The sequence below is a fragment of the Pseudomonas sp. Q12-87 genome (genome assembly GCF_001269755.1).
GTDB lineage: Bacteria > Pseudomonadota > Gammaproteobacteria > Pseudomonadales > Pseudomonadaceae > Aquipseudomonas > Aquipseudomonas fluorescens_S.
Map to the genome: position 1 here is coordinate 1 of NZ_LHVI01000007.1, position 56725 is coordinate 56725.

Annotated in this window: 53 protein-coding genes and 1 pseudogene (1 of these 54 cut by a window edge); 32 read left to right on the forward strand and 22 right to left on the reverse strand. The window is 61.5% G+C overall.

Going from position 1 to position 56725, the window contains the following annotated elements; all coding sequences use genetic code 11:
- Positions 1–261: pseudogene (locus AD663_RS29180) on the forward strand (IS4 family transposase); the annotation flags it as partial.
- A gap of 1144 nt (positions 262–1405) precedes the next feature.
- On the opposite strand, the gene AD663_RS03625 reads toward AD663_RS29180, so the two are convergent.
- Positions 1406–2125 carry an SIMPL domain-containing protein gene (locus tag AD663_RS03625; protein WP_003177953.1) on the reverse strand — a complete coding sequence of 240 codons (720 nt, stop codon included), beginning with the start codon at positions 2123–2125 and terminating at the stop codon, positions 1406–1408.
- Between the two features lie 226 nt (positions 2126–2351).
- On the opposite strand from AD663_RS03625, the gene AD663_RS03630 reads away from it, so the two are divergent.
- The 4 genes from AD663_RS03630 to AD663_RS03645 all read left to right on the forward strand — a co-directional run bounded on the left by AD663_RS03630 (position 2352) and on the right by AD663_RS03645 (position 7021).
- Positions 2352–3611 (forward strand): ATP-binding protein, encoded by a 1260-nt coding sequence (locus AD663_RS03630; RefSeq protein WP_053213301.1) that lies wholly within the window; start codon positions 2352–2354, stop codon positions 3609–3611.
- Positions 3608–4168, forward strand: a complete 561-nt coding sequence (locus AD663_RS03635; protein WP_003177957.1) for a response regulator transcription factor — start codon at positions 3608–3610, stop codon at positions 4166–4168. The genes AD663_RS03630 and AD663_RS03635 overlap by 4 nt, the downstream gene beginning before the upstream one ends.
- A gap of 92 nt (positions 4169–4260) precedes the next feature.
- Positions 4261–5988: an ABC transporter ATP-binding protein/permease gene (locus AD663_RS03640; protein ID WP_053213302.1), complete on the forward strand. Its 1728-nt coding sequence runs from the start codon at positions 4261–4263 to the stop codon at positions 5986–5988.
- Positions 5989–6274: 286 nt separating this feature from the next.
- Positions 6275–7021: a FadR/GntR family transcriptional regulator gene (locus AD663_RS03645; RefSeq protein WP_003177961.1), complete on the forward strand. Its 747-nt coding sequence runs from the start codon at positions 6275–6277 to the stop codon at positions 7019–7021.
- Positions 7022–7100: 79 nt separating this feature from the next.
- Here AD663_RS03645 and AD663_RS03650 read toward each other — a convergent pair whose 3' ends face one another.
- Positions 7101–7460 carry a hypothetical protein gene (locus AD663_RS03650; RefSeq protein ID WP_033045909.1) on the reverse strand — a complete coding sequence of 120 codons (360 nt, stop codon included), beginning with the start codon at positions 7458–7460 and terminating at the stop codon, positions 7101–7103.
- Between the two features lie 370 nt (positions 7461–7830).
- Between AD663_RS03650 and kdgD the strand changes: the two genes are divergently transcribed.
- The 5 genes from kdgD to AD663_RS03675 all read left to right on the forward strand — a co-directional run bounded on the left by kdgD (position 7831) and on the right by AD663_RS03675 (position 14488).
- Positions 7831–8742: a 5-dehydro-4-deoxyglucarate dehydratase gene (kdgD, locus tag AD663_RS03655; RefSeq protein ID WP_003177964.1), complete on the forward strand. Its 912-nt coding sequence runs from the start codon at positions 7831–7833 to the stop codon at positions 8740–8742.
- An 81-nt stretch (positions 8743–8823) separates the two neighbouring features.
- On the forward strand, positions 8824–10269 hold the full coding sequence (locus AD663_RS03660; protein WP_003177966.1) for an aldehyde dehydrogenase family protein: 1446 nt from the start codon (positions 8824–8826) through the stop codon (positions 10267–10269).
- Between the two features lie 85 nt (positions 10270–10354).
- Entirely contained in the window at positions 10355–11719 is a 1365-nt protein-coding gene (locus AD663_RS03665; RefSeq protein WP_003177968.1) for an MFS transporter, read from the forward strand.
- Between the two features lie 13 nt (positions 11720–11732).
- Positions 11733–13286: a galactarate dehydratase gene (gene garD, locus AD663_RS03670; protein ID WP_053213303.1), complete on the forward strand. Its 1554-nt coding sequence runs from the start codon at positions 11733–11735 to the stop codon at positions 13284–13286.
- Positions 13287–13546: 260 nt separating this feature from the next.
- Positions 13547–14488: an AEC family transporter gene (locus AD663_RS03675; RefSeq protein ID WP_053213304.1), complete on the forward strand. Its 942-nt coding sequence runs from the start codon at positions 13547–13549 to the stop codon at positions 14486–14488.
- Between the two features lie 143 nt (positions 14489–14631).
- Here AD663_RS03675 and AD663_RS03680 read toward each other — a convergent pair whose 3' ends face one another.
- The 6 genes from AD663_RS03680 to gatC form a co-directional block, all read right to left on the reverse strand.
- On the reverse strand, positions 14632–14982 hold the full coding sequence (locus AD663_RS03680) for a carboxymuconolactone decarboxylase family protein (RefSeq protein WP_371261152.1): 351 nt from the start codon (positions 14980–14982) through the stop codon (positions 14632–14634).
- Between the two features lie 26 nt (positions 14983–15008).
- Positions 15009–16070, reverse strand: coding sequence for a calcium/sodium antiporter (locus AD663_RS03685; RefSeq protein ID WP_033045910.1), 1062 nt, complete (start codon positions 16068–16070; stop codon positions 15009–15011).
- Positions 16071–16119: 49 nt separating this feature from the next.
- Entirely contained in the window at positions 16120–16497 is a 378-nt protein-coding gene (locus AD663_RS03690) for a septal ring lytic transglycosylase RlpA family protein (protein ID WP_003177976.1), read from the reverse strand.
- 149 nt (positions 16498–16646) lie between these two features.
- Complete coding sequence (gatB, locus tag AD663_RS03695; protein ID WP_003177978.1) at positions 16647–18092, reverse strand: Asp-tRNA(Asn)/Glu-tRNA(Gln) amidotransferase subunit GatB; 1446 nt, start codon at positions 18090–18092, stop codon at positions 16647–16649.
- A 10-nt stretch (positions 18093–18102) separates the two neighbouring features.
- Positions 18103–19554 carry an Asp-tRNA(Asn)/Glu-tRNA(Gln) amidotransferase subunit GatA gene (gatA, locus tag AD663_RS03700; RefSeq protein WP_053213305.1) on the reverse strand — a complete coding sequence of 484 codons (1452 nt, stop codon included), beginning with the start codon at positions 19552–19554 and terminating at the stop codon, positions 18103–18105.
- Positions 19555–19570: 16 nt separating this feature from the next.
- Entirely contained in the window at positions 19571–19858 is a 288-nt protein-coding gene (gene gatC / locus AD663_RS03705) for an Asp-tRNA(Asn)/Glu-tRNA(Gln) amidotransferase subunit GatC (RefSeq protein ID WP_020297123.1), read from the reverse strand.
- Positions 19859–20072: 214 nt separating this feature from the next.
- Between gatC and mreB the strand changes: the two genes are divergently transcribed.
- The 8 genes from mreB (at position 20073) to tldD (ending at position 31385) form a co-directional block, all read left to right on the forward strand.
- Positions 20073–21110, forward strand: coding sequence for a rod shape-determining protein MreB (gene mreB / locus AD663_RS03710; protein ID WP_002555108.1), 1038 nt, complete (start codon positions 20073–20075; stop codon positions 21108–21110).
- 141 nt (positions 21111–21251) lie between these two features.
- Positions 21252–22427: a rod shape-determining protein MreC gene (mreC, locus tag AD663_RS03715; RefSeq protein WP_083455095.1), complete on the forward strand. Its 1176-nt coding sequence runs from the start codon at positions 21252–21254 to the stop codon at positions 22425–22427.
- On the forward strand, positions 22424–22912 hold the full coding sequence (mreD, locus tag AD663_RS03720; RefSeq protein WP_003177985.1) for a rod shape-determining protein MreD: 489 nt from the start codon (positions 22424–22426) through the stop codon (positions 22910–22912). The genes mreC and mreD overlap by 4 nt, the downstream gene beginning before the upstream one ends.
- Before the next feature lie 43 nt (positions 22913–22955).
- Positions 22956–23555 (forward strand): nucleoside triphosphate pyrophosphatase, encoded by a 600-nt coding sequence (locus AD663_RS03725; protein WP_003177987.1) that lies wholly within the window; start codon positions 22956–22958, stop codon positions 23553–23555.
- Positions 23556–23610: 55 nt separating this feature from the next.
- On the forward strand, positions 23611–25068 hold the full coding sequence (rng, locus tag AD663_RS03730; RefSeq protein ID WP_003177988.1) for a ribonuclease G: 1458 nt from the start codon (positions 23611–23613) through the stop codon (positions 25066–25068).
- A 60-nt stretch (positions 25069–25128) separates the two neighbouring features.
- Positions 25129–28932 (forward strand): YhdP family protein, encoded by a 3804-nt coding sequence (locus AD663_RS03735; protein WP_053213306.1) that lies wholly within the window; start codon positions 25129–25131, stop codon positions 28930–28932.
- Between the two features lie 141 nt (positions 28933–29073).
- Entirely contained in the window at positions 29074–29937 is an 864-nt protein-coding gene (locus AD663_RS03740; protein ID WP_003177992.1) for a carbon-nitrogen hydrolase family protein, read from the forward strand.
- Between the two features lie 5 nt (positions 29938–29942).
- Complete coding sequence (gene tldD / locus AD663_RS03745; protein WP_003177994.1) at positions 29943–31385, forward strand: metalloprotease TldD; 1443 nt, start codon at positions 29943–29945, stop codon at positions 31383–31385.
- Positions 31386–31532: 147 nt separating this feature from the next.
- Here the strand turns inward: tldD and yjgA are convergent, their stop codons facing one another.
- Positions 31533–32057, reverse strand: coding sequence for a ribosome biogenesis factor YjgA (yjgA, locus tag AD663_RS03750; RefSeq protein WP_003177995.1), 525 nt, complete (start codon positions 32055–32057; stop codon positions 31533–31535).
- Positions 32058–32209: 152 nt separating this feature from the next.
- Between yjgA and pmbA the strand changes: the two genes are divergently transcribed.
- Positions 32210–33556, forward strand: a complete 1347-nt coding sequence (gene pmbA / locus AD663_RS03755; RefSeq protein ID WP_003177997.1) for a metalloprotease PmbA — start codon at positions 32210–32212, stop codon at positions 33554–33556.
- Between the two features lie 206 nt (positions 33557–33762).
- On the opposite strand, the gene AD663_RS03760 is transcribed toward pmbA, so the two are convergent.
- The 10 genes from AD663_RS03760 to AD663_RS03805 form a co-directional block, all read right to left on the reverse strand.
- Positions 33763–34038 (reverse strand): HPr family phosphocarrier protein, encoded by a 276-nt coding sequence (locus AD663_RS03760; protein WP_003177999.1) that lies wholly within the window; start codon positions 34036–34038, stop codon positions 33763–33765.
- A gap of 15 nt (positions 34039–34053) precedes the next feature.
- Positions 34054–34911 (reverse strand): RNase adapter RapZ, encoded by an 858-nt coding sequence (rapZ, locus tag AD663_RS03765; protein ID WP_003178001.1) that lies wholly within the window; start codon positions 34909–34911, stop codon positions 34054–34056.
- 2 nt (positions 34912–34913) lie between these two features.
- Positions 34914–35378 carry a PTS IIA-like nitrogen regulatory protein PtsN gene (gene ptsN / locus AD663_RS03770; protein WP_003178002.1) on the reverse strand — a complete coding sequence of 155 codons (465 nt, stop codon included), beginning with the start codon at positions 35376–35378 and terminating at the stop codon, positions 34914–34916.
- A gap of 12 nt (positions 35379–35390) precedes the next feature.
- On the reverse strand, positions 35391–35699 hold the full coding sequence (gene hpf, locus AD663_RS03775; RefSeq protein ID WP_003178005.1) for a ribosome hibernation-promoting factor, HPF/YfiA family: 309 nt from the start codon (positions 35697–35699) through the stop codon (positions 35391–35393).
- Between the two features lie 76 nt (positions 35700–35775).
- A complete protein-coding gene (locus AD663_RS03780) occupies positions 35776–37269 on the reverse strand; it encodes an RNA polymerase factor sigma-54 (RefSeq protein ID WP_003178007.1) in 1494 nt (497 codons plus the stop codon).
- Positions 37270–37432: 163 nt separating this feature from the next.
- Positions 37433–38158 (reverse strand): LPS export ABC transporter ATP-binding protein, encoded by a 726-nt coding sequence (gene lptB / locus AD663_RS03785; RefSeq protein WP_003178009.1) that lies wholly within the window; start codon positions 38156–38158, stop codon positions 37433–37435.
- Positions 38158–38703, reverse strand: a complete 546-nt coding sequence (gene lptA, locus AD663_RS03790) for a lipopolysaccharide transport periplasmic protein LptA (RefSeq protein ID WP_003178011.1) — start codon at positions 38701–38703, stop codon at positions 38158–38160. Before lptA ends, lptB begins: the two co-directional genes overlap by 1 nt.
- Entirely contained in the window at positions 38690–39259 is a 570-nt protein-coding gene (lptC, locus tag AD663_RS03795) for an LPS export ABC transporter periplasmic protein LptC (RefSeq protein WP_003178012.1), read from the reverse strand. Before lptC ends, lptA begins: the two co-directional genes overlap by 14 nt.
- Before the next feature lie 7 nt (positions 39260–39266).
- On the reverse strand, positions 39267–39791 hold the full coding sequence (locus tag AD663_RS03800; protein ID WP_003178014.1) for an HAD family hydrolase: 525 nt from the start codon (positions 39789–39791) through the stop codon (positions 39267–39269).
- Positions 39792–40766 carry a KpsF/GutQ family sugar-phosphate isomerase gene (locus tag AD663_RS03805; protein ID WP_003178016.1) on the reverse strand — a complete coding sequence of 325 codons (975 nt, stop codon included), beginning with the start codon at positions 40764–40766 and terminating at the stop codon, positions 39792–39794.
- Between the two features lie 274 nt (positions 40767–41040).
- Between AD663_RS03805 and AD663_RS03810 the strand changes: the two genes are divergently transcribed.
- The 10 genes from AD663_RS03810 (at position 41041) to hisC (ending at position 48992) form a co-directional block, all read left to right on the forward strand.
- Positions 41041–41850: an ATP-binding cassette domain-containing protein gene (locus tag AD663_RS03810; RefSeq protein ID WP_003178018.1), complete on the forward strand. Its 810-nt coding sequence runs from the start codon at positions 41041–41043 to the stop codon at positions 41848–41850.
- Positions 41850–42647: a lipid asymmetry maintenance ABC transporter permease subunit MlaE gene (gene mlaE / locus AD663_RS03815; RefSeq protein ID WP_003178019.1), complete on the forward strand. Its 798-nt coding sequence runs from the start codon at positions 41850–41852 to the stop codon at positions 42645–42647. The genes AD663_RS03810 and mlaE overlap by 1 nt, the downstream gene beginning before the upstream one ends.
- Positions 42647–43114: an outer membrane lipid asymmetry maintenance protein MlaD gene (mlaD, locus tag AD663_RS03820; RefSeq protein ID WP_003178020.1), complete on the forward strand. Its 468-nt coding sequence runs from the start codon at positions 42647–42649 to the stop codon at positions 43112–43114. Before mlaE ends, mlaD begins: the two co-directional genes overlap by 1 nt.
- An 11-nt stretch (positions 43115–43125) precedes the next feature.
- Positions 43126–43779 (forward strand): phospholipid-binding protein MlaC, encoded by a 654-nt coding sequence (locus AD663_RS03825; RefSeq protein ID WP_053213307.1) that lies wholly within the window; start codon positions 43126–43128, stop codon positions 43777–43779.
- A complete protein-coding gene (locus AD663_RS03830) occupies positions 43776–44081 on the forward strand; it encodes a lipid asymmetry maintenance protein MlaB (RefSeq protein WP_003178023.1) in 306 nt (101 codons plus the stop codon). Before AD663_RS03825 ends, AD663_RS03830 begins: the two co-directional genes overlap by 4 nt.
- 114 nt (positions 44082–44195) lie before the next feature.
- Complete coding sequence (locus tag AD663_RS03835; protein WP_003178025.1) at positions 44196–44435, forward strand: BolA family protein; 240 nt, start codon at positions 44196–44198, stop codon at positions 44433–44435.
- Between the two features lie 22 nt (positions 44436–44457).
- Positions 44458–45723, forward strand: coding sequence for a UDP-N-acetylglucosamine 1-carboxyvinyltransferase (murA, locus tag AD663_RS03840; protein ID WP_003178028.1), 1266 nt, complete (start codon positions 44458–44460; stop codon positions 45721–45723).
- Between the two features lie 127 nt (positions 45724–45850).
- The gene (gene hisG, locus AD663_RS03845; RefSeq protein ID WP_003197870.1) at positions 45851–46486 is read left to right on the forward strand and encodes an ATP phosphoribosyltransferase; all 636 of its coding nucleotides are present in this window, start codon (positions 45851–45853) and stop codon (positions 46484–46486) included.
- A 123-nt stretch (positions 46487–46609) separates the two neighbouring features.
- Entirely contained in the window at positions 46610–47938 is a 1329-nt protein-coding gene (hisD, locus tag AD663_RS03850; protein WP_003178033.1) for a histidinol dehydrogenase, read from the forward strand.
- Between the two features lies 1 nt (position 47939).
- Positions 47940–48992: a histidinol-phosphate transaminase gene (gene hisC / locus AD663_RS03855; protein ID WP_053213308.1), complete on the forward strand. Its 1053-nt coding sequence runs from the start codon at positions 47940–47942 to the stop codon at positions 48990–48992.
- 126 nt (positions 48993–49118) lie between these two features.
- On the opposite strand, the gene algW is transcribed toward hisC, so the two are convergent.
- Positions 49119–50279 carry a Do family serine endopeptidase AlgW gene (gene algW / locus AD663_RS03860; RefSeq protein WP_003178037.1) on the reverse strand — a complete coding sequence of 387 codons (1161 nt, stop codon included), beginning with the start codon at positions 50277–50279 and terminating at the stop codon, positions 49119–49121.
- A gap of 105 nt (positions 50280–50384) precedes the next feature.
- On the opposite strand from algW, the gene AD663_RS03865 reads away from it, so the two are divergent.
- From AD663_RS03865 to cysN, 3 genes are all read left to right on the forward strand, one after another.
- Positions 50385–51143 (forward strand): Nif3-like dinuclear metal center hexameric protein, encoded by a 759-nt coding sequence (locus AD663_RS03865; RefSeq protein WP_003178039.1) that lies wholly within the window; start codon positions 50385–50387, stop codon positions 51141–51143.
- Between the two features lie 263 nt (positions 51144–51406).
- Positions 51407–52324, forward strand: coding sequence for a sulfate adenylyltransferase subunit CysD (cysD, locus tag AD663_RS03870; protein ID WP_003178041.1), 918 nt, complete (start codon positions 51407–51409; stop codon positions 52322–52324).
- 9 nt (positions 52325–52333) lie between these two features.
- Complete coding sequence (gene cysN, locus AD663_RS03875) at positions 52334–54232, forward strand: sulfate adenylyltransferase subunit CysN (protein ID WP_003178043.1); 1899 nt, start codon at positions 52334–52336, stop codon at positions 54230–54232.
- Between the two features lie 176 nt (positions 54233–54408).
- Here cysN and AD663_RS03880 read toward each other — a convergent pair whose 3' ends face one another.
- Positions 54409–55317 (reverse strand): acyltransferase, encoded by a 909-nt coding sequence (locus AD663_RS03880; RefSeq protein WP_003178045.1) that lies wholly within the window; start codon positions 55315–55317, stop codon positions 54409–54411.
- Positions 55318–56725, reverse strand: partial view of a phosphate acetyltransferase gene (gene pta, locus AD663_RS03885; protein ID WP_003178048.1) — the 3' portion only. 692 nt of this gene lie beyond the right edge of the window; 1408 of the gene's 2100 nt are visible here — the last part of the coding sequence; its start codon lies beyond the right edge, outside the window — the gene reads right to left on this strand; it ends in the stop codon at positions 55318–55320.

The window sequence follows — 56725 nt, forward strand, 5'->3', positions numbered from 1 at the left end:
TATCACCTAACGGTACAGGTACGCAGCGGTTACGAGGGGATGCAAATAGCCTTGCCAGAATATCTATGCATCCCGATCCCCGCTGCAGGACTGACTCAGTACCTGCTTGCACTCGCTCGAAATATCCAGCCCAAAGCGGTCGCCAAGAGCAAACGAGGCCCGAAAGTGCCCAAGTCAAAGGAGTGGCTGGAAGGCAAAGCCGCGAATGCCCACGTGTCAACGGATCGGGTGCTCAAGGCAGCTAAAATCAAAAGACCTTGAAAGGGCTGGCCCTTACGGCGACTCACTTTTTTTCAGACGCCAAAAAAAGTAAGCAAAAAAGGCTTGCCCCACCACTTGGTGCCTCGCCTGGGCTCGGCATGCCTTCACTCCGGCATTGCTCCGTGGGCCCGCCGCGAAGGGTCATCCATGACCCAACGCGGCTATCCCGGCATCCATGCCGGGATGCCCACTCCACAATGCCTGCGTTCGGCCAGCGTGGTTAACGGGGCCCCAAAATCAAAAGCATTGGCGAGGCGGCCTTATAGCCGGCCTGTCTCCTGTGTCGTACTCCGATCCAACTGTGGGAGCGGGCTTGCCCGCGAAGGCGGCCTTATAGCCGACCTATTTCTTCGGGTCGTACACCGATCCATTGTGGGAGCGAGCCTGCTCGCGATGGCGGTCTGGTAGCCTGATTATGTTCTGTGGGCGGTGTGTATATCCATTGCTGCGGTAACGGCGACTTAGGGTTTCGCCCTTACGGCGACTCACTTTTTTTCAGACGCCAAAAAAAGTAAGCAAAAAAGGCTTGCCCCACCACTTGGTGCCTCGCTAGGGCTCGGCATGCCCTCACTCCGGCATTGCTCCGTGGGCCCGCTGCGAAGGGCCATCCATGGCCCAGCGCAGCTATCCCGGCATCCATGCCGGGATGCCCACTTCACAATACCTGCGTTCGGCCAGCGTGGTTAACGGGGCCCCAAAATCAAAAGCATTGGCGAGGCGGCCTTATAGCCGGCCTGTCTCCTGTGTCGTACTCCGAGCCAACTGTGGGAGCGGGCTTGCCCGCGAAGGCGGTCTTATTGCCGACCTATTTCTCCCGGTCGTACACCGATCCATTGTGGGAGTGAGCCTGCTCGCGAAGGCGGCCTGATAGCCGGCCTGGTTCTTTTGGATGTACCCGATTCACCGGTTGAAGCAATACGCCTCCGTCTCGTCGAACACCTAACCCCCGTGGCGAGGGAGCTTGCTCCCGCTGGGGCGCGAAGCGGCCCCAACAGCAGCGACTGCATTTATCTGACACACCGAGGCGCCAGGGTTTGGGTCTGCTGCGCAGCCCAGCGGGAGCAAGCTCCCTCGCCACAAGGGGCTTTGTCGCTTCAAGTCAGTGTTCAGCCAGCCAAAAAACTGGCTGATCCACTGCCCATCATCACTGCATCAAAACCTCAATCGCCCCATCCGCCGTCATGCTCACCTTGCTGGTACCCGCTTCCACGTCCGGCGTCACGGATTCAGCGTCCATGGAGCCGCCTTTCATCATCATTGTCGGTGCGCGCATGAAAGGTTGTGGATAACCATTGGTGTTGAGGTTCAGGCTGACGATCTTGTAACCCTTGCCGCCCAAAGCCTCGGTGGCCAGTTGGGCGCGGGCCTTGAAGGCGTTGACGGCGTCTTTGAGCAGGGCGTCTTCGCTGGTTTGACGGGTGGCGGTGGAGATGGCGAAGTCCATGCCGCCCATTTTCATGTCGGTGAGCAATTCGCCGGTGAGTTTGGACAGGGCGGCGAAGTCGGCGCTTTCCAGTCGCAGTTCGGCGCGTTCACGCCAGCCGGTGATTTTCTGGCCCTTGTTGTCGTAGATCGGATAGCTGTTGCGGCTGCCCTGGCGCAGGGTGATGTCCTTCACTTCCTTGGCCTGGCCGATGGCTTTGTTCAGCGTGGTGCTGACGGTGGCGGCGAGTTTGGCCGGGTCGGTGTTTTGCTCCTCGGTGTAGAGGGTGACGATCATCAGGTCGCGGGCCACTTCCTGGCTGGCATCGGCGCGCAGGGAAATCTGGTTGTAATGAAGATCATCGGCGGCCAGGGCCGGCAGGCTGGCGACGGTGCCGAGGCTGAAAGCGAGCAGGGCGGCGTGACGACTGAACATGTGCATGAAAGCTCCTTGGGATGGTGCGCAGGGGTTTTGTCCGAGCCTGCGTAAACGGTAAGACTCTAGCTTTTATGGTCCGGTTCGCACAGTTACAACTTCTATACAGATAATGAGGCACGGGGCCGTGTGTCATTTCGAGGCTGTGGCGCTTTGCCGCATATCCGCCTCTGCAACCCGCGGCTTGGTTATACTCCGTGCGATCCGCCTGGAGCGCTCATCAGGAGAGCTCATGCTCGCCCCTTTGCAAATGACTTCTGCCTCTCGCCAGAACCTTTGGCGCCTGACGTTTATCCGCATTCTGGTCCTGGGGGCCCAGGCTGGGTCCGTGGGGCTCGCCTATTGGTTCGATCTGCTGCCGCTGCCCTGGCTGCAACTGGCGATCACCCTGGCTTTTTCCTCGGTACTATGCGCGCTGACCGCCATTCGCCTGCGCACCTCATGGCCGGTAACCGAGCTCGAATATGCCGTGCAACTGGCCTGCGACCTGTTTATCCACAGTGCGCTGCTGTATTTCTCTGGCGGCTCGACCAACCCTTTCGTGTCCTATTACCTGGTGCCGCTGACCATCGCTGCGGTGACCTTGCCGTGGCGGTTCTCGCTGATCCTTTCCGGCATCGCCCTGGCGCTGTACACCTTGCTGCTGGCGCAGTTCTATCCGCTGGAAACGTTCCCCATCGCTCGGGAAAACCTGCAGATCTACGGTATGTGGCTGAGTTTCGCCCTGGCGGCGGCGGTCATCACTTTTTTTGCCGCGCGCATGGCCGAGGAGTTGCGCCGCCAGGAGGAACTGCGGGCCATCCGCCGTGAAGAGGGCCTGCGGGACGAGCAATTGCTGGCCGTGGCAACCCAGGCCGCCGGCGCCGCCCATGAATTGGGCACGCCGCTGGCGACCATGAGTGTGTTGCTCAAGGAGATGCGCCAGGATCACCATGACCCGGCGCTGCAAGAGGACCTCAGTGTGTTGCAGGATCAGGTCCAACTCTGCAAGGAAACCCTCCAATACCTGGTGCGTGCCGCCGAGGCCAATCGCCGACTGGCCATCGACATGCAAGACGTTACCGATTGGCTCGACGAGGCCCTTAACCGCTGGCACCTGATGCGCCCGGAAGCCAGTTATCGCTTCCAGCGCCTGGGCCAGGGTCCGGTGCCGCGCATGGCGCCGCCGCCGGACTTGACCCAGGCGCTGCTGAACCTGCTCAACAACGCCGCCGACGCCTGCCCCGAAGGCCTGGAAGTGGCGCTGGACTGGAACGCCTACGAGCTGACCATTTGCATTCGCGACCACGGCGCGGGTGTGCCGCTGGCGATTGCCGAGCAGATCGGCAAGCCGTTCTATACCACTAAGGGCAAAGGCTTCGGCCTGGGCCTGTTCTTGAGCAAAGCCAGCGTGACACGCGCCGGCGGCTCGGTGAAACTCTACCCCCATGAGGAAGGCGGCACGCTCACCGAGCTGCGCCTGCCCCATGCCGACCGAGGAGACGAAACATGAGTGACGAGATCCAAGTCGACGGCGAAGAGCTGCCGCACCTGTTGCTGGTAGATGACGACGCCACATTCACTCGCGTCATGGCCCGGGCCATGTCCCGTCGTGGCTTTCGGGTGAGTACCGCAGGTTCCGCCGAAGAGGGCCTGACCATCGCCCAGGCCGACCTGCCGGACTACGCTGCCCTGGACCTGAAAATGGACGGTGACTCGGGCCTGGTGCTGCTGCCCAAGTTGCTGGAACTGGACCCGGAAATGCGCGTGGTGATCCTCACCGGCTATTCGAGCATCGCCACCGCCGTCGAAGCCATCAAGCGCGGCGCCTGCAACTACCTGTGCAAACCGGCGGACGCCGATGATGTACTGGCGGCGCTGTTATCCGAGCACGCTGACCTCGACACCCTGGTGCCGGAGAACCCCATGTCGGTGGATCGCCTGCAGTGGGAGCACATCCAGCGGGTACTGACGGAGCACGAAGGCAATATCTCCGCCACAGCCCGCGCCTTGGGCATGCACCGCCGTACCTTGCAGCGCAAATTACAGAAACGTCCCGTGCGTCGCTGAACCTGCGCTGAACAAATGTTGTCCACCCTCGCGATAAATCGGGCCGTTGCACTATGATCGGCCCGAGTTCCTTTCTCTATTGAGCCTTAACCATGAATCAGAACGCTGAATATTCCGCGGTCAATGACGCAGTGCGCGGGCAGTTTTTCCGCCGTGTCTGGCAAATGACCACGCCATACTGGCGCAGTGAGGAGAAGGGCAAGGCCTGGACGCTGTTGATCGCCGTCATCGCGCTGTCGCTGTTCAGCGTGGCGATTTCGGTGTGGATCAACAGTTGGTACAAGGATTTCTACAACGCCCTGCAAGAGAAGAACAGCGCGGCGTTCTGGCAGTTGATCCTGTATTTCTGCGGCATTGCGGCGGTGGCGATCCTGGGGGCGGTGTATCGTTTGTACCTCACGCAGATGCTCACCATCCGCTGGCGGGCCTGGCTCACCGAACAGCATTTCGCCCGCTGGCTCAATGACAAGAATTACTACCGCCTGGAGCAGGGCGGCTATACCGACAACCCGGACCAGCGCATTTCCGAAGACCTCAACAGCTTCACCACCAATACCTTGAGCCTGGGGTTGGGGCTGCTGCGTACCGTGGTCAGCCTGGTGTCGTTCTCGATCATCTTGTGGGGGGTGTCGGGCAGCATCGAAGTGTTTGGCTACACCATCCCCGGCTACATGTTCTGGTGCGCGCTGGTGTATGCGGCGGTGGGCAGTTGGCTGACGCATCTGATCGGCCGTCGCTTGATCGGCCTGAACAACAACCAGCAACGTTTCGAAGCCGACCTGCGTTTTTCCATGGTGCGGGTGCGTGAAAACGCCGAGAGCATTGCGCTGTACAACGGCGAGCCCAACGAGAACCGTCGCCTGAGCGGGCGTTTCGGCCTGGTCTGGCACAACTTCTGGGACATCATGCGGGTGTCCAAGCGCCTGACCTTCTTTACCTCCGGTTATGGTCAGATCGCGATCATCTTCCCGTTCATCGTCGCCGCACCGCGCTATTTCGCCGGCAAGATCCAACTGGGCGAGCTCATGCAGATCAACTCGGCGTTCGGCAATGTGCAGGAGAACTTCAGCTGGTTCATCAGCGCCTACTCCGACTTGGCCGCGTGGCGCGCCACCTGTGACCGTCTGCTGAGTTTCCGCCAGGCCATGAGTGACAACGAAGCGCGGGTGCCGGCCATTGACGTGCAAAACCAGGGCAGTGAATTGAAGGTCCACAACCTGGGGCTGGACTTGAGCGATGGCCGCCATCTGCTTGGCAACGCCGACATGATCGTCGAGGCCGGCGAGCGAGTGATGCTCAGCGGCCGTTCCGGCAGTGGTAAATCCACTTTGCTGCGAGCGATGGGGCACCTGTGGCCCACGGGGCATGGCAGCATTGTATTGCCGGCGGCGCGTTACCTGTTCCTGCCACAAAAGCCTTATCTGCCGATTGGCAGCCTGCGGGAGGTGCTAAGTTATCCACAGCCCGGCGACATCTATCCCAACGAACGTTATGAGCAAGTGCTGGAAACTTGCCGCTTGCCGCACCTGATCGCGCGGCTGGACGAAAGCAACCACTGGCAACGCATGCTCTCGCCGGGCGAGCAACAACGCCTGGCCTTTGCCCGCGCCTTGCTTTATGCACCGCTCTGGTTGTACATGGACGAAGCCACGTCGGCGATGGACGAAGAAGATGAGGCGACGTTGTACCAGGCGCTGATCGACCAGTTGCCCGGCCTGAGCATTGTCAGTGTCGGCCATCGAAGCAGTTTGAAACGTTTCCATCCACGACATGTACGTATCGAAAATGGCCAACTGGTGGAGCACACCGTGGTTGCTTGAACACCGTAAAACCTGTGGGAGCGGGCTTGCTCGCGAAAGCGGTAGGTCCGTTGAGATTGTGTGACTGACCCACCGCCATCGCGAGCAAGCTCGCTCCCACAAGGGTTTGGGATGAATCTGAGGCTGGTGTGCACAACCGATTCAATGGGAGAGCGAGCTTGCTCGCGATGATGACAACCCGGTCTATCTGCCAATCACAGATAATGGGGCCGCCGCGCCCCCGGTGATCGTACAACCACGTTGCGCTATGATGGTGCCATTCAGCCGCTTGCCGAGACACAGACACATGGAAAACCCGATCGACGTACCACGCCTTCCCCGCAAGCGCCGCAGCCTGGCGCAGGAGCTGGTGACGGTGCTGACCGAGCAGATTCGCGACGGCTTGCTCAAGCGCGGCGATAAATTGCCCACCGAGTCGGCGATCATGGAAGCCCATGGCGTCAGCCGCACCGTGGTGCGCGAGGCGATTTCTCGTTTGCAGGCGGCCGGCCAGGTGGAAACCCGCCATGGCATCGGCACCTTCGTGCTGGATACACCCAGCCCGAGCGGTTTTCGTATCGACCCGGCCACAGTGGTCACCTTGCGTGACGTTCTGGCGATCCTGGAGTTGCGCATCAGCCTGGAAGTGGAGTCTGCCGGGCTGGCAGCGCAGCGTCGCAGCGACGAGCAACTGGCCACCATGCGCGCCGCCCTCGACGCCTTGAGCGAAAGCGCCGCCCACGCCAGCGATGCGGTGGCCTCGGACTTCGCCTTCCACCTGGAAATCGCCCTGTCCACCGGCAACCGCTATTTCACCGACATCATGACTCACCTGGGTACCAGCATCATTCCGCGTACCCGGGTGAACTCCGCGCGCCTGGCCCACGATGACCAGCAGCGCTACATGAACCGCCTGAGCCGCGAGCACGAGGAGATCTACGACGCCATCGCCCGCCAGGACTCCGAGGCGGCCCGTGCGGCTATGCGTTTGCACCTGACCAACAGCCGCGAACGGCTGCGCCAGGCTCATGAAGAAGCGCAAGCGCAGGGCTAAGATGCTTCGCTGCCCTCTGTGGCGAGGGGTGTCCGGTTTTCTATCGGTGTGCCTGTCTGACCAATAGTAGGCGCCAGTCCTACGCGCTGATCCGCAACATTTGCGGCTCGGATATATCGTTGTCCCGGCCGCTCTCATAACTAACCTTGTAACGAAGCTCGACCAATTGGCCGGCGTAAGCTGTCAAGTCGGCATTGGTTAACGTCACTGTCACCCCCTTGCGTGGCGTACCTTCCTCGCCTTCGGTCAGAGATGTAAACGCGCCTACCGAAGTTGGAGGCGTCGAGCCGACGCCCACAGTCAGTTGGGCGTTCGAGTACGGGTGGAAAGCTGCATCCGGAATTTTCACGGTTAACGTCTTTGTCTTTGACAGGCTGAGCGTGACTTCCCCGCTGGCTGGAAAATCCTTGAGCGTCGGTTTCGCAAACGTCTTCGCCATGATGTCACTCCTTGTGAGGCGGCCCTGCTCGTTGCGGACGGGCGACTCACTTAAAGGTTGAAAAAAGGACTACAGCCGGGCATGGCACGGCCATGTCTGGGTTATGCCCCGTTGCCCTGACGACGCCTACTGGCAGAGTTGACAGTGGCGATGAGCGGTGCTGGTGCTCGGTCGGCAAGTTTCATCACTCTTCCAATTTCTCTCAGAGCCCCGATTTATAAGGCTTCGCAACAAATACCCCAGCCCCGGCACGCGACAAAAGACGAAATGCAGTTGACGTTCATATTTTAAGTTGTACGATGACCTACAACTTCTCGTGAAGCTGAACCATTTCTTACAACACAACATTTGCGTCCAGGGTGTTCGAATAATGAATCCACAAGAACTGAAGTCCATCCTCTCGTCTGGCCTGCTGTCGTTCCCGGTCACCGATTTCACTGCCCAAGGCGATTTCAATCGCGACAGCTATATCAAGCGCCTCGAGTGGCTGGCCCCGTATGGCGCCTCTGCATTGTTCGCAGCGGGCGGCACCGGTGAATTCTTCTCCCTGGCTGCCAGCGAGTACTCGCAAGTCATCAAGACCGCTGTCGATACCTGCGCTACCAGCGTGCCAATCCTTGCCGGTGTCGGCGGTGCCACCCGCCAGGCCATCGAATATGCTCAAGAAGCCGAGCGCCTGGGTGCCAAGGGCCTGTTGCTGCTGCCGCACTACCTGACCGAAGCCAGCCAGGACGGGGTTGCCGCCCACGTTGAAGCCGTGTGCAAATCGGTGAAGATCGGCGTCGTGGTCTACAACCGCAACGTTTGCCGCCTGAACGCCACCCTGCTGGAACAACTGGCCGAGCGCTGCCCGAACCTGATCGGTTACAAAGATGGCCTGGGCGATATCGAACTGATGGTGTCGATCCGTCGTCGCCTCGGCGACCGTTTCAGCTACCTGGGCGGCCTGCCGACCGCTGAAGTCTATGCCGCGGCCTACAAGGCCCTGGGCGTACCGGTCTACTCCTCGGCGGTGTTCAACTTCATCCCGAAAACCGCGATGGACTTCTACCACGCCATTGCCCGCGACGATCACGAGACCGTCGGCAAGATCATCGACGACTTCTTCCTGCCTTACCTGGACATCCGCAACCGCAAGGCCGGTTACGCCGTGAGCATCGTCAAGGCCGGCGCGAAGATCGTTGGCTATGACGCAGGTCCTGTGCGCACGCCATTGACCGACTTGCTGCCAGAAGAATACGAAGCACTGGCCGCGCTGATCGACAAGCAAGGCAAGCAGTAACAGACCCGGCAAGGCCGCTGAGCGATCAGCGGCTTTTTGCGTAAGGCTGTTTGTAACGACTTTATTTGAGGAGAAGCATCCGTGGCAGATGCAAAGCGTTTCGATAACTACATCAACGGTCAGTGGGTGGCCGGTGCCGACTATTGCACCAACATCAACCCGTCTGACTTGTCCGATGTCATCGGTGAATACGCCAAGGCTGACGCAGCGCAAGTCAACGCCGCCATCGAAGCCGCCCGCGCCGCTTTCCCGGCCTGGTCGACCTCGGGCATCCAGGCCCGTCACGACGCGCTGGACAAAGTCGGCAGCGAGATCCTCGCCCGCCGCGAAGAACTCGGCCAACTGCTGGCCCGGGAAGAGGGCAAGACCCTGCCTGAGGCCATCGGCGAAGTGACCCGCGCCGGTAATATTTTCAAATTCTTCGCTGGCGAGTGCCTGCGCCTGTCCGGCGATTACGTGCCGTCGGTGCGTCCGGGCGTCAATGTCGAAGTCACTCGTGAAGCCCTGGGTGTGGTCGGCCTGATCACCCCGTGGAACTTCCCGATCGCTATCCCTGCGTGGAAGATTGCCCCGGCCCTGGCCTACGGCAACTGCGTGGTGATCAAGCCCGCCGAGCTGGTGCCTGGCTGCGCCTGGGCTTTGGCCGAGATCATTTCCCGCGCTGGCTTCCCGGCCGGTGCGTTCAACCTGGTGATGGGCAGCGGCCGTGTGGTCGGTGAAGTCTTGGTCAACAGCCCGAAAGTCGACGGCATCAGCTTCACCGGTTCCGTGGGAGTGGGTCGCCAGATCGCGGTCAACTGCGTGGCGCGCCAGGCCAAGGTGCAACTGGAGATGGGCGGCAAGAACCCGCAGATCATCCTCGACGACGCCGACCTCAAGCAGGCCGTCGAACTGGCGGTGCAGAGCGCGTTCTACTCCACCGGCCAGCGTTGCACGGCTTCGAGCCGCCTGATCGTTACCGCGGGTATCCACGACAAGTTCGTCGCGGCCATGGCCGAGCGCATGCAGTCGATCAAGGTTGGCCATGCCTTGAAGGCTGGCACCGATATCGGCCCGGTCGTCTCCGAAGCCCAGCTCAACCAGGACTTGAAATACATCGACATCGGCCAGAGCGAAGGTGCGCGGCTGGTCAGCGGTGGCGGCGTGGTGACGTGTGACACCGAAGGTTACTTCCTGGCGCCGACCTTGTTTGCCGACAGTGAAGCTTCGATGCGCATCAGCCGCGAAGAAATCTTCGGCCCGGTGGCCAATGTCGTGCGCGTGGCTGACTACGAGGCGGCGTTGGCGATGGCCAACGACACCGAGTTCGGTTTGTCGGCGGGTATCGCGACCACATCGTTGAAGTATGCCAACCACTTCAAGCGCCATTCCCAAGCGGGCATGGTGATGGTCAACCTGCCAACCGCCGGCGTGGATTACCACGTGCCGTTCGGTGGGCGCAAAGGTTCGTCCTATGGTTCGCGTGAGCAAGGTCGCTATGCGCAAGAGTTCTACACCGTGGTGAAAACTTCTTACATCGGATCGTAAGTGCGGCACCGCCAGGGCAGGACATCCTGCCTTGGCGACACAATCTGCTGACCCGCATAAAAATAAATAGTGGGAGTACATTTACATGCAAGCGACCAAGCCGACTCACGTCCGCTATTTGATCCTGCTCATGCTGTTTCTGGTGACGACGATCAACTACGCTGACCGTGCCACCATCGCCATCGCAGGCTCCAGCCTGCAAAAAGACCTCGGCATCGACGCCGTTACCCTCGGTTATATCTTCTCCGCTTTCGGCTGGGCCTACGTGGCCGGGCAGATTCCTGGCGGCTGGCTGCTCGACCGTTTCGGGTCGAAAAAAATCTATGCCCTGAGCATTTTCACCTGGTCGCTGTTCACCGTGCTGCAAGGCTATGTCGGTGAATTCGGCATGTCCACGGCCGTGGTTGCGCTGTTCATGCTGCGCTTTCTGGTTGGGCTGGCCGAAGCGCCATCCTTCCCGGGCAACGCACGCATCGTCGCCGCCTGGTTCCCCACCGCAGAACGCGGCACCGCTTCGGCGATCTTCAACTCGGCGCAGTATTTCGCCACCGTGTTGTTCGCACCGCTGATGGGTTGGATCGTCTACCGCTTCGGCTGGCAGCACGTGTTCATCGTCATGGGCGTGATCGGCATCGTGTTCTCGCTGATCTGGCTGAAGGTGATCCATAGCCCGCGCCAGCACCCGATGATCAACGAAGCCGAGTTCAATCACATCGCCGCCAATGGGGCGATGGTCGATATGGACCAGGACAAGGGCAAGGAAAAGAAAGCCGACGGTCCGAAGTGGGATTACATCCGTCAACTGCTGACCAACCGTATGATGCTCGGTGTTTACCTGGGTCAATACTGCATCAACGGCATCACTTACTTCTTCCTGACCTGGTTCCCGGTGTACCTGGTGCAGGAACGCGGCATGACTATCCTCAAGGCCGGCTTCATCGCGTCCTTGCCGGCCATCTGCGGTTTCATCGGTGGTGTACTCGGCGGGGTCATTTCCGACTACCTGCTGCGCAAAGGCCACTCGCTGACCTTTGCCCGCAAGGCGCCGATCATCGCCGGCCTGTTGGTTTCCAGCAGTATCGTGGCGTGCAACTACGTGGACATCGAATGGATGGTGGTGGGCTTCATGGCCCTGGCCTTCTTCGGCAAAGGCGTGGGCGCACTGGGCTGGGCCGTGGTGTCCGACACGTCGCCTAAACAGATCGCCGGTTTGAGCGGTGGCCTGTTCAACACCTTCGGTAACCTGGCATCGATCACCACGCCAATCGTCATCGGCTACATCATCAGCGCCACCGGTTCGTTCAAGTGGGCACTGGTATTCGTGGGTTGCAACGCGCTGGTAGCAGTGTTCAGCTACCTGGTCATCGTTGGACCGATCAAGCGTGTGGTACTCAAGGAACCTACGGCCAAGGATGCCGACATCTCCAGCCTGTCTGAAGCTAAATCCTGAAGGAGCGGCATCGATGCAACTGATTGAACATGCCGATTCGCCTCGTTACATCCGCCTGCATGAGCGGGACAACGTCGTGATCGTCGTCAATGACCAAGGCGTACCGGCCGGGACCGAGTTCCCGGACGGCTTGGTCACCGTGGACTTTGTACCGCAGAGCCACAAGGTCACCCTGGAAGATATTCCCGAGGGCGGCGAGGTGATTCGCTACGGCCAGGTCATTGGCTACGCGTTGCAGCCGATCCCCCGTGGCAGTTGGGTCAAGGAAGACCAGCTGCGCATGCCCACCGCGCCACCGTTGGACAGCCTGCCGCTGTCCACCGACGTGCCGGCGGCCGATGCGCCGCTGGAGGGTTACACCTTCGAAGGTTATCGCAACGCCGACGGTACCGTCGGTACGCGCAATATCCTCGGCATCACCACGACCGTGCAGTGCGTGACCGGGGTGCTGGATCACGCGGTCAAGCGCATCAAGGATGAGTTGCTGCCCAAGTACCCGAACGTCGATGACGTGGTGGCGCTGACCCACAGCTACGGCTGTGGCGTGGCGATCACCGCCACTGACGCCTACATCCCGATCCGCACCGTGCGCAACCTGGCGCGCAACCCGAACCTGGGTGGCGAAGCACTGGTGATCAGTCTGGGCTGCGAGAAATTGCAGGCCGGTCAGGTGATGCATGAAGGCGACAGCTCGGTGGACCTCAGCGAGCCGTGGCTGTATCGCTTGCAGGACTCCAGTCACGGATTCACCGAAATGATCGAGCAGATCATGGAGCTGGCTGAGACTCGCCTGAAGAAACTCGACCAGCGCCGCCGCGAAACCGTGCCGGCCTCGGAACTGATCCTGGGCATGCAGTGCGGCGGCAGCGATGCGTTCTCCGGTATTACCGCAAACCCGGCCCTGGGCTATGCCTCGGACTTGCTGTTGCGTGCCGGGGCCACGGTGATGTTTTCCGAAGTCACCGAAGTGCGCGATGCCATCTACCTGTTGACCTCCCGGGCGCAAACCCAGGAAGTCGCCCAGGAGCTGGTGCGCGAAATGGACTGGTACGACCGGTACCTGGCCAAGGGCGAAGCCGATCGCAGCGCCAACACCACGCCGGGCAACAAGAAGGGCGGGTTGTCGAACATCGTCGAGAAATCCCTGGGGTCGATCGTCAAGTCCGGCAGCAGCGCGATCAATGGCGTGCTCGGCCCGGGCGAACGCTTCAAGCAGAAGGGCCTGATCTTCTGCGCCACGCCGGCCAGCGATTTCGTCTGCGGCACGCTGCAACTCGCGGCGGGGATGAACCTGCATGTGTTCACCACGGGTCGGGGCACGCCTTACGGCTTGGCGATGGCACCGGTGGTGAAGGTCTCGACCCGCACCGAACTGGCCCAGCGCTGGCCGGACCTGATCGACATCGACGCCGGCCGGATCGCCACCGGACGCGCCACCATCGAGGAGCTGGGTTGGGAGTTGTTCCACTACTACCTGGACGTGGCCAGCGGCAAGAAGCAGACCTGGGCGGAGCGGCACAAGCTGTTCAACGACATCACGCTGTTCAACCCGGCGCCGATTACGTGATCACTTGTTGATCGCCGAGAACCAATGTGGGAGCGGGCTTGCTCGCGAAGGCGGCAGTTCAGCTTGCATTGATGTTGGCTGAGCCGACGTCTTCGCGAGCAAGCTCGCTCCCACAAGGGGGCTGCGGTGGATATGGATTTTGTGTTCACAAAGAACAAATGTGGGAGCGAGCCTGCTCGCGAAGACGCTTCACCAGACGCCAACGCCGTGGGTGGCTTATCATTAGCCACCTAACGACACCCCTTTCAAAGGTCCCCGGCATGCTGGCAATTTTCCTCGAAACCCTGAACATCACCGCGCCGGTGTTTGCCATGCTGTTTTTGGGGACGTTGCTCAAGCGCATCTACTGGATCAACGACAATTTCATCCACATCGCCTCGTCCCTGGTGTTCAACGTCACCATGCCGGCGCTGTTGTTCCTCGGCATCCTCCATGCCGACCTGCACGCGGCGTTGCAGCCCGACCTGCTGATCTATTTCTCCATCGCTACCCTGGTGAGCTTTGCGATGGCCTGGGGTTGGGCGATCTGGCGTTGCCCGCGCGAGGATCGCGGCATCTATACCCAAGGTGCGTTTCGCGGCAACAACGGCGTGATCGGCCTGGCGCTGGCGGCGAGCATGTACGGCGACTACGGGATTTCCCTGGGGGCGATACTCGCGGCGCTGGTGATCCTGTTCTACAACACCCTGTCGACCATCGTCCTGGCGGTATACAGCCCGGTGATCAAGTCCGATCCGTGGAGCATCTGCAAAAGCGTTGTCAGCAATCCCCTGATCATCAGCGTGATCGTCGCCGCACCGTTTGCCTATTGGCAGATCGGCCTGCCGAACTGGTTCGAGACCTCGGCCAAATACCTCTCGCAAATGACCTTGCCCCTGGCGCTGATCTGCATCGGCGGCACGCTGTCCCTTGCAGCCTTGCGCAAGAGCGGCAAGATGGCCCTGAGTTCGAGCCTGGTAAAAATGGTCGGCCTGCCGCTGCTGACGACCCTCGGTGCCTGGCTCTGGGGTTTTCGCGGGGCTGAGTTGGGGATTCTGTTCCTGTACTTCGGCAGCCCCACCGCCGCCGCCAGTTACGTCATGGCCCGGGCGGCCGATGGCAACCATGAACTGGCGGCGGCGATCATCGTCATCACCACGTTGATGGCGGCGATTACCACTAATGTGGGGATTTTTGTGTTGCAGTGGGGGGGGTGGATCTAGGTTCGGGTTTGCGGTGTTCTTTCGATCCATTCGCGAGCAAGCCCGCTCCCACATTCGACCGCGTTCCCATGGAAGAACGCAGTCAATGTGGGAGCGGGCTTGCTCGCGAAGAGGTCTGACCTGTCACTGCAAGGCTCAGGCTTTTACTCAGGCTTCTGATAGCTATCGATCACTTCCTGCGCTGCCCGAAACGCATCGATCGCCGCCGGCACTCCGGCGTACACCGCGCAATGCAGCAGCGCCTCGCGAATCTCTTCCACCGTGCAACCGTTATTCAGCGCGCCGCGCACGTGGCCTTTGAGCTCCTGCGGGCATTTGAGCGCAGTGAGGGCGGCAAGGGTGATCAGGCTGCGGGTTTTCAACGGCAGGCCTTCGCGGCTCCAGACGCTGCCCCAGGCATGCTCGTTGACGAAGTCCTGCAAAGGTTGGGTGAATTCGGTGGCGTTGCCCAGGGCGCGGTCGACGAATGCGTCGCCCATGACCTGGCGACGCATGTCCAGGCCGGTCTTTGGAGTGTCGGTCACGGCAAATCCCTCTTATGGTGTTGGCGGCGCCAGGCGCGCAAAGAGCTGAACAGCAAAAATACCAGCAAGGCCGGCAGCACATAGAACAGCATCAGCCGTTCCAGTTGGCCGGCCAACGGCATGCCGGTGGTAAACGACACCACGTGCAGCCCGTAGGCCAGGTACAGGCCGAGGAACAACAGGCCTTCGGCGCGGGTGACGCGGTAACCGGAGTAGAACACCGGCAAGCACAACACAGCCACGCCGAGCATCACCGGCAGGTCGAAATCCAGGGCGTTGGGCGAGACGGAAAGTGGCGTCGGCGCGGCGAGGGCCGTCACCCCCAGCACGCCCAGTAAGTTGAACAGGTTGCTACCAATGACGTTGCCCACCGCGATGTCCCGTTGGCCCCTCAGCGCGGCGATCAGCGAGGTGGCGAGTTCCGGCAGCGAGGTGCTGACGGCGACGATGGTCAGGCCGATGATGCGCTCCGAAAGCCCAAGGTCCGTCGCCACTTCCACCGCCGCGCCCAGCAGCAAGTGCCCGGCATAAATCAGCATCGCCAGGCCCAGCACGATCATCGACAGGCTCTTGGGCCAGGACACCTGCGCAACTGCGACACCCGCCGCGTGGGGACGTACCGAATGCCGCGATTGACGCAGCAACAGGCCCAGGTACACCGCCAGGGCCATCAACAGCAGCATGCCGTCGAGTCGGGTCAGTTCTTCGTTCCAGGCCAGCACGAACACCAGCAGGGCGGCGCCGATCATCAACGGGATGTCCAGGCGCACCAACTGGCGCGAGACGCGCAGCGGGATGATCAGTGCCGACAGGCCGAGGGTAACGAGGATATTGAAGATACTGCTGCCGATCACACTGCCCACGGCGATGTCGGCGTTCTGCGCCAGGGTCGCTTGCAGGCTGACGGCCATTTGTGGCGCGCTGCTGCCGAAGGCGACGACGGTCAGGCCGATGATCAATGGTCGCACTTGCAAGCGTGCTGCCAGGCCCACAGCGGTGCGCACCAACAGCTCGGCACCGGCAATCAGCAACAGCAGGCCGCCGAGCAGTTCGATCAGGCTGAGCAGCGGTAGGGCGGTGAGTAGGGAAATGGTCGGGCTCCGTCTATCAATCGTCGAGGGCTTGCACGCGCACCCGTGCGGTGCCGCTGCGCAACATGCCCAGTTGCTCGGCGGCCTCGCGGGAAACGTCGATCAGGCGGCCGCGGGAGTATGGGCCCCGGTCGTTGATGCGCACCACCACGCTGTCATTGTTGCCCAGGTTGGTGATTTTCACCCGCGTGCCGAATGGCAGCTGGCGATGGGCGGCTGTCAGGCTGTGCTGGTCGAAACGCTCGCCGCTGGCGGTGCGCTTGCCGTGGTGCCTGGAGCCGTAATAGGAGGCGACGCCGGTCTGGTCGTAGCCGTGTGGATCGACCGTCCCGCTCTGGCTGGCGCAGCCGGCCAGCAGGAACAGCAGGGCGCAGGCGCCGAGGAGACGCTTCATTTGAAAGTTTCCAAATACAAGTGTGGGAGCGGGCTTGCTCGCGAAGGGGCCATCAAATTCAACATCAATGTTGCATCCGATGACGTCTTCGCGAGCAAGCCCGCTCCCACAGGGGAATGAGCCAGATTCAAAGACTGGCTCCATGTCCATCAGCCCTCGAGCTTGCTTTTAAGCAATTCGTTGACCTGTTGCGGGTTGGCCTTGCCCTTGGAGGCTTTCATGGCCTGGCCGACGAAGAAGCCGAACATCTTGCCGCGCTTGGCTTCGTCTGCCGCCCGGTACTGTTCGACCTGCTCGGCGTTGGCTGCGAGCATTTCATCGAGCACGGCGCTGATCGCACCCGTGTCGGTGACTTGCTTCAAGCCGCGCTTTTCGATGATCTCGTCGGCGCTGCCTTCACCATTGGCCATCGCTTCGAAGACCATTTTGGCGATCTTGCCGGAGATGGTGTTGTCCTTGATGCGCAGGAGCATGCCGCCCAATTGCTCGGCCGACACCGGCGACTCGTCGATCTCCAGGCCCTGCTTGTTCAGCAGGCTGCCCAATTCAACCATCACCCAGTTGGCCGCCAGCTTGGCGTCGCCGCCGATGCTTACGACTTTCTCGAAGTAATCGGCCTGCTCGCGGCTGGTGGCCAGGACGTTGGCGTCATAGCTCGACAGGCCGAACTGCGCTTGGAAACGCTCGCGTTTCTGCGGCGGTAGCTCCGGCAGGGTGGTGCGTACGTCGTCGAGGAACGAGTTTTCGATAACCACCGGCAACAGGTCCGGGTCGGGGAAGTAACGGTAGTCGTTGGCTTCTTCCTTGCTGCGCATCGGACGGGTCTCGTCCTTGTTCGGGTCGTACAGGCGGGTCTGCTGGATGACCTTGCCACCGTCCTCGATCAGTTCGATCTGGCGCTGGATCTCGCTGTTGATCGCTTTTTCGATGAAGCGGAACGAGTTGACGTTCTTGATCTCACAGCGGGTGCCGAACTCAACCTGGCCCTTGGGCCGGATCGACACGTTGCAGTCGCAGCGCAGCGAGCCTTCGGCCATGTTGCCGTCGCAGATGCCCAGGTAACGCACCAACGCATGGATCGCCTTGACGTAGGCCACGGCTTCCTTGGCGCTGCGCATGTCCGGTTCAGAGACGATTTCCAGCAGCGGCGTGCCAGCGCGGTTCAGGTCGATGCCGGTGGCGCCGTTGAATTCTTCGTGCAGGCTCTTGCCGGCGTCTTCTTCCAGGTGCGCACGGGTAATGCCGACGCGCTTGACCGTGCCGTCTTCCAGGGCGATGTCCAAGTGGCCCTTGCCGACGATCGGCAGTTCCATCTGGCTGATCTGGTAGCCCTTGGGCAGGTCCGGGTAGAAGTAGTTCTTGCGGGCGAACACGTTGTGCTGGCCGATCTCGGCGTCGATCGCCAGGCCGAACATCACCGCCATGCGCACCGCTTCGGCGTTGAGCACCGGCAGCACGCCTGGCATGCCCAGGTCTACCAGGCTGGCCTGGGTGTTCGGCTCGGAGCCGAACGTGGTGGAGCTACCGGAAAATATTTTCGACCGGGTGGTGAGCTGGGTGTGAATCTCCAGCCCGATCACGACTTCCCATTGCATGTGTTTCTCCTCAGAAGCCGGTTGGGGTGCGGGTGTGCCAGTCAGTGTTCTGCTGGTACTGGTGCGCCACATTGAGCAGGCGGCCTTCCTGGAAGTACGGCGCGAGCAGCTGTACGCCCACCGGCAGGCCGTCGACGAAACCGGCCGGCATGGACAGCCCCGGCAAACCGGCGAGGTTGGCGGTGATGGTGTAGACGTCTTCCAGGTACGCAGCGACCGGATCGCTGTTCTTGGCGCCGAGTTTCCACGCCGGATTCGGCGTGGTCGGGCCGAGGATGATGTCGACTTCGTTGAAGGCAGCCATGAAGTCGTTTTTCACCAGGCGACGGATTTTCTGCGCCTTGAGGTAGTAGGCATCGTAGTAGCCGGCGGACAGCGCGTAGGCACCGACCATGATCCGGCGCTGCACTTCGGCGCCGAAGCCTTCGCCACGGGAGCGCTTGTACAGGTCGATCAGGTTTTCCGGGTTCTCGCAGCGATGGCCGAAACGCACGCCGTCGAAACGCGACAGGTTGGAAGATGCTTCGGCCGGGGCGATCACGTAGTACGCAGGAATCGCGTGCTGCATGTTCGGCAGGCTGATTTCCTTGACCACCGCACCGAGCTTTTCCAATTCCTTGATGCTGTTGTGGATCAGGTCGGCGATGCGCGGGTCGAGACCGGCACCGAAATATTCCTTCGGCACGCCGATGCGCAGGCCTTGCAGCGAGCCGTTGAGGCTGGCGCTGTAGTCCGGCACCGGTTCATCGATGCTGGTGGAATCGTTCGGGTCGAAGCCAGCCATGCCTTGCAGCAGGAGCGCGCAGTCTTCGGCGGTGCGGGCCAGCGGGCCGCCCTGGTCGAGGCTGGAGGCGTAGGCGATCATGCCCCAGCGCGAGACGCGACCGTAGGTCGGCTTCAAACCGGTGAGGTTGGTGAACGCCGCCGGCTGGCGAATCGAGCCGCCGGTGTCGGTGGCGGTGGCGGCCGGCAGCAGGCGCGCGGCCACGGCGGCAGCGGAACCGCCGGACGAGCCGCCCGGTACGTGCTCCAGGTTCCACGGGTTCTTCACTGCGCCGTAGTAGCTCGACTCGTTGGCCGAGCCCATGGCGAATTCGTCCATGTTGGTCTTGCCCAGGGTCACGCCACCGGCGGCGGCCAGCTTGGCAACCACGGTGGCGTCGTACGGGGCCTTGAAGTTGTCGAGCATCTTCGAGCCGCAACTGGTGCGGATGCCCTGGGTGCAGAACAGATCCTTGTGGGCGATCGGTGCGCCGAGCAGGGCGCCGCTCTCACCGTTGGCGCGCCGGGCGTCGGCGGCCTTGGCCTGGCTCAGGGCCAGCTCCGGGGTGAGGCTGATGAAACTGTTGAGCTGCGGATCGAGCTGGGCGATGCGCGCCAGCAGGACCTGGGTCAGCTCTTCGGAAGAAAACTTTTTATCGGCGAGTCCGCGGGCGATCTCGGCCAGGGTCATGTGATGCATGAGAGGCTCTTTCCCTTTAGTCGATGACTTTCGGAACCAGGTACAGGCCGTTTTCGACCGCTGGTGCGATGGACTGGTAGGCCTCGCGGTGATTGGATTCGGTCACGACGTCGGCGCGCAGGCGCTGGCTGGCTTCCAGTGGGTGGGCCAGAGGCTCGATACCGTCGGTATCGACCGCCTGCATCTCGTCGACCAGCCCCAGAATGCTGTTCAGGGCAGAAGTGATGTGTGGAAGATCGGCTTCATTGAGGCCCAGACAGGCCAGATGAGCGATTTTTTCCACGTCGGAGCGTTCAAGCGCCATGGGATTCTCCAGTGGAAAACAAAACGGACGTAGTCTGTCCGTGTGTTAGATTGTCGGAACACTACCGCAGTTCTACGGTCTTTTGGCCGCGATTGTAGGGTTTGGTGCGCAGAAAAGCGGTCAATTTAACATATTGGCGCCTTGCCCAAAATCCCTGTCGTTGTTAGAGTTTGCCGCACTTTTTTACCCACGCGTTGCCTAGGGTCCCTTTCCCATGTTCAAGAAACTGCGTGGCATGTTTTCCAGCGATCTTTCCATTGACCTGGGCACTGCCAACACCCTTATTTACGTGCGCGAGCGCGGTATCGTCCTGAATGAACCCTCGGTCGTGGCCATCCGCACCCACGGTAACCAGAAAAGTGTCGTGGCTGTCGGTACGGAAGCCAAGCGCATGCTGGGCCGTACACCGGGCAACATCGCGGCCATTCGTCCCATGAAGGACGGCGTGATCGCCGACTTCAGCGTCTGCGAAAAGATGCTGCAGTACTTCATCAACAAGGTTCACGAAAACAGCTTCCTGCAGCCCAGCCCTCGCGTGCTGATCTGCGTGCCATGCAAATCCACCCAGGTGGAGCGTCGCGCCATCCGTGAATCGGCCCTCGGTGCCGGTGCCCGCGAAGTATTCCTGATCGAAGAGCCAATGGCAGCTGCCATCGGTGCCGGCCTGCCGGTGGAAGAAGCCCGCGGCTCGATGGTTGTCGATATCGGCGGTGGTACCACCGAAATCGCACTGATCTCCCTCAACGGTGTGGTCTATGCCGAATCCGTACGTGTGGGCGGCGACCGTTTCGACGAAGCGATCATTACCTACGTGCGTCGCAACTACGGCAGCCTGATCGGCGAATCCACCGCCGAACGCATCAAGCAGGAAATCGGCACTGCCTACCCGGGCGGTGAAGTGCGCGAAGTCGACGTCCGCGGCCGCAACCTGGCCGAAGGCGTTCCACGTGCCTTCACCCTCAATTCCAACGAAGTGCTCGAAGCGCTGCAAGAGTCGCTGGCGACCATCGTGCAAGCGGTCAAGAGCGCCCTGGAGCAGTCGCCGCCGGAGTTGGCCTCGGACATCGCTGAGCGCGGCCTGGTGCTGACCGGTGGTGGCGCGCTGCTGCGTGACCTCGACAAGCTGCTGGCCCAGGAAACCGGCCTGCCGGTGATCGTGGCCGAAGACCCGTTGACCTGCGTTGCTCGCGGCGGTGGCCGTGCATTGGAAATGATGGACAAGCACACCATGGACCTGCTCTCCAGCGAATAAGTCTTGCTGGATGGTCTATGTTGTTCGCTCCCGGGCAGCACTTTGCAGTGCTGCCCGTTGGCGTTTATCTTCTGTCATTCGTATCCAGGCCGGTTTGATGCCGTATGAATAAAGAGAACATTTGCCTGGGAGGAGCGGCCTATTAAACCGCTTTTCGCCAAAGGCCCCTCATTGGGTGTGCGCCTGCTGGTGCTGGCCGTGCTATCGGTTGCGCTGATGGTGGTCGATGCCCGTTTTACGCTGCTCAAGCCTGTGCGCAGCCAGATGTCGCTGGTGTTAATGGAATCCTATTGGATCACCGACCTGCCCCAGCGTTTGTGGCAAGGTGTGGCCAGTCAGTTTGGCAGCCGGACCGAACTGGTCGCCGAAAACGAAAAACTCAAGACCGAAAACCTGCTGTTGCAGGGGCGCATGCAGAAGCTGGCGGCCCTCACCGAGCAGAACGTACGGCTGCGCGAGTTGCTCAACTCTTCTGCGCTGGTCAACGAAAAGGTCGAAGTGGCCGAATTGATCGGCATGGACCCCAATCCGTTTACCCATCGCATCCTCATCAACAAGGGTGAGCGCGACGGCGTCGTCCTCGGCCAGCCGGTGCTCGATGCCCGGGGCCTGATGGGCCAGGTCGTGGAGTTGATGCCGTACACGTCCCGCGTGCTGTTGCTGACCGATACCACCCATAGCATCCCGGTGCAGGTCAATCGCAACGGCCTGCGCGCCATTGCCAGCGGCACCGGCAACCCGGAACGCCTGGAATTGCGGCACGTAGCCGATACCGCCGACATCAAGGAAGGCGACCTGCTGGTCAGCTCCGGTCTTGGCCAGCGCTTCCCGGCCGGTTATCCGGTGGCGACGGTCAAGGAAGTCATTCATGATTCCGGCCAGCCTTTTGCCATCGTGCGAGCGGTGCCGACGGCCGCGCTGAATCGCAGCCGCTACCTGCTGTTGGTGTTCAGCGACAATCGCACGCCGGAAGAACGCGCCAACGACGCCGCCGTAGCCCAGGAAGCACAGGACCGCCAGGGCGGCGAGCCAGCTGCTTCCGGCACACCGGCGCCAGTGCCCGCCATCGTGCCGAAACCGGCAGCCCCTGCACCGGCCGCGACGGCCCCGGCAACGACACCGACTGCCGCACCCACTGCACCTACACCGGCCAGGCCTTCCGGTCATGCGCCGGCTGTCGCGCCCGCTGTACCCGCCACGACATCCACCCGGCCTTCGGCCCACGCGCCAGCGGCCCAGCCCGCCAAGCCCGCAGCCAAGCCGCCCGTCTCCACGCCGGCTGCCGCGCCGGCCTCCAGGGGAGCACGAGAAGAATGAGCAGTACCCAATCCGGTAACGGCTGGATGGTCTGGCTGACCTTCGCCATCGGCCTGCTGCTCAGCGTTTCGCCGCTACCGCAGTTCATGGAGATCCTGCGCCCGCTGTGGCTGGCCTTGTTGCTCGCATTTTGGGCGTTGGCCCTGCCGCACAAGGTCGGCATGGTCACCGCCTGGTGCCTGGGCCTGGCCGAAGACGTGCTCTACGGCACGCTGCTGGGGCAGAACGCGTTGATCCTGACGCTGATCACCTTCCTGGTGCTGTCGTTGCAGCAGCGCCTGCGCATGTTTCCCATGTGGCAGCAATGCCTGGTCATCCTGGTGATTTTCGGCCTGGCGCAACTGGTGCAGCTGTGGCTCAGCGCGCTGACCGGCAATCGCCAGCCGACCCTGGCGCTGGTCTTGCCAGCCCTGGTCAGTGCTTTGCTCTGGCCCTGGATCAGCTTCGGCCTACGGGGCTTGCGCCTGCGTTTCAAAATCAACTGATTTGGTCAGGCATTGGCCCGCACCTTGAAAGGGAGATGTCTTGATGAAACCGCTTTACCTCGCCTCAGGCTCGCCGCGTCGCCGTGAGCTGCTCACGCAGATCGGCGTAGCCTTTACCGCCATCAGCGCGGACATCGACGAAACTCCCCTGAAAGATGAAACCCCATCGGCCTATGTCGAGCGCTTGGCGCGCGGCAAGGCCGAGGCTGGGCAACGCTCCTTGCAAGAAGACGGCGTGGACGGCTGCGTATTGGGCGCTGACACGGCGGTGGTGCTGGATGGGCGGATCCTGGGCAAACCCCTGGACCAGGCCGACTCCTTGTCGATGCTCCTGCGCCTGTCCGGTCGCGAGCATGAAGTGTTGACTGCCATTGCCGTACTGGACGGGCAGCGTTGCGAATCCCATGTGGTCCGCAGTCGGGTGCGCTTTCGGGCCATCACCGAGCGGGAAGCGGCGGCCTACTGGGCCAGCGGCGAACCCCGGGACAAGGCCGGCGGCTACGGCATCCAGGGGTTGGGGGCAGTGTTCGTCGCCGGGCTGGAAGGCAGTTATTCAGCCGTGGTCGGCCTGCCACTGTGCGAAACCTGCGAGTTGTTGGGCCATTTCGGCATACCCTGTTGGCAAACCTTGAACGCGCGCTGAGCGCCGTCTGACTGATGCGGCCATAATCGTGAATATGCCTGAACGAGACCCTGCCATGAGTGAAGAGATCCTGATCAACATCACGCCGATGGAATCGCGCGTGGCGGTGGTTGAAAACGGTGTGCTGCAAGAGGTTCACGTCGAGCGCACGCAAAAGCGTGGCATTGTCGGCAATATCTACAAAGGCAAGGTGGTGCGGGTGTTGCCGGGCATGCAGGCGGCTTTCGTCGACATCGGCCTGGACCGCGCGGCATTCATCCACGCGTCGGAAATCTCCATGCGCGAAGGCCCGGCAGTGGAGAGCATCAGCGCGCTGGTGCACGAAGGCCAGAGCCTGGTGGTGCAGGTCACCAAGGATCCGATCGGCTCCAAGGGCGCGCGGCTGACCACGCAATTGTCGATTCCGTCGCGCTACCTGGTGTACATGCCGCGTACCGCACATGTCGGCATTTCGCTGAAGATCGAAGACGAAGGCGAACGTGAACGTCTCAAGCAGGTCGTCAGCGACTGCGTGGAAAAAGAAGGCATCAAGGAAGCCGGTGGGTTCATCCTGCGCACTGCCGCCGAAGGGGCCGGGGCCGATGAAATCCTCATGGATATCCGCTACCTGCGCAGGCTCTGGGATCAGATCGCCGCGCAGATCAAGACCATCGCCACGCCCAGCGTGATCTACGAAGACCTGGGCCTGGCGCTGCGCACGCTGCGGGATCTGGTCAGCCCCAAGATCGAGAAGATCCGCATCGATTCCCGGGAAACCTTCCAGAAGACCACGCAGTTCGTGGCCGAGCTGATGCCGGAAATCGCCGACCGCCTCGAACATTACCCGGGCGAACGGCCGATTTTCGACCTCTACGGCGTCGAGGACGAAATCCAGAAAGCCCTGGAACGCAAGGTGCCGCTCAAGTCCGGCGGTTACCTGGTGGTCGATCCGGCCGAAGCCATGAGCACCATCGACGTTAACACCGGGGCGTTTGTCGGCCATCGCAACCTGGAAGAAACCATCTTCAAGACCAACCTGGAAGCGGCGACCGCCATTGCCCGCCAACTGCGCCTGCGCAACCTGGGTGGGATCATCATCATCGACTTCATCGACATGGAGGATGAAGAACATCAGCGCCAGGTGCTGCGCACCCTGGAGAAGCAGCTCGAGCGCGACCACGCCAAGACCAACATCATCGGCATTACCGAGTTGGGCCTGGTGCAGATGACCCGCAAGCGCACCCGCGAGAGCCTCGAGCAGGTGCTGTGCGAGCCCTGCAGCAGTTGCCAGGGGCGGGGCAAGCTGAAGACCCCGGAAACCGTGTGTTACGAAATCTTCCGGGAAATCCTCCGGGAAGCGCGCGCCTACCAAGCCACCGGTTATAGAGTGTTGGCGAACCAGAAAGTGGTGGATCGGCTGCTCGATGAGGAGTCCGGCAACGTCGCGGAGCTGGAAGCCTTTATCGGCCGCACGATTCGCTTCCAGGTAGAAACCATGTATTCGCAGGAACAATATGACGTGGTGTTGCTCTGAAGGGCCTGGGAAGCGGCGGGACCGCTGATTTGATTATTTTTGCCAGGGGAGCCCAGTGACATGGAGCGTCTGACACGCATTTTGGCTGTGCTGACCCGCTGGGGGCTGAGCCTGTGCGCGCTGCTGCTGGTGTTGCTGGCGTTGTATGTCAGTCTCGGACGCGAGTTGGTTCCACTGGTGGCCGAGTATCGCGCCGAGGTCGAGACACGAGCCGGCGCAGCCTTGGGCATGCCCGTGCACATCGGCGGCCTCGACGGGAGCTGGAGCGCCCTGGCACCGGTACTGGCGGCGCGCGACGTGGTAGTGGGCGAAGGGACCAATGCCTTGCACCTGGACCAGGTCCGCGCGGTGCCTGACCTCTGGGCCAGCTTGCTGGCGCGCCAGGTGCGCATCGCCAACTTGGAAGTCAGCGGCCTGAAGATCAGTCTCAAGGAGGGCGCGGATGGTAAATGGGTCCTGGAAGGTTTGCCGGTGCAGGACGACCGTCCCTTCGATCCGCAGCAACTGTTCGATCGCATGCAAGTGGTGTCCAGGCTGTCGGTGCTCGATAGCCAAGTGACCTTGCAGCCCCTCGAACAACCGCCGCTGACCCTCACCTATGTTGGCTTGAGCCTGCGCACCGGCGCTACCCGCCAGCGCCTGGACGCACGCCTGACCCTGCCCGACGGCCAACCCGTGGCGATCAACCTGCGCACCCGCATTCGCGCCAGCGACTGGAAAAATGGCGAGGCCGATGCCTATCTGAGCCTGCCGCAAAGCGACTGGGCGAAATGGCTGCCGAAACGCCTGACTCAACAATGGAATCCTTCCCGGATCAAGGCCGGCGGCGAGCTGTGGCTGAGTTGGGGCGAAGGCACGGTGCAAAGCGCGGCCGTGCGGTTGAACGCGCCGCAGCTCCAAGGCGCGTACGCCGAGCGCAAACCGGTAGACATCCACAATCTGGCCCTCAACGGCTATTTCCAGCGCAGCAGCCAAGGCTTCACCGCGACCCTCGACTCCCTCGCGATGAATCTGGGCGAGACCCGTTGGGAATCGCGTCTGCAATTGCAACAGAGCAACGCCACGGACAAGGCCGAAGAGCGCTGGCACCTGGAGGCCGACCGCCTCGACCTGACCCCGCTCACCCCGCTGCTCAATGCCCTGGCGCCGCTGCCCGAGGGACTGGCGACGACCATCGACCGCCTGAAGGTGACCGGTGGCCTGCGCAACGTGCTGGTGGATTACCGGCCGCAGAACACCGGGGACCAGAAAGTCAGTTTCGCCACCAACCTGGACACCGTGGGCTTTGACGCCTATCACGGCGCTCCGGCTGCCCGTAACGTATCCGGGAGCCTGAGCGGCGACCTCGGCGGCGGCGAGCTGCGCATGGACAGCAAGGATTTTTCCCTGCACCTGGACCCGATCTTCGCCAAACCGTGGCAGTACCAGCAAGCCAACGCCCGGCTGACCTGGAAGCTGGACAAGCAAAGTTTCACCTTGATCGCGCCGTACCTGAAGGTGCTGGGCGAGGAGGGCCGGATTGCCGGTGACTTCCTGATTCGCCTGCATCTGGACCACAGCCAGGAAGACTACATGGACCTGCGGGTCGGCCTGGTAGACGGCGACGGGCGCTACACCGGCAAATACCTGCCGGCGGTCCTCAGCCCGGCGCTGGACGAGTGGTTGCGCACGGCAATCGTCAAGGGCGCGGTAGACCAAGGTTTTTTCCAATACCAGGGCTCGCTCAACCACGGTGCCGAGGATGCGGCGCGCAGCATCAGCCTGTTCTTCAAGGTGCATGACGCTGAACTGGCGTTCCAGCCAGGCTGGCCTTCGGTCAGCAAGGTCAGCGGTGACGTTTTCGTCGAAGACAGCGGCGTGCGCATCTTTGCCAGCCAAGGGCAATTGCTCGATACCCAGGTCAAGGATGTGTCGGTGAACATCCCCCACGTACCCAGCGGACAGAGCTCGCACCTGCTGTTGGACGGTGGCTTCAGCGGAGGACTGGGCGACGGCCTGAAGATTCTCCAGACGGCACCGATCGGCACGGCCGAGACGTTCGCCGGTTGGGAAGGCGAGGGCGATCTGCAAGGCAGCCTGAAGCTCGACATCCCGCTGGTCAAAGGCGAACAACCGAAGATCCTGGTGGACTTCGCCGTCGACAAGGCCCGGCTCAAACTCAGCGAACCGGCGCTGGAACTGACCCAGCTCAAAGGCGATTTGCGTTTCGACAGCAGCAAGGGGCTCAGCGGCAAGGGCATCAGCGCCCGGGCATTCGACCGACCCGTGACCGCACAGATTTTTGCCGAGGGCCGCGCCGGAGCGCTTAACACACGGGTCACGGCTTCAGGGCAGATCGAGATCAAGAAACTCACCAGTTGGCTGAACGTCACGCAGCCGTTGCCGGTTTCCGGGGTGGTGCCTTACCAGCTTCAAGTGGTCCTCAATGGCGCCGACAGCCAGTTGTCGGTGAATTCCAACCTCAAGGGCGTTGCCGTTGACCTGCCCGCGCCGTTCGGCATGGCGGCCGATGTCGGTCGCGACACAACGTTGCGCATGACCCTGCAAGGGCCGGAGCGACGCTTTTGGGTCAATTATGGCGACCTGGCCAATTTCACTTACGCCGCGCCGAGTGAAAACATTGCCGATGGGCGTGGCGAATTGTTGCTGGGCATCGGCGATGCGGTCCTGCCTGGGGCCAAGGGCCTGCGCTTGCGCGGTACGCTCTCGGAACTGGACGTCAGTCCCTGGCAGGACCTGGTGAACAAGTATGCCGGCCAAGACCCGGGCGGCAGTGCCAAGCAGTTGCTCAACAGTGTCGATTTGACCATTGGCAAGCTCACCGCCATGGGCACGACCCTGGACCAGGCGTCGGTGCAACTTGATCGCAAGCCGGACGCCTGGGGCATGCGGCTCGACAGCCAGCAAGCCAAGGGCAGCGTCAGCCTGCCAGACGCCAAGGCTGCGCCGATCGGCATCAAGCTCGACTATGTTCGCCTGCCAGCTGCGGATCCTACGGTCCAGGCGGATGAGAATGCGCCGGACCCGCTGGCATCGGTCGATCCCGGTAAGATCCCGGCCATGGATATCGCCATTGACCAGTTGTTCCAGGGACCCGATCTCATCGGTGCGTGGTCGTTGAAAGTACGACCCACGGCCAAGGGCATTACGCTGAACAATCTGGACATGGGCCTCAAGGGCATGGTGTTGAACGGCAGCGGCGGCTGGGAAGGTACGCCCGGGTCCACCAACAGTTGGTACAAGGGGCGCATCAGCGGCAAGAACCTCGCCGATGTGCTCAAGGGCTGGGGGTTTGCGCCAAGCGTGACCAGCCAGGAATTCCGCCTGGATGTCGATGGGCGCTGGCCCGGTTCGCCGGCCTGGGTCGCCACCAAACGATTCTCAGGTAGCCTCGATGCCTCGCTGAGCAAGGGGCAGTTCGTCGAAGTCGAAGGCAGCGCCCAGGCGTTGCGGGTGTTCGGCCTGCTGAACTTCAACTCCATCGGCCGACGCCTGCGCCTGGATTTCTCCGATTTGTTCGGCAAGGGCCTGAGCTACGATCGGGTCAAGGGGTTGCTGGTGGCGAGCGAAGGGGTGTACGTGACCCGTGAACCGATTACCCTGACAGGGCCGTCGAGCAACCTGGAACTCAACGGAACGCTGGACATGGTGGCCGACCGGGTTGACGCCAAGCTGCTGGTGACATTACCGGTGACCAACAACCTGCCCATCGCCGCGTTGATCGTTGGTGCACCGGCGGTGGGTGGGGCACTGTTCCTGATCGATAAACTGATCGGCGACCGCGTGGCGCGCTTTGCCAGCGTAAAATATGACGTCAAGGGGCCATGGAAGGAGCCGAAGATCACCTTCGACAAGCCGTTCTGAAGGCTGGCGCCAGTCCCCCCGTGGGAGCGGGCTTGCTCGCGAATGCGTCAGCACATTCAGCACTTATGTGACAGACACACTGCCTTCGCGAGCAAGCCCGCTCCCACAGGGGCAGATGAAGCAAAAAGTGAGGGAAGCACCATGCCACTCGCAGTGATTCAAATGGTCAGCCAGAGCGACGTGCTCGCCAACCTGGCCCGTGCCCGCGTGCTGCTGGAACAGGCGGCGGCTGGCGGCGCGCGGTTGGCGGTGTTGCCTGAAAATTTTGCCGCCATGGGGCGGCGGGACATCGCCGACATCGGTCGCGCCGAAGCCTTTGGTCAGGGACCGATCCTGCCCTGGTTGAAACAGGCCGCCCGCGACCTCAACTTATGGATTGTGGCCGGCACGCTGCCGCTGCCGCCGGTGGAGCGACCCGAAGCCAAGGTCCACGCCTGTTCGTTGTTGATCGACGATCGAGGCCAAGTCGTGGCGCGCTATGACAAGCTGCACCTGTTCGACGTAGACGTGGCGGACAATCGCGGGCGCTATCGCGAGTCTGATGACTATGCTTATGGCGGCAATGTGGTGGTCGCCGACACCCCGGTAGGAAAGGTTGGCCTGACGGTCTGCTATGACTTGCGTTTCCCGGAGCTGTACAGCGAACTGCGGGCGGCCGGGGCCGAGTTGATCACGGCGCCCTCGGCGTTTACGGCGGTCACCGGCGCGGCGCATTGGGACGTGCTGATTCGCGCCCGGGCCATCGAAACCCAGTGTTATGTGCTGGCGGCGGCCCAAGGTGGGTTGCATCCGGGGCCACGGGAAACCTTTGGCCATGCCGCGATTGTCGACCCCTGGGGCCGCGTGCTGGCGCAACAGGATCAAGGCGAGGCTGTGCTGGTGGCCGAGCGCGACAGCAGCGAACAAGCGTCCATCCGGGCGCGCATGCCGGTGGCCAGCCATCGGCGCTTTTTCTCGCAGGGCGCTCGACAGCGGCCTGTCCAAGACGACGAATTCAAGGCGTAAAACATATGAGCGGGTTGTTGTCCTCAGTCAGTGAACACCTTCTTGCCCCCGGCGGCGTCACCCTGGAAAGCCTGCAAGGCGTACTGGGCGACCTGGCCGGTCCGGGCATCGACGCTGCCGACCTGTATTTCCAGGGGCAGATTTCCGAGTCCTGGTCGCTGGAAGACGGCATCGTCAAGGAAGGCAGTTTCAACCTCGACCAAGGTGTGGGCGTACGGGCCCAGTCCGGTGAAAAGACCGGTTTTGCCTATAGCAACGCCATCACCCTCGAAGCCTTGGGCGCTGCTGCCCGTGCGGCCCGCTCGATCTCCCGGGCCGGGCAGAACGGCACGGTCCAGGCCTTCAGCAGCCAGGACGTGGCGCAGTTGTACGCGCCGGATAACCCCCTGGAAGTCATGAGCCGCGCGGAAAAGGTCGAATTGCTCAAGCGCATCGACGTCGCCACCCGTGCCCTCGACCCCCGTATCCAGCAAGTCTCGGTGAGCATGGCCGGGGTCTGGGAGCGCATCCTGGTGGCGTCCACCGATGGCGGCCTGGCGGCGGACGTGCGACCGTTGGTGCGATTCAACGTCAGCGTGATCGTCGAACAGAATGGCCGTCGCGAACGTGGCGGCCATGGTGGCGGTGGACGCACCGATTACCGCTATTTCCTCACTGAAGACCGCGCCATGGGCTACGCCCGCGAAGCGCTGCGCCAGGCGCTGGTCAACCTCGAAGCTATCCCGGCCCCGGCGGGTACGCTGCCGGTGGTGCTGGGCTCCGGCTGGTCCGGTGTACTCCTGCATGAAGCGGTGGGCCATGGCCTGGAAGGAGACTTCAACCGCAAGGGCAGTTCGGCCTACAGCGGACGCATGGGCGAAATGGTCGCCTCGAAACTCTGCACCATCGTCGATGACGGCACCCTGGCCGGGCGCCGCGGCTCCTTGAGCGTCGACGACGAGGGCACTCCAACCGAATGCACCACGCTGATCGAGAACGGCGTGCTCAAGGGCTACATGCAGGACAAGCTCAACGCCCGGCTGATGGGCGTGGCCCGTACCGGCAATGGCCGCCGCGAATCCTACGCGCACCTGCCGATGCCGCGCATGACCAACACCTACATGCTGGGTGGCCAGAGCGACCCTGCGGAAATCATCGCTTCGGTGAAAAGGGGCATCTATTGCGCCAACCTCGGCGGTGGCCAAGTGGACATCACCAGCGGCAAATTCGTGTTCTCCACCAGCGAGGCCTACCTGATCGAAGACGGCAAGATCACCGCCCCGGTCAAGGGCGCGACCCTGATCGGCAACGGACCGGAGGCGATGAGCAAGGTATCGATGGTCGGCAACGATTTGAGTTTGGACAGCGGCGTAGGGACGTGTGGCAAGGACGGGCAATCGGTGCCGGTGGGTGTCGGCCAGCCGACCTTGAAGATCGACGCGATTACCGTGGGTGGCACGGGCGCGTGAAAATATTCAGGGGCCCCGTGGCGAGGGAGCTTGCTCCCGCTGGGCTACGCAGTAGCCCCAATGCGGTCGCTGCGCAACCGAGCGGGAGCAAGCTCCCTCGCCACGGTCATTGCTACCCTGGCAAGGGAGTGATGAGCCAGTGAACGATCAGCGCAGGCCGCGTTGGGTTTCGTCCAGCTCACGGATGTACTTGAAGATTTTACGGCTCGAGGCCGGCGGCTTGTTCTGCGCCACTTCGTGCTGGGCCTGACGGATCAGGGAGCGCAATTGCTGGCGATCGGCCTCCGGGTAGTCGATGACGAATTTTTCCAGGGTGCCGTCATCGCCTGCGATCAAGCGATCGCGCCAGCGTTCCAGGTTGTGGAAACGTTCGTTGTACTGCCGGGTGGAGGCATCGAGTTGATCGAGCAGAACCAGAATGGCGTCAGTGTCCTGATCGCGCATCAGCTTGCCGATGAACTGCAGGTGCCGTTTACGCGCGATATTCGCGGTGTGCTTGGGCGCATCGGCCAGGGCCCGGCGCAAGGCGTCGGTCAAGGGCAGTTTGGCCAGCAAGTCAGGCTTGAGTGTTGTCAGGCGCTCGCCGAGGTCAACCAGAGCATGCAGCTCGCGTTTGACCTGGGATTTGCTTTTTTCACCCTCGTAGAGGGAGTCGTCGTAAGAATCAACCATGGTGGCAGTCCGCAAAGAAACGCCGCCATGATAACCAGTCGGGGGCCGCTTGTCCGGCCCGGTCGCTCGAAGGCCTCGGGTTTGTACGCAAAGTTGCGTAGGCACCGTGCATGCAAACCCGGCCCGAAAATAGAATTTGAGTGGAGAACACCATGAGTGCAGTTCAGAGCGTCGGCCCGCAAGCATTGCCGGCACTGCAGGAACAAGTCGAGCAGATCCTTGCGCAGGCCAAGCGCCAGGGCGCCAGCGCGTGTGAAGTGGCAGTGTCCCTCGAGCAGGGCCTGTCGACGTCGGTGCGCCAGCGTGAGGTGGAAACCGTCGAATTCAATCGCGACCAGGGTTTCGGTATCACCTTGTACGTGGGTCAGCGCAAGGGTTCGGCCAGCACGTCGGCCAGCGGCCCGGATGCGATCCGCGAAACCGTCGCTGCGGCACTGGCAATTGCCAAGCACACCTCGGAAGACGAGGCCTCAGGCCTGGCCGATGCCGCGCTGATGTGCAAGGAACTGCGCGACTTCGACCTGTTCCACGCCTGGGACATCACTCCCGAGCAGGCCATTGAGCAGGCACTGCGTTGCGAAGCGGCGGCGTTCGAGGCTGACAGTCGGATCAAGAACGCCGACGGCACCACCCTCAATACCCACCAGGGCTGCCGCGTCTATGGCAATAGCCATGGGTTCATTGGCGGTTATGCGTCGACCCGCCACAGCCTCAGCTGCGTGATGATCGCCGAGGCCAACGGCCAGATGCAGCGCGATTATTGGTACGACGTGAGTCGCCAGGGCACGCTGCTGGCGGATCCGGTGAGCATCGGTGTGAAAGCTGCGCAGCGGGCGGCCAGCCGCCTGGGCGCACGGCCGGTGCCGACTTGTGAAGTGCCTGTGCTGTTTTCCGCCGAGTTGGCCGGTGGGCTGTTCGGCAGCTTCCTGTCGGCGGTGTCCGGTGGCAACCTGTACCGCAAATCGTCGTTTCTGGAAGGTGCGCTGGGCCAGAAACTGTTTCCGGAATGGATGACCATCGACGAACGTCCGCACCTGATGCAGGCCATGGGCAGCTCTGCGTTCGACGGTGACGGCCTGGCGACCTATGCCAAGCCGTTCGTGGAAAACGGCGAGCTGGTGTCCTACATCCTGGGCACTTATTCGGGCCGCAAGCTCGGCATGCCGAGTACCGCCAACGCTGGCGGCGTACATAATCTGTTCGTGACCCATGGCGAGGAAGACCAGGCCGCTTTGCTGCGGCGGATGGGGCGAGGCCTGCTGGTGACCGAACTGATGGGCCATGGTCTGAACATGGTCACTGGTGACTATTCCCGTGGTGCGGCGGGATTCTGGGTCGAGAACGGCGAAATCCAGTTCCCGGTCCAGGAAGTGACCATCGCTGGCAACATGCGCGACATGTTCAAGCAGATCGTGGCCGTGGGCAACGACTTGGAGCTGCGCAGCAACATCCGCACCGGTTCGGTGCTGATCGAGCGAATGACGGTGGCGGGTAGCTGACGTTGAATCGCGGTTAAAAGGCGCGTCATCCTAGCGGGTGACGCGCTTTTTTTATGTTTGAGGAACCCCTGTGGCGAGGGAGCTTGCTCCCGCTCGGCTGCGCAGCAGCCGCAAGAATCTCAACAACAGCGAAAGACATGAAGGCCCTGATAGACGGGGTCTGCTTCGCAGACCAGCGGGAGCAAGCTCCCTCGCCGCGGTGGGGGCTATTCGCCCTCGTCGAAATAGTTGTTGATCAGCGCCACCAGGGCATCCAGCGCCTCCTGGGCCTGTTCGCCTTCGGTTTCGAGATGGATCTTGGTGCCTTTTCCGGCCGCGAGCATCATCATCGCCATGATGCTTTTGCCATCGATCAGGCTCTCAGGGCTGCGCCCAACCCTTATCTTGGTCTCCGGGAACTTGCCCGCTACGCCAACGAACTTGGCCGATGCCCGGGCATGCAGGCCCAGCTTGTTGATGATTTCAATTTCCCGAGCAGGCATCGCGATGTGAATCCTTTAGCTGAGGTCGCGGTGGCGAACCTGGACATTCTTCAGGGATTGTTGCAGGAGCTGACCCAGGCGTTCGGTCAGGTAGACAGAGCGGTGATGGCCACCGGTACAGCCGATGGCAATGGTGACATAGGCGCGGTTGCTCGCGGCAAAGCGAGGCAGCCATTTGAGCAGGTAGCTGGAAATATCCTGGTACATCTCCTCGACATCCGGCTGTGCGGCCAGGTAGTCGATCACCGGCTGGTCGAGCCCGGACTGCTCGCGCAATTCCGGCTTCCAGTAGGGATTGGGCAGGCAGCGCACATCGAACACCAGGTCGGCGTCTACCGGCATGCCGCGCTTGAACCCGAACGACTCCACCAAGAATGCCGTGCCCGGCTCCGGCTGGTTCAGCAGGCGCAACTTGATCGTGTCGCGCAATTGATACAGGTTCAGGTGCGTGGTGTTGACCTTCAGGTCCGCAAGGTCGGCGATGGGCCCGAGCAATTGGCTTTCGTCGTCGATGGCTTCGGCCAGGGAGCGATTGGCATTGCTCAGTGGGTGACGCCGGCGGGTTTCGGAGAAGCGCTTGAGCAGTGTTTCTTCATCGGCGTCCAGATAAAGCACATCGCATTGGATGTGCCGGCTGCGCACTTCTTCCAGCAGCTCGGGAAACCGCGACAAATGGCTTGGCAGGTTGCGCGCATCGATGGAGACAGCCACCAGCGGCTGCGCCAGCTCGGTATGGATCAGGGCGCGCTCGGCCAGTTCCGGCAGCAGGCCGGCGGGCAGGTTATCGATGCAATAGTAGCCACTGTCCTCAAGCACGTTGAGGGCCGTGCTTTTACCGGAGCCGGAGCGGCCACTGACGATGATCATGCGCATTGTTAATGACCGTTCTGCTCGTCCAGGACTACCTGATACAAGGCTTCGTTGCTCGGTGCGCTGCGCAGTTTTTCGCGCACTTCCTTGCGGTCCAGCATGCTGGCGATCTGGCGCAGCAGCTCAAGATGCGCATCGGTCGCCGCTTCCGGAACCAGCAATACGAACAGCAGGTCGACCGGTGCGCCGTCGATGGCGTCGAAATCTATGGCGGCTTCAAGGTGCAACAGTGCGCTGATTGGCGCGGCACAGCCCTTGAGGCGGCAGTGAGGAATGGCGATGCCGTTGCCAAAACCGGTGGAACCGAGTTTTTCACGGGCAACCAGGGCCTCGAAGACGTCCTGCATTTCCAGATCCGGCACTTCGCGGTGGATCAGGTTGGCGATTTGTTCGAGGGCTTTCTTTTTACTGCCACCCGGCGCGTTCACCATGGAACGGCCGGGGGTCAGGATGGATTCTAGTCGGATCATGGATTGGGGGGGTTAACGACCGGTTGCGCCCTGAAGGAGGCTCTGGGTCTTTTCCTTATGCTTTTTGAGTTGGCGATCCAGCTTGTCGGTCAGCAGGTCAATTGCGGCATACATGTCTGTGTGCTCCGCGTTGGCAACCACCTCTCCGCCGGGAATATGCAACGTGGCTTCGATTTTCTGCAGCAGCTTCTCGACGTTCATCGTGACTTGCACGTTGGTGATCTTGTCGAAATGCCTCTCCAAACGGTCGAGTTTTTCGCCGATGTAGGTGCGCAGGGGTTCGGTCACTTCCAGTTGGTGTCCACTGATGTTGACTTGCATACAGCTTCTCCTTCGTTGCCAGTGCATAAAGCGGCAGGCAGAAATGCCTGCCACTGGAACGCTGTGGCGTGGCCTGTTACATCAACCGCTTGCGTTCGCTCGAAGGTGCGATCCCGAGGGACTCGCGGTATTTGGCGACGGTACGGCGGGCCACCTGAATGCCTTGTGCCTCCAGTAAACCAGCGATCTTGCTGTCACTCAACGGCTTTTTCTGATTTTCCGCGGCCACCAGTTTTTTGATGATCGCGCGGATGGCCGTGGACGAGCATTCGCCGCCTTCGGAGGTGCTGACGTGGCTGGAGAAAAAGTATTTCAATTCATAGATGCCCCGTGGGGTATGCATGAATTTCTGCGTGGTTACCCGGGAAATCGTCGACTCGTGCATGCCCACTGCTTCGGCAATGTCATGCAGGACCAACGGTTTCATCGCTTCGTCGCCATACTCCAGGAAGCCGCGCTGGTGCTCGACGATCTGGGTGGCCACTTTCATCAGGGTTTCGTTACGGCTTTGCAGGCTCTTGATGAACCAGCGCGCTTCCTGCAACTGGTTGCGCATGAAGGTGTTGTCGGCGCTGGTGTCGGCGCGTCGAACGAAACCGGCGTACTGGGCGTTGACCCGCAGCTTGGGCACCGATTCCTGGTTCAGCTCCACCAGCCAGCGGTCGTTGTGCTTGCGCACGATCACGTCGGGCACCACGTATTCGGGTTCGGTGGATTCGATCTGCGAGCCGGGGCGCGGGTTGAGGCTCTGGACCAGCTCGATGACCTGGCGCAGCTCATCTTCCTTGAGCTTCATGCGGCGCATCAGTTGGCTGTAGTCGCGACCGCCGAGCAGGTCGATGTAGTCGGTGACCAGCCGCTTGGCTTCGGCCAGCCAAGGCGTCTTGACAGATAGCTGGCGCAATTGCAGCAGCAGGCATTCGCCCAGGTTGCGAGCGCCGATGCCGGCCGGTTCGAACTGCTGGATGCGATGCAGGACAGCCTCGATTTCGTCCAGCTCGATGTCCAGCTCAGGATCGAAGGCTTCGAGGATCTCTTCGAGGGTCTCGTCCAGGTAGCCCTGGTTGTTGATGCAATCGATCAGGGTGACGGCGATCAGGCGATCGGTGTCGGACATCGGCGCCAGGTTCAATTGCCACAGCAGGTGGCTTTGCAGGCTTTCGCCGGCGGATGTGCGGGTGGTGAAGTCCCACTCGTCGTCATCGCTGCTCGGCAGGCTGCTGGCGCTGGTCTGGTAGACATCTTCCCAGGCTGTGTCCACCGGAAGGTCGTTGGGGATGCGTTCGTTCCATTCGCCATCCTCGAGGTTATCCACCGTCGGGGCGGCTTCCTGGTAGGACGGTTCCGGGATTTCCGTGTTGCTCTTCTGCTCGATGTTGTCGGCCAGCGGATCGGTGTTGTCGAAATCGTCGCCTTCTTCCTGGCGTTCGAGCATCGGATTGGACTCCAGCGCCTCCTGGATTTCCTGTTGCAGGTCCAGGGTCGACAATTGGAGCAGGCGGATGGCCTGTTGCAGCTGCGGTGTCATCGTCAGCTGCTGGCCCATTCTCAAGACTAGCGATGGTTTCATGGCAGGGGCTTAACACCTTATTCGCCGGCGCACATGCGCCATCCACTACAGGGCGCCGAAGCGCCAAACTTAAGCAAATTATATGCCTGAAACTGAAGTGTTTGCCTAGGGCGTCGCCATAATAAATTAGCGACGCCCGGGTGATTTGCCAGACACTTTGCGCTTACAGGCGGAACTCATGGCCCAAGTACACTTCCTTGACCAGGTCATTGGCCAGGATGGCCGCGGAATCGCCTTCGGCGATCAGTTGGCCATCATTGACGATATAGGCGGTTTCGCAGATATCCAGGGTCTCGCGCACGTTGTGGTCGGTGATCAGCACGCCGATCCCCTTGGCCTTGAGGTGGTGGATGATCTGCTTGATGTCACCTACCGAGATCGGGTCCACGCCGGCAAACGGCTCGTCGAGCAGTATGAATTTCGGTGCGGTGGCCAGGGCGCGGGCGATTTCCACGCGACGGCGTTCGCCGCCGGACAGGCTCATGCCCAGGTTGTCCCGAATGTGGCTGATGTGGAATTCCTGCAGCAGGCTTTCCAGCTCCTGGCGACGACCGGCCTTGTCGAGTTCCTTGCGGGTCTCGAGGATGGCCATGATGTTGTCGGCCACCGACAGTTTGCGGAAGATCGACGCTTCTTGCGGCAGATAGCCGATACCGGCCTTCGCACGGCCGTGCATCGGCTGGTGGCTGACGTCCAGGTCGTCGATCAGTACGCGACCCTGATCGGCCTGGACCAGCCCGACGATCATGTAGAAACAGGTGGTCTTGCCCGCGCCGTTAGGGCCGAGCAGGCCGACGATCTGGCCGCTTTCGATGGACAGGCTGACGTCGCGCACGACCTGGCGGCTCTTGTAGCTCTTGGCCAGGTGCTGAGCTTTCAGAGTTGCCATTACTGGGCCTTCTGCTCGGTTTTCTTTTTAGGCTGGATCACCATGTCGATCCGCGGACGCTGCTCGGTCACCTTGCTGCCGGTGGCGCGACCGGCGCTGGCGAGTTTCTTGTTGGTGTCGTAGACGATTTTCTCGCCCTGGGTGACGTTGTTGTCTTTGTCGACGACCTTGGCGCGGTCGATCAGCACAACGCGGTCCTGGGAGGCGTGGTACTGGATGGTCACGCCATAACCCTGCACAGGCTTGGTATCGCCAGCGGTCTGCAACTGCTCGAAATAGGCGAGGTTGCCCACCGAGGTCACCACATCGATGTCGCCGGTCTGGGTACGGGTAATGGTCACGGTGTTGCCGGTGACCTTCATCGAGCCCTGGGTGATGATCACGTCACCTTTATAGGTGGCTACGCCGTTCTTGTCGTCCAGTTGGGCGTCGTCGGCCTGGATGCGGATAGGTTGGTCGCGGTCGGTGGGAAGAGCCCAGGCGCTCGCGCTTCCCAGTGCTGCGCCCAGACTGAGCAAAATAGGGAGGGTTTTAGCGAGCTTCATACTGTCCTCTTACGTTCGATAGCAGGTGTATCCTGCTTTCCTTCAAATACGCCTTCATTCCCGTGCCGGTCGATACACCACCGGCGCCGTCGATTCTAACGGGTTGCTCGGTCTGCGCATATTGTTGCTGCGGGAACACGGTCATGCGAGTGCTGGTGATGATGGTCGTGCGATTTTTCTCATCGGTCCGGGCAACGCGTACCGAGTCGATCAGTTCCACTTCGGTGCCGCCGGAATTGACTTCGGCGTGCTCGCTCTGCACGTGCCACGGAAACTCGGTGCCGCGGAACATGTTCAGGTCCGGCTTGGTCACCAGCGTAATATCGGTGGCCTTGACGTGGTCGACCTTGTCGGACGTCATTTCATACTGCACTTTGCCGTCAGGCAGGTATTGCAGCGTATGGGTATTGGTGGCGTACCAGTCGATTTTTTCCTCGATCTGGACCGCGGGTTGGTCGAGAAACCGTTCCGGGCTGATATTCCAGTAGCCCACCGCGGCGAAAATCGCCGCGATACAGCCAAACACCAGGATGGTGCGGATCTTTTTGCTTAGCATGATTGGCTCACAGGTACGCGGCGTTGGCCGCTTCGAGGCGGCCCTGGGCACGCAGGATCAGTTCACAGAATTCGCGGGCCGCCCCTTCGCCGCCTCGCGCCGTGGTGATGCCGTGGGCGTGTTCGCGTACGAAGCCGGCCGCGTTGGCAACCGCCATGCCCAGGCCGACACGGCGGATCACCGGCAGGTCTGGCAGGTCGTCACCCAGGTACGCCACTTGTTCATAGCTTAGGTTGAGTTGACCCAGAAGCTCGTCCAGCACCACGAGTTTGTCCTCGCGTCCCTGATAAAGGTGCGGGATGCCGAGGTTCTTCGCGCGTCGCTCCACTACCGGAGTCTTGCGGCCGCTGATGATAGCGGTTTGCACGCCGGCGGCCATCAGCATCTTGATGCCTTGGCCGTCGAGGGTGTTGAAGGTCTTGAACTCGCTGCCATCCTCGAGGAAATACAGGCGACCGTCGGTCAGCACGCCGTCCACGTCGAATACCGCCAGCTTGATGGCTTTGCCGCGTTGCAACAGGTCTTCATTCATTTACATGACTCCCGCACGCAGCAAGTCGTGCATGTTCAGGGCGCCCACCGGACGGTCTTCGTCGTCGACGACCACCAGGGCGTTGATCTTGTGGTCTTCCATGATTTTCAGGGCCTCGGCGGCGAGCATCTCGGGCCGGGCCGTCTTGCCGTGGGGTGTCATGACCTGGTCGATGGTCGCACTGTGGATATCGATGGTGCGGTCCAAGGTGCGGCGCAAGTCGCCGTCGGTGAAGATCCCGGCGAGCTTGCCATCGGCTTCGAGTACCACGGTCATGCCCAGGCCCTTGCGGGTCATTTCCATGAGCGCGTCCTTGAGCAGCGTGCCGCGCTGCACCCATGGCAACTCCTGGCCGGCATGCATCACGTTCTCGACTTTCAGCAGCAGGCGACGGCCCAGGGCGCCACCGGGATGGGAGAAGGCGAAGTCTTCGGCAGTGAACCCCCGGGCTTCCAGCAGGGCCACGGCCAGGGCATCGCCCATCACCAGGGCGGCGGTGGTGGAGGAAGTCGGCGCCAGGTTCAACGGGCACGCTTCATGCTCGACATGAACGTTGAGATTCACTTCGGCGGCCTTGGCCAGCGCGGAATCCGGATTGCCGGTGATGCTGATCAACTGGATGCCCAGGCGTTTGATCAGCGGCAGCAACGTGATGATTTCATTGGTTGAGCCTGAGTTGGACAGGGCCAGGATAACGTCGTCCCGGGTGATCATGCCCATGTCGCCGTGGCTGGCTTCGGCCGGATGGACGAAAAACGCCGTGGTGCCCGTACTCGCCAGGGTGGCGGCGATCTTGTTGCCGATATGTCCGGACTTGCCCATGCCGACCACGACCACGCGGCCCTTGCTGGCCAGAATCATCTCGCATGCGCGTACGAAATCAGCGTCGATATGGGGCAGCAAGCCTTGTACGGCTTCGAGCTCGAGGCGGATGGTACGTTGTGCCGATTGAATCAGGTCGCTGGATTGGCTCATGTCAGAAATCGTATAGCCCAATGAAAAGGCGGCGATTATAGCGGCAATGAACAATTCCCTCACGTAAGTTCGTCATGCTTTGTTCGAATGGTCCGTCAGGTCGATATAAAGTGGGCCTTTTACTGGCGAGCGGACTGAATGGGCACGGGCTTGGGCCTTGGGCGCATGGTGGTTGCAGTGATATAGTTCGCCGCTGGTTCGGGTACCCGGCGTCATCGACGTCTGTCGACTGGCCAGGGCATTCGAATGTGAGGCTGCATCGCAAGGAGTTTAGATGAGTGCCGACAACGCCTACGCGGTCGAGCTGAAGGGATTGTCCTTCAAGCGAGGGACGCGCAGCATCTTCAATGACATCGATATTCGCATTCCACGCGGCAAGGTCACCGGCATCATGGGGCCTTCCGGGTGCGGCAAGACCACGCTGCTGCGCCTGATGGGCGCACAACTGCGGCCCAGCGCCGGCGAAGTCTGGGTCAATGGCCAGAATCTTCCCGAGCTGTCGCGTAGCGACCTTTTCGATGCGCGCAAGCACATGGGCGTGCTGTTCCAGAGCGGTGCGCTGTTCACAGACCTCGACGTGTTCGAGAACGTGGCATTTCCCCTGCGGGTGCATACCGACCTGCCGGAAGAGATGATCCGCGACATCGTGCTGCTCAAGTTGCAGGCCGTCGGGCTGCGTGGCGCCATCGACCTGATGCCGGACGAGTTGTCCGGTGGCATGAAGCGTCGGGTCGCACTGGCGCGGGCGATCGCCCTCGACCCGAAGATCCTCATGTACGACGAACCCTTCGTCGGGCAGGACCCGATCGCCATGGGCGTACTCGTGCGCCTGATCCGCCTGCTCAACGATGCGCTGGGCATCACCAGCATCGTGGTATCCCACGACTTGGCCGAGACCGCCAGCATCGCGGACTACATCTACGTAGTCGGCGATGGCCAGGTGCTGGGGCAGGGGACGCCCCAGCAGTTGCAGGATTCGGACAACCCGCGCATTCGCCAATTCATGAAGGGTGATCCGGACGGGCCGGTGGCGTTCCATTTTCCGGCCACGGATTACCGTACCGATCTGTTGGGGAAGCGCTGATGCGCAAAAAATCATTGTTGGAAAGAATTCGTCTGTTCGGCCGTTCCGGCATCGACGTAGTGGCGGTGCTGGGCCGCTCCTCGTTGTTCCTGATGCACGCATTGCTCGGGCGCAGCTCGACCGGTGGCGGTTTTGGCCTGCTGGTCAAGCAGTTGCATTCGGTGGGCGTGATGTCCCTGGTGATCATCGTCGTCTCGGGGATTTTCATCGGCATGGTGCTGGCGCTGCAGGGCTTCAGCATCTTGTCCAGCTACGGTTCGGAGCAGGCGGTCGGGCAGATGGTTGCGCTGACACTGTTGCGTGAGCTCGGGCCCGTGGTCACCGCGCTGCTGTTCGCCGGGCGTGCCGGTTCGGCGCTGACGGCCGAAATCGGTAACATGAAATCCACCGAACAGTTGTCCAGCCTGGAAATGATCGGTGTCGACCCGCTTAAATACATCGTTGCCCCACGCCTGTGGGCCGGTTTCATTTCCCTACCGGTGCTGGCGATGATCTTCAGCGTCGTCGGGATCTGGGGAGGCTCGTGGGTGGCCGTCGACTGGCTGGGGGTCTATGAAGGCTCCTACTGGTCCAACATGCAGAACAGCGTCGACTTTCTCGACGATGTGCTCAATGGCGTGATCAAGAGTGCCGTATTCGCCTTCGTGGTGACCTGGATCGCCGTGTTTCAAGGCTATGACTGTGAGCCCACGTCAGAGGGGATCAGCCGTGCCACCACCAAGACCGTGGTATACGCCTCGCTGGCGGTCCTGGGCCTTGACTTTATTCTGACCGCCTTGATGTTTGGAGATTTCTGATGCAAAACCGCACCCTGGAAATCGGTGTCGGCCTTTTCCTGCTGGCTGGCATCCTGGCTTTGCTGCTGCTGGCCCTGCGGGTCAGTGGACTGGCGCCGACCGCGAGCACCGATACTTATAAACTTTACGCCAACTTCGACAATATCGCCGGTTTGACGGTCAGAGCCAAGGTGACGATGGCTGGTGTCACTATCGGCAAGGTCACGGCAATCGATCTGAATCGCGAGGACTTTACCGGTCGGGTGACGCTGCAGTTGGAAAAGCGCGTGGATAACCTGCCAACCGATTCCACTGCATCTATCCTCACGGCTGGGCTGCTGGGTGAGAAATACATCGGCATCAGCGTGGGTGGGGAAGACACCGTGCTCAAGGACGGTGGGGTGATCCACGACACGCAGTCATCGCTGGTGCTTGAGGACCTGATCGGTAAATTCCTGCTCAATACCGTTAGCAAAGACGCCAAATGAGGAGCTTTTGAATGATCTCTATCTTGCGACGTAGCCTGTTGGTGTTGCTTGCGGCGCTGCCGCTGATGGCTAGCGCCGTGGCTGCGCCTTCGGCACACGACATCATCCAGGACACGACGACCCGGTTGTTGGCGGACCTTGCCTCCAATAAAGAGAAGTACAAGCAGGACCCAAGCGCGTTCTATGACGCGCTGAACGGTATTGTCGGTCCCGTGGTGGATGCCGACGGCATCTCCAAGAGCATCATGACCGTCAAGTATTCACGCAAGGCAACCCCAGCGCAGATGACGCGTTTCCAGGAAAACTTCAAGCGCAGCCTGATGCAGTTCTATGGCAATGCCTTGCTCGAGTACAACAACCAGGGCATCACCGTTTCGCCGGCCAAGGACGAAAGCGGTACCCGTACCAGCGTCGACATGCAGGTCAAGGGCAACAATGGCGCGGTCTACCCTGTTTCCTACACGCTCGAGAAAATCAACGACGAGTGGAAAGTGCGCAACGTGATCATCAATGGCATCAACATCGGCAAGCTGTTCCGTGATCAGTTCGCCGACGCCATGCAGCGCAACGGCAACAACCTGGACAAGACCATCGACGGTTGGGCCGGTGAAGTCGCCAAGGCCAAGGAAGTCACCGAAGAAGCCAAAGAGAAGCAGGAACAATGACCGAGTCGGCCGTTCGTCTGGGCGAGGCTGGCGAGCTGCTGGTCAGCGGTGTGCTGGACTATCGCACCGGCCCGGCGCTGCGCAAGCAGGGCCAGGCGCTGATCAAGTCCGTCAGTGCCGCGCAGGTGGTCATCGACTGCTCGGCGGTGCAGAAGTCCAGCAGCGTCGGCTTGTCGTTGCTGCTGTGTTTCATGCGGGACGCCAAGGCGGCCGGCAAGACGTGGAGCATCCGTGGGATGCCCGAAGACATGCGCGAAATAGCCCAGGTCAGCGAACTGACCGAGCTGCTGGCGCACCCCTGACCCACATCCTTGGGAAAGCCCCCCGTCAGAGTCCTGCTTTGCGGGGTTCGCAGGCCCGGGGCTTTTTTGTATGATGTGCGACCCGCGCGCACAGGGCGCCGATTGAGGTTGAGCATGCAGGCTGTAGAAGTGAAGAGCTTTCTTGAAGGAAAGCTGCCTGATACTCAGGTGGAAGTTGAAGGCGAAGGCTGCAATTTTCAGCTGAACGTGATTAGCGATGACCTGGCGGCATTGAGCCCGGTCAAGCGTCAGCAGAGCATCTATGCCCATTTGAACCCATGGATCGCCGATGGCAGCATCCACGCGGTCACTATGAAATTTTTCAGCCGCGCGGCTTGGGCCGAGCGCACCTGAGCCCAAGGGCCTCGAGATTCTTATGGATAAACTGATTATTACCGGCGGCGCTCGTCTTGATGGCGAGATCCGTATTTCCGGGGCAAAGAACTCCGCCCTGCCGATCCTGGCCGCAACCCTGCTGTGCGATGGCCCGGTGACCGTGGCCAACCTGCCGCACCTGCACGACATCACCACGATGATCGAGCTGTTCGGCCGCATGGGCATCGAGCCTGTGATCGACGAGAAGCTCAGCGTCGAAATCGATCCGCGCACCATCAAGACCTTGATCGCCCCGTACGAGCTGGTGAAAACCATGCGCGCATCGATCCTGGTGCTGGGTCCGATGGTTGCCCGTTTCGGTGAAGCCGAAGTCGCATTGCCTGGCGGCTGCGCCATTGGCTCGCGTCCGGTGGACTTGCACATTCGTGGCCTGGAAGCCATGGGCGCGATCATCGACGTCGAAGGCGGCTACATCAAGGCCAAGGCACCTGAAGGTGGCTTGCGCGGCGCGAACTTCTTCTTCGATACCGTCAGCGTGACCGGTACCGAGAACATCATGATGGCTGCTGCATTGGCCAAGGGCCGCAGCGTGCTGCAAAACGCCGCGCGCGAGCCTGAAGTGGTCGACCTGGCGAACTTCCTGATCGCCATGGGTGCCAAGATCACTGGCGCCGGTACCGACACCATCACCATCGATGGCGTCGAGCGCCTGCATTCGGCCACCTACAAGGTGATGCCGGACCGGATCGAAACCGGCACCTATCTGGTGGCCGCTGCCGTCACCGGTGGCCGCGTCAAGGTCAAGGACACCGACCCAACCATCCTTGAAGCTGTCCTGGAGAAACTCAAGGAAGCCGGTGCCGAAGTCACCTGCGGCGAAGATTGGATCGAAGTGAACATGCACGGCAAGCGGCCCAAGGCCGTCAACGTGCGAACCGCTCCGTACCCGGCGTTCCCGACCGACATGCAGGCCCAGTTCATCTCCCTCAACGCCATTGCCGAAGGCACAGGCGCGGTGATCGAGACGATCTTCGAAAACCGTTTCATGCACGTCTACGAGCTGCACCGCATGGGCGCCAAGATCCAGGTCGAAGGCAACACCGCCATCGTGACCGGCACCGAGAAGCTCAAGGGCGCGCCAGTGATGGCTACCGACCTGCGGGCCTCGGCCAGCCTGGTGATCTCGGCCCTGGTTGCCGAAGGCGATACCCTGATCGACCGCATCTATCACATTGACCGTGGCTACGAGTGCATCGAAGAGAAACTGCAGATGCTCGGCGCCAAGATCCGCCGCGTGCCCGGCTAGTTCCGGCTGCCTGGACGCAGGGAGGCGTCCACCGATTTGTTTCGATCGAGGGTGGTTACACCCTCGATGTGTGTCCGGCGCCGCTTGCGCCCGGGCATGAGTACCTTGATAAGGACTGACGTTTCCCATGTTGACCATCGCACTGTCCAAGGGCCGCATCCTTGACGACACCCTGCCGCTTCTGGCTGAAGCGGGCATCGTGCCGACCGAGAATCCGGACAAGAGCCGCAAGCTGATCATCCCCACGACCCAAGCCGACGTGCGCTTGCTGATCGTGCGTGCCACCGATGTGCCGACCTACGTGGAACATGGCGCCGCCGACCTGGGCGTTGCCGGCAAGGACGTGCTGATGGAATACGGCGGCCAGGGCCTGTACGAGCCCCTGGACCTGCAGATCGCCCGCTGCAAGCTGATGACCGCCGGTAAAGTCGGCGCGCCGGAGCCCAAGGGCCGGCTGCGCGTGGCGACCAAGTTCGTCAACATTGCCAAGCGTTACTACGCCGAGCAGGGTCGTCAGGTCGATATCATCAAGTTGTACGGTTCGATGGAGCTGGCGCCGCTGATCGGCCTGGCGGACAAGATCATCGACGTAGTCGACACCGGCAATACCTTGCGGGCCAATGGCCTGGAGCCCCAGGATTTCATCGCCGACATCACCTCCCGGCTGATCGTCAACAAAGCCTCGATGAAAATGCAGCACGCCCGTATCCAGGCGCTGATCGATACCCTGCGCAAGGCAGTGGAATCGCGACACCGCGGCTGATTCACCTGCGCGACCTTGAGTCGCGCCCGTCTATCCGCGTCATAGCCAATTTTCTCAGGTGCCCACGCGAATGGACTGGTAGCTTAGGGCGCCTGAGCATTTGCCATTAATGAGGCCCTCGCTATGACCGCTCCCACCTCGATTCGCCGACTCAACGCTGCCGACCCGGATTTCGCGCATCATCTGGATCATCTGCTGAGCTGGGAAAGTGTGTCTGACGACTCGGTCAATCAGCGGGTGTTGGAGATCATCAAGGCTGTGCGCGAGCGTGGCGATGACGCCCTGGTGGAATTCACCCAGAAATTCGATGGCCTGCAAGTGGCATCCATGGCCGACCTGATCCTGCCGCGCGAGCGCCTGGAACTGGCCCTGACCCGGATCACCGTGCCCCAGCGCGAAGCCCTGGAAAAAGCCGCTTCCCGGGTGCGCGACTATCACGAACGGCAGAAACAGGACTCCTGGAGCTACACCGAAGCCGACGGCACGGTGCTGGGCCAGAAGGTTACGCCGCTGGACCGCGCCGGCCTCTACGTGCCCGGTGGCAAAGCGTCCTATCCGTCCTCGGTATTGATGAACGCGATCCCGGCCAAGGTTGCCGGCGTGACCGAAGTGGTCATGGTCGTCCCGACGCCGCGTGGCGAGATCAATGAACTGGTGCTGGCCGCCGCGTGCATCGCTGGCGTGGACCGGGTGTTCACCATCGGCGGCGCCCAGGCCGTGGCCGCGCTGGCCTATGGCACACAAAGCGTGCCACGGGTCGACAAGGTGGTCGGGCCGGGCAACATCTATGTTGCCACTGCCAAGCGTCACGTGTTTGGCCAGGTTGGCATCGACATGATCGCCGGCCCTTCGGAAATCCTCGTGGTATGCGACGGCCTGACCGACCCGGACTGGATCGCCATGGACCTGTTTTCCCAGGCCGAGCACGACGAAGACGCCCAGGCGATCCTGGTCAGCCCGGACGCAGAGTTCCTCGACAAGGTCGCCGCCAGCATCGACAAGCTGCTGCCGACCATGGACCGCGCCGAGATCATCAACACCTCGATCAACGGCCGTGGCGCGCTGATCAAGGTCGATGACATGGCACAGGCCATCGAAGTCGCCAACCGGATCGCGCCGGAACACCTGGAGTTGTCGGTCGCCGATCCGCAAGCCTGGCTGCCACAGATCCGCCACGCCGGTGCGATCTTCATGGGCCGCCACACCAGCGAAGCCCTGGGCGATTACTGCGCAGGGCCCAACCACGTATTGCCGACTTCCGGGACCGCGCGCTTCTCGTCGCCGCTGGGGGTGTATGACTTCCAGAAACGTTCGTCGATCATCTTCTGCTCCGAACAAGGCGCGTCGGAACTGGGCAAGACCGCGTCCGTGCTGGCCCGTGGCGAATCGCTGAGCGCCCACGCCCGCAGCGCTGAATACCGCATTCTTGACGATGAAGGACAGGGGAACTGATATGAGTAAATTCTGGAGCCCGTTCGTCAAGAACCTGGTGCCCTACGTGCCGGGCGAACAGCCGAAGCTGAGCCGCCTGGTCAAGCTCAACACCAACGAGAACCCTTACGGGCCATCGCCCAAGGCGCTCGCGGCGATGCAGGCCGAGCTGAACGACAACCTGCGCCTGTACCCGGACCCCAACAGCGACCTGCTGAAAAACGCAGTGGCCGGTTATTACGGCGTGCAGAGCAACCAGGTATTCCTGGGCAATGGTTCGGATGAAGTGTTGGCGCACATTTTCCATGGCCTGCTGCAACACGATAAGCCGCTGCTGTTCCCGGACATCAGCTACAGCTTCTATCCGGTGTATTGCGGGTTGTACGGCATCCCATTCGATGCGGTGCCGCTGGATGAGCAATTCCGCATCGATCTGGCGGACTATGCCAAGCCGAACGGCGGGATCATCTTCCCCAACCCGAACGCGCCAACCGGTTGCCTGCTGGCGCTGGAGGCCGTGGAGCAGATGCTCAAGGCCAGCCCGGATTCGGTGGTGGTGGTCGACGAGGCCTATATCGATTTTGGCGGCGAGACGGCCATCACCCTGGTGGATCGTTACCCGAACCTGCTGGTGACCCAGACCTTGTCCAAGTCCCGCTCGCTGGCAGGGCTGCGAGTGGGCCTGGCGGTCGGCCATCCGGACCTGATCGAAGCGCTGGAGCGAATCAAGAACAGCTTCAACTCCTATCCGCTGGATCGCCTGGCAAACGTCGGCGGCGCGGCGGCGTTCGATGATCGTGAGCATTTCGACAAGACCTGCCGGCTGGTCATCGAGCACCGAGAATGGGTCGTGGCGCAGCTACAGGCTAAGGGCTTTGAAGTGCTGCCTTCAGCGGCCAATTTCATCTTCGCCCGTCACCCCCGGCACGATGCGGCAGCCTTGGCGGCGAAACTGCGGGAGCAGGGCGTGATCGTGCGTCACTTCAAGCAGGAACGAATCGCGCAATTCCTGCGGATCAGCATCGGCACGCCAGAGCAGAATCAGGCGCTGATCGAAGCCCTGGGCGAGCTCTAAAGCCTGGCGCTGAAGCTGTGGGAGCGGGCTTGCCCGCGAATGCGTAGTGTCAGTCGATATCTCTTCGCTTGATCCACTGCATTCGCGAGCAAGCCCGCTCCCACAGGTTTAGAGGCGTCTTTGGCTCTACTCTTCTTCCTTGGCCGCAACCGGCGCCGGCGGTGGACGCAGGCCGATTTCAGCGGTGAGCTTGAGTTCCTTGCCGTTGCGCATGACCTGGATCGTGACCTTGTCGGTGGGCTTGATCCGCGCCACCTGGTTCATCGAACGGCGCCCATCGCCGGCGGGTTCGCCGTCGATGCTCAAGATCACGTCGCCCAGTTGCAAACCGGCCTTCTGCGCCGGGCCGTCGCGGAAAATCCCCGCGACCACGATTCCCGGGCGCCCGGACAGGCCGAAGGACTCCGCCAGCTCCTGGGTCAGCGGCTGGACTTCGATGCCCAGCCAGCCGCGAATCACCTGGCCGTGTTCGATGATGGACTTCATCACTTCCATCGCCAGCTTCACCGGAATGGCAAAACCGATGCCCTGGCTGCCGCCGGACTTGGAGAAGATCGCCGTGTTGATCCCGGTGAGGTTGCCATTGGCATCCACCAGCGCGCCGCCAGAGTTGCCGGGGTTGATGGCGGCATCGGTCTGGATGAAGTCTTCGTAGTTGTTCAGGCCCAACTGGTTGCGCCCGGTGGCGCTGATGATGCCCATGGTCACGGTCTGGCCGACACCGAACGGGTTACCGATGGCCAAGGCAACATCGCCGATGCGGATGCTGTCGGAGCGGCCGATGGTGATGGCTGGCAGGTTCTTCAAATCGATCTTGAGTACCGCGAGGTCGGTTTCCGGGTCACTTCCGATCACGCGGGCCAGGGTTTCGCGGCCATCCTTGAGGGCAACCACGATCTGGTCGGCACCGGCGGTGACGTGGTTGTTGGTCAGGATATAACCTTCCGGGCTCATGATCACGCCCGAACCCAGGCTCGATTCCATGCGCTTCTGCTTGGGCGAGTTGTCACCGAAGAAGCGGCGGAACTGCGGATCTTCGAACAGCGGATGGCTGGGCTTGTTGATGACCTTGGTGGTGTACAGGTTCACCACGGCCGGGGCGGCGGTCGTCACCGCGTCGGCATAGGACACGGGACCCTGCTGCACGGCCTTGGTTTGCGGGGCCTGTTGCAGATTGACGTCGAGGCTCGGCAAGCCCACCCATTCGGGGTAGCGCTGGATAATCAGTAGAGCGACAAGCACGCCAGCCAACAGCGGCCAGCCGGAAAAACGCAGCGCCTTGAGCATTAAGCACGTCCTACAAAGGTTGCAGGCGGTATGAGACCGCCCATAATGACGCGCATTATACGAGGCCGCACGCGCCTCTGAACGGGATTATTTAGGAGTCTTTTCATGGCCGTCGCCCTGAGCACCCTGGTCGAAGAAGCGGATCGTTACCTGGCAAGCGGCCGGATCGCAGATTATTGCCCCAACGGCCTGCAGGTCGAAGGCGCGCCACAGGTGACGCGCATTGTCAGTGGTGTCACCGCCAGCCAGGCGTTGCTCGATGCCGCGGTCGCGGCCGAGGCCGACCTGGTGCTGGTGCACCATGGTTATTTCTGGAAGGGCGAGAACCCTTGTGTCACCGGGATGAAACAGCGTCGGCTGAAAACCTTGCTCAAGCACGACATCAGCCTGCTGGCCTATCATCTGCCGCTGGATTTGCACCCTGAGGTGGGTAACAACGTGCAATTGGCCCGTCAGTTGGACATCACCGTCGAGGGCCCGCTGGATCCGGAAAATCCCAAGGTCGTCGGCCTGGTCGGCTCCCTGTCGGAACCGATGACTCCTCGGGATTTCGCCCGCAAGGTCCAGGAGGCGATGGGGCGCGAGCCGCTGCTGATCGAAGGTGAACAGATGATCCGTCGGGTCGGCTGGTGCACGGGCGGCGGCCAGGGTTATATCGACCAGGCGGTGTTGGCCGGCGTTGATCTCTACCTCAGCGGCGAAGCCTCGGAGCAGACGTTCCACAGCGCCCGGGAAAACGGCATCAGCTTCATCGCCGCCGGGCACCATGCGACTGAACGCTACGGCGTGCAGGCGCTGGGTGATTACCTGGCGCGACGGTTTGCCTTGGAACATATCTTTATCGATTGTCCGAATCCCATTTAGACACTGTGAACCCTGTGGGAGTGGGCTTGCTCGCGAATGCAATGGCTCAGTCAACATTTATGCAACTGAACTACCGCATTCGCGAGCAAGCCCGCTCCCACAATAAGCATGCTCACAAAGATGGATATGGGCCCGAACCACCGGGCATATCCATATGCTGTTTCGATCTAGTTGGCGCCCTGAATAGAAGAGGTCGCTGTGCTAGGATTCCCCGCTCGAACACGGCCCGCTGGCCGTTCATAAGAAAGTTTTCGTGAGTAGCCATGGTCGACAAACTGACGCATCTGAAACAGCTGGAGGCGGAAAGCATCCACATCATCCGCGAGGTGGCCGCCGAGTTCGATAACCCGGTGATGCTGTACTCCATCGGTAAAGACTCCGCCGTGATGCTGCACCTGGCACGCAAGGCGTTCTTCCCGGGCAAGCTGCCGTTTCCGGTGATGCACGTCGACACCCGCTGGAAGTTCCAGGAAATGTACAAGTTCCGCGACCGCATGGTCGAGGAGCTGGGCCTGGACCTGATCACCCATGTGAACCCGGACGGCGTGGCGCAGGGCATCAACCCTTTCACCCACGGCAGTGCCAAGCACACCGATATCATGAAGACCGAAGGCCTCAAGCAGGCCTTGGATAAATATGGTTTCGACGCCGCGTTCGGCGGTGCCCGCCGCGATGAAGAGAAATCCCGCGCCAAGGAGCGCGTGTACTCGTTCCGCGACAGCAAGCACCGCTGGGACCCGAAAAACCAGCGCCCTGAGCTGTGGAATGTCTACAACGGCAAGGTCAACAAGGGCGAGTCGATCCGTGTGTTCCCGTTGTCGAACTGGACCGAGCTGGATATCTGGCAGTACATCTACCTCGAAGGCATCCCGATCGTGCCGCTGTATTTTGCTGCTGAACGCGAAGTGATCGAGAAGAATGGCACGCTGATCATGATCGACGACGAGCGCATCCTCGAGCACCTGTCGGACGAAGACAAAGCCCGTATCGTCAAGAAGAAAGTGCGTTTCCGTACCCTTGGCTGCTACCCGTTGACGGGCGCGGTGGAGTCCGAGGCCGAAAGCCTGACGGACATCATCCAGGAAATGCTCCTGACGCGAACTTCCGAGCGCCAGGGCCGGGTCATCGATCACGATGGCGCAGGCTCGATGGAAGATAAAAAACGTCAAGGTTATTTCTAAGGGGTTGTCATGTCGCATCAGTCTGATTTGATCAGCGAGGACATCCTCGCCTACCTGGGCCAGCACGAGCGTAAAGAGCTGCTGCGTTTCCTGACCTGCGGTAACGTCGACGACGGCAAGAGCACCCTGATCGGGCGCTTGCTGCACGACTCCAAAATGATCTACGAAGATCACCTGGAAGCCATCACCCGCGATTCGAAGAAAGTCGGCACCACCGGTGACGACATCGACCTGGCGTTGCTGGTCGACGGCCTGCAGGCCGAGCGCGAACAAGGCATCACCATCGATGTCGCGTACCGCTATTTCTCCACCGCCAAACGCAAGTTCATCATCGCCGACACGCCCGGCCATGAGCAGTACACCCGCAACATGGCCACCGGTGCCTCCACCTGTGACCTGGCGATCATCCTGGTGGACGCCCGCTACGGTGTGCAGACCCAGACCCGTCGCCACAGCTTCATCGCCTCGTTGCTGGGCATCAAGCACATCGTCGTCGCCATCAACAAGATGGATTTGAAAGGCTTCGACCAGGGCGTGTTCGAGTCGATCAAGGCCGACTACCTGAAGTTCGCCGAAGGCTTGAAGATGCAGCCCACCAGCATGCACTTCGTGCCGATGTCTGCCCTCAAGGGCGACAACGTGGTGAACAAGTCCGAGCGCTCGCCGTGGTATACCGGCCAGTCGCTGATGGAAATCCTTGAGACGGTGGAAGTGGCGGGCGACCGTAACTTCACCGACCTGCGTTTCCCGGTGCAGTACGTCAACCGTCCGAACCTGAACTTCCGCGGTTTCGCCGGCACTCTCGCCAGCGGCATCGTGCACAAGGGCGACGAAGTGGTGGTATTGCCGTCGGGCAAGAGCAGCCGCGTCAAATCCATCGTCACCTTCGAAGGCGAGCTGGAACACGCCGGCCCAGGCCAGGCGGTGACGCTGACCATGGAAGACGAGATCGACATCTCCCGGGGCGACCTGCTGGTGCATGCCGACAACGTGCCGCCGGTCACCGACAGCTTCGAAGCGATGCTGGTGTGGATGGCTGAAGAGCCGATGCTGCCGGGCAAGAAGTACGACATCAAGCGCGCCACCAGCTACGTGCCGGGTTCGATTGCCAGCATCGTCAACAAGGTCGACGTGAACACCTTGGAAGAAGGGCCGGCCAGCGCGTTGCAGCTCAATGAAATCGGCAAGGTGAAGATCGCGCTCGATGCGCCAATCGCCCTGGACGGTTACGAGAGCAACCGCACCACCGGCGCGTTCATCATCATCGACCGTTTGACCAACGGTACGGTCGGCGCCGGCATGATCGTCGCCCAGCCTTTGGCCCATGGCAGCAGCACGCACCACGGCAAACTGGCCCATGTATCGGTGGAAGAACGCGCCCAGCGCTTCGGCCAGCAACCGGCCACGGTCCTGTTCAGTGGCCTGTCGGGCGCTGGCAAAAGCACCCTGGCCTATGCGGTTGAACGCAAGTTGTTCGATTCGGGCCGTGCGGTATTTGTGCTCGATGGCCAGAACCTGCGCCATGACCTGAACAAGGGCCTGCCTCAGGACCGCGCCGGGCGTACCGAGAACTGGCGCCGTGCGGCTCATGTCGCCCGCCAGTTCAACGAAGCCGGCCTGCTGACCCTCGCCGCGTTTGTCGCCCCGGATGCCGAAGGGCGCGAACAGGCCAAGGCGCTGATCGGCAAGGAACGCTTGCTGACGGTCTACGTCCAGGCCTCGCCGACGGTATGCGCCCAGCGTGATCCGCAAGGCTTGTATGCCGCTGCCGGCGACAACATCCCGGGCGAGTCCTTCCCGTACGATGTGCCGCTGGATGCCGATCTGGTGATCGACACCCAGTCGCTGACCCTGGAAGAAAGCGTCAAGCAGGTGCTGGATCTGCTGCGCAAGCGTGGGGCGATCTAAGCAAGGCAGCTGTAAATAAAAAGCCCGCAGGTGAGTGATCATCGGCGGGCTTTTTCATTTCCAGAGAGCCACTCGGTCTACTGTGGGAGCGGGCTTGCTCGCGAAGACGGTGGAGCATCCAACGTCTTTACGAGCTGATACACCGCTTTCGCGAGCAAGCCCGCTCCCACAGGGGATTAACGGTGGTCTGGGTATTCGCGGTGCATCTGCTCAAGCAACGCATCCTTGTCCTGCCACAACTGGTTGATCCAGCCCTGGAACTCCAGGCGATACGTGCCGTCCTGGTCGTAGTTTCTGCCGACGAATTGCGGCGGGATCTTCAGTTCCTGGAAATGCACCACCACCTCTCCCACGTTGCCGCAGAGCAGGTCCCAGTATCCCGGACGACCGCCCGGATAATGCATCGTCACGTTGATGATCGATTCCAGTTGCTCGCCCATGGCATCGAGCACGAACGCTATGCCGCCGGCCTTGGGCTTGAGCAGGTAGCGAAACGGTGATTGCTGCTGGGCATGCTTGGCTTCAGTGAAACGCGTGCCTTCGACAAAGTTGAAAATACCGACTGGGTTGTTGCGAAACTTCGCACAGGTCTTGCGGGTGGTTTCGAGATCCTTGCCTTTCTTTTCCGGGTGCTTTTCCAAGTAGGCCTTGGAGTAGCGCTTCATGAATGGAAACCCCAGCGCCCACCAGGCCAGGCCGATGATTGGCACCCAGATCAGTTCCTGCTTGAGAAAGAACTTCAACGGGCGGATGCGCCGGTTCAGCACGTACTGCAACACCATGATGTCGACCCAGCTCTGGTGGTTGCTGGTGATCAGGTAGGAATGCTGATAGTCCAGGCCCTCCAGGCCGCTGAGGTGCCAGCGGGTGCGGCGCAGCAGGTTCATCCAGCCCTTGTTGTTGCTGATCCAGGCTTCGTGGATGTGGCTCATCAGCCAGTCGGTGAGGCGCTGGGCGGCAGGGAAGGGCAGTAACAACTTGAAGATCGCCACGATGAACAGCGGCGTGCAGCAGGCGATGGTGTTCAGCGCCAAGAGCAGCGAGGCAATGACGCCGCGCAGGGGAGCAGGCAGGAAATCGAGCATTTAAATATCCATGGGGCGGTTGGCGGCTTGGATCGCGGTCAGGGCGATGGTGTACACGATGTCGTCGACCTGGGCGCCGCGCGGCAAGTCGTTCACCGGTTTGCGCAAGCCTTGCAGCATTGGCCCGAGGCTGACGCAATCGGCGCTGCGTTGCACGGCCTTGTGGGTGGTATTGCCGGTGTTCAGGTCCGGGAAGATAAACACTGTCGCCCGGCCGGCCACCTGGCTGTTGGGCGCCAGTTGCCGCGCCACGGTTTCGTTGGCGGCGGCGTCGTATTGCAGCGGGCCGTCGATCAACAAGCCGTGTTGCGCTTCGTGGGCCAGCAGCGTCGCTTCGCGGACCTTCTCCACTTCCTCACCACTGGCTGATTCGCCACTGGAATAGCTGAGCATGGCCACCCGTGGCGTGATGCCGAACGCGGCGGCCGAGTCGGCGCTTTGCAGGGCGATTTCCGCCAGTTCCGTAGCGCTGGGGTGCGGGTTCATTACACAGTCGCCGTAGACCAGTACTTCTTCGGGAAAGAGCATGAAAAATACCGAAGACACCAGCGTGCAGCCGGGGGCGGTCTTGATCAGCTGCAAAGCCGGGCGGATGGTATTGGCGGTGGAATGGATCACCCCGGATACCAGCCCATCGACCTCATCCAGCGCCAGCATCATGGTGCCAATGACCACAGTGTCTTCCAGTTGTTGCTCGGCCATCGGTGCGTTCAGGCTCTTGGTCTTGCGCAGCCGGACCATGGGCTCGACGTAACGCTCGCGAATCGAATCCGGGTCTAGAATCTCCAGCCCCGGCGGCAGTTCGATGCCCTGGGCACGAGCAACTGCCTCGACATCGGCCGGCTTGGCCAGGAGCACGCAGCGGGCGATGCCGCGTGCCTGGCAAATGGCCGCCGCCTGGACGGTCAAGGGTTCGCTGCCTTCGGGCAGCACGATGCGTTTGTTCGCCGCCTGGGCCCGTTGGATCAGCTGGTAGCGGAATACCGCCGGTGACAGGCGCATTTCCCGTGGCGTGCCGCAGCGCTGGTGCAGCCATTGTGCGTCCAGGTGGCTGGCGACGAAATCGGTGATGATCTCGGCACGTTCGCGGTCATCAATCGGAATTTCCTTGTTCAAACCGTGGAGCAGGTTGGCGGTGTCATAAGAGCCGGTGCTGACCGATAGCACCGGCAGGCCCGCCTGGAAAGCGCCTCGGCACAGATCCATGATGCGTGGGTCGGGCAGCGTGTCGCTGGTCAGCAGCAGGCCGGCCAATGGCACGCCGTTGATCGCCGCCAGGCTCACGGCCAGGATAATGTCGTCGCGATCGCCGGGAGTCACCACCAATACGCCGGGCTTGAGCAGTTCCACGGTGTTGCGCATGGTGCGGGCGCAAATGATGATGTTGCTCATGCGCCGAGTTTCGTAA

Excerpts from the sequence above, each read along its gene's own strand:
- AD663_RS03625 (WP_003177953.1), bottom strand. The coding sequence starts at position 2,125 with ATGCACATGTTCAGTCGTCACGCCGCCCTGCTCGCTTTCAGCCTCGGC.
- AD663_RS03630 (WP_053213301.1), top strand. The coding sequence starts at position 2,352 with ATGCTCGCCCCTTTGCAAATGACTTCTGCCTCTCGCCAGAACCTTTGG.
- AD663_RS03635 (WP_003177957.1), top strand. The coding sequence starts at position 3,608 with ATGAGTGACGAGATCCAAGTCGACGGCGAAGAGCTGCCGCACCTGTTG.
- AD663_RS03640 (WP_053213302.1), top strand. The coding sequence starts at position 4,261 with ATGAATCAGAACGCTGAATATTCCGCGGTCAATGACGCAGTGCGCGGG.
- AD663_RS03645 (WP_003177961.1), top strand. The coding sequence starts at position 6,275 with ATGGAAAACCCGATCGACGTACCACGCCTTCCCCGCAAGCGCCGCAGC.
- AD663_RS03650 (WP_033045909.1), bottom strand. The coding sequence starts at position 7,460 with ATGGCGAAGACGTTTGCGAAACCGACGCTCAAGGATTTTCCAGCCAGC.
- kdgD (WP_003177964.1), top strand. The coding sequence starts at position 7,831 with ATGAATCCACAAGAACTGAAGTCCATCCTCTCGTCTGGCCTGCTGTCG.
- AD663_RS03665 (WP_003177968.1), top strand. The coding sequence starts at position 10,355 with ATGCAAGCGACCAAGCCGACTCACGTCCGCTATTTGATCCTGCTCATG.
- garD (WP_053213303.1), top strand. The coding sequence starts at position 11,733 with ATGCAACTGATTGAACATGCCGATTCGCCTCGTTACATCCGCCTGCAT.
- AD663_RS03675 (WP_053213304.1), top strand. The coding sequence starts at position 13,547 with ATGCTGGCAATTTTCCTCGAAACCCTGAACATCACCGCGCCGGTGTTT.
- AD663_RS03680 (WP_371261152.1), bottom strand. The coding sequence starts at position 14,982 with ATGCGTCGCCAGGTCATGGGCGACGCATTCGTCGACCGCGCCCTGGGC.
- AD663_RS03690 (WP_003177976.1), bottom strand. The coding sequence starts at position 16,497 with ATGAAGCGTCTCCTCGGCGCCTGCGCCCTGCTGTTCCTGCTGGCCGGC.
- gatB (WP_003177978.1), bottom strand. The coding sequence starts at position 18,092 with ATGCAATGGGAAGTCGTGATCGGGCTGGAGATTCACACCCAGCTCACC.
- gatA (WP_053213305.1), bottom strand. The coding sequence starts at position 19,554 with ATGCATCACATGACCCTGGCCGAGATCGCCCGCGGACTCGCCGATAAA.
- gatC (WP_020297123.1), bottom strand. The coding sequence starts at position 19,858 with ATGGCGCTTGAACGCTCCGACGTGGAAAAAATCGCTCATCTGGCCTGT.
- mreB (WP_002555108.1), top strand. The coding sequence starts at position 20,073 with ATGTTCAAGAAACTGCGTGGCATGTTTTCCAGCGATCTTTCCATTGAC.
- mreD (WP_003177985.1), top strand. The coding sequence starts at position 22,424 with ATGAGCAGTACCCAATCCGGTAACGGCTGGATGGTCTGGCTGACCTTC.
- AD663_RS03725 (WP_003177987.1), top strand. The coding sequence starts at position 22,956 with ATGAAACCGCTTTACCTCGCCTCAGGCTCGCCGCGTCGCCGTGAGCTG.
- rng (WP_003177988.1), top strand. The coding sequence starts at position 23,611 with ATGAGTGAAGAGATCCTGATCAACATCACGCCGATGGAATCGCGCGTG.
- AD663_RS03735 (WP_053213306.1), top strand. The coding sequence starts at position 25,129 with ATGGAGCGTCTGACACGCATTTTGGCTGTGCTGACCCGCTGGGGGCTG.
- AD663_RS03740 (WP_003177992.1), top strand. The coding sequence starts at position 29,074 with ATGCCACTCGCAGTGATTCAAATGGTCAGCCAGAGCGACGTGCTCGCC.
- tldD (WP_003177994.1), top strand. The coding sequence starts at position 29,943 with ATGAGCGGGTTGTTGTCCTCAGTCAGTGAACACCTTCTTGCCCCCGGC.
- yjgA (WP_003177995.1), bottom strand. The coding sequence starts at position 32,057 with ATGGTTGATTCTTACGACGACTCCCTCTACGAGGGTGAAAAAAGCAAA.
- pmbA (WP_003177997.1), top strand. The coding sequence starts at position 32,210 with ATGAGTGCAGTTCAGAGCGTCGGCCCGCAAGCATTGCCGGCACTGCAG.
- AD663_RS03760 (WP_003177999.1), bottom strand. The coding sequence starts at position 34,038 with ATGCCTGCTCGGGAAATTGAAATCATCAACAAGCTGGGCCTGCATGCC.
- rapZ (WP_003178001.1), bottom strand. The coding sequence starts at position 34,911 with ATGCGCATGATCATCGTCAGTGGCCGCTCCGGCTCCGGTAAAAGCACG.
- ptsN (WP_003178002.1), bottom strand. The coding sequence starts at position 35,378 with ATGATCCGACTAGAATCCATCCTGACCCCCGGCCGTTCCATGGTGAAC.
- hpf (WP_003178005.1), bottom strand. The coding sequence starts at position 35,699 with ATGCAAGTCAACATCAGTGGACACCAACTGGAAGTGACCGAACCCCTG.
- AD663_RS03780 (WP_003178007.1), bottom strand. The coding sequence starts at position 37,269 with ATGAAACCATCGCTAGTCTTGAGAATGGGCCAGCAGCTGACGATGACA.
- lptB (WP_003178009.1), bottom strand. The coding sequence starts at position 38,158 with ATGGCAACTCTGAAAGCTCAGCACCTGGCCAAGAGCTACAAGAGCCGC.
- lptA (WP_003178011.1), bottom strand. The coding sequence starts at position 38,703 with ATGAAGCTCGCTAAAACCCTCCCTATTTTGCTCAGTCTGGGCGCAGCA.
- lptC (WP_003178012.1), bottom strand. The coding sequence starts at position 39,259 with ATGCTAAGCAAAAAGATCCGCACCATCCTGGTGTTTGGCTGTATCGCG.
- AD663_RS03800 (WP_003178014.1), bottom strand. The coding sequence starts at position 39,791 with ATGAATGAAGACCTGTTGCAACGCGGCAAAGCCATCAAGCTGGCGGTA.
- AD663_RS03805 (WP_003178016.1), bottom strand. The coding sequence starts at position 40,766 with ATGAGCCAATCCAGCGACCTGATTCAATCGGCACAACGTACCATCCGC.
- AD663_RS03810 (WP_003178018.1), top strand. The coding sequence starts at position 41,041 with ATGAGTGCCGACAACGCCTACGCGGTCGAGCTGAAGGGATTGTCCTTC.
- mlaE (WP_003178019.1), top strand. The coding sequence starts at position 41,850 with ATGCGCAAAAAATCATTGTTGGAAAGAATTCGTCTGTTCGGCCGTTCC.
- mlaD (WP_003178020.1), top strand. The coding sequence starts at position 42,647 with ATGCAAAACCGCACCCTGGAAATCGGTGTCGGCCTTTTCCTGCTGGCT.
- AD663_RS03825 (WP_053213307.1), top strand. The coding sequence starts at position 43,126 with ATGATCTCTATCTTGCGACGTAGCCTGTTGGTGTTGCTTGCGGCGCTG.
- AD663_RS03830 (WP_003178023.1), top strand. The coding sequence starts at position 43,776 with ATGACCGAGTCGGCCGTTCGTCTGGGCGAGGCTGGCGAGCTGCTGGTC.
- AD663_RS03835 (WP_003178025.1), top strand. The coding sequence starts at position 44,196 with ATGCAGGCTGTAGAAGTGAAGAGCTTTCTTGAAGGAAAGCTGCCTGAT.
- murA (WP_003178028.1), top strand. The coding sequence starts at position 44,458 with ATGGATAAACTGATTATTACCGGCGGCGCTCGTCTTGATGGCGAGATC.
- hisG (WP_003197870.1), top strand. The coding sequence starts at position 45,851 with ATGTTGACCATCGCACTGTCCAAGGGCCGCATCCTTGACGACACCCTG.
- hisD (WP_003178033.1), top strand. The coding sequence starts at position 46,610 with ATGACCGCTCCCACCTCGATTCGCCGACTCAACGCTGCCGACCCGGAT.
- hisC (WP_053213308.1), top strand. The coding sequence starts at position 47,940 with ATGAGTAAATTCTGGAGCCCGTTCGTCAAGAACCTGGTGCCCTACGTG.
- algW (WP_003178037.1), bottom strand. The coding sequence starts at position 50,279 with ATGCTCAAGGCGCTGCGTTTTTCCGGCTGGCCGCTGTTGGCTGGCGTG.
- AD663_RS03865 (WP_003178039.1), top strand. The coding sequence starts at position 50,385 with ATGGCCGTCGCCCTGAGCACCCTGGTCGAAGAAGCGGATCGTTACCTG.
- cysD (WP_003178041.1), top strand. The coding sequence starts at position 51,407 with ATGGTCGACAAACTGACGCATCTGAAACAGCTGGAGGCGGAAAGCATC.
- cysN (WP_003178043.1), top strand. The coding sequence starts at position 52,334 with ATGTCGCATCAGTCTGATTTGATCAGCGAGGACATCCTCGCCTACCTG.
- AD663_RS03880 (WP_003178045.1), bottom strand. The coding sequence starts at position 55,317 with ATGCTCGATTTCCTGCCTGCTCCCCTGCGCGGCGTCATTGCCTCGCTG.